Raw genomic sequence first — 52,717 nt, 5'->3', positions numbered from 1 at the left:
AACTTAATTGAAATCTTATGGAAGTTTATGAAATATGAATGGATAGAGATAGAGGCTTATCGGGACTGGAAAAGTTTAGTAAAGTATGTCAAAAATGTGCTAAAAAAAGTCGGAACCGAATATGTAATTAATTTTGCTTAAGCACTTAAAAAGCCACCCAAACTTTCAAGAAATAGTTTTTTCATAAATATAAAAATAAAAAGGCAGTGCTAGCTTTAACTTATTCCAATTCCAATTTCCATCATCTGAGGTTCTACGATAAACTTAACTTCAAGGTTAGTGAGTAAGAGTGCAGTAGCGATCGCGTCTATCCTTACTCTAATTGCAAACTGATACAAAAGCCTAGGAGTGCAGTTAATAAAAGTAACGATGTCATGCGATCGCGCTCATCTCCACCAAAGCAAACGCAAACATCTATACATGAAGGGGAAGCGATCGCACTTTTAATTAAATAATGCAACCGCTCTTCTCCTCAAAAACTACACTCGCAAATAACTACATCCTAAAATTAACTAACAACTATTAGCTCAAACAAATTTCCATTGCTTTATTCACTTAAGTATAACGCTATTGTCATGTACTAATTTGATTTGATAATAGCCATGAAATCCCTTATTTTTTAGGCTATGACTTAGATATTAATACAACCTAATAAAACCAAATTTTCAAATAACTAAACGGCTGGCAAAAAAGTTTCTTTTACACCCAAACTCTAGTATGTATTTAATACAGCATTAACAAAAAAATCTAGTTGGCTGGATTAATTTTCTTATATTTCTAGTTTAGTGTCAATATGGAAGTAAATACTCACAAATTTATATCACTCAATCCTCTAATAAACTTATCCCAAAGTGCTTGCTCACCTTAATACCTAAACAAATAATTAATAAAGAAACTAAAATATTAATTAGAATTTCTTTTGTTGAACCAAAGGGTAAGGATTGTAGATAAATAGTACATTTTGATAAGTCATTTCCTACACATAATGCTAAAGGAAATAAGAGGAATACTCCGTTTACAATTAAGATCCATAAAGATATTTTAAAACTAACTTTTAACCAATATACAGCAACATCCTGTGCAATTTTATTCAAGACTATCACTCGCAAGCGCCTTCCTTTTGCGCTCCTCATGTTTTTTTCATTAAGAAGGTTCCATGTCCGTACACAAAAAGTAATTAGGCGTGGAATTATTAAAATAGCTAATATTATTAATCCTGCTCTACTTGTAGCAAAACCTTGCAATACTTCCCAATAACTAGAATAACATCTTCTGCTAGGCAACAAATAGGTGGGAAAGGTTGACCCATTTCTACAAGAAATTACTTCAAAAGTGACCAGGCATAAAACTATTATTGTTACCGTACCAGAAACTATTCCTGTGACAGCAACAGACAAAGAATAAGAAATTCTGGTAAGTATCTTAAAAAAATTCATTGCTTCCAGAATACTTTTCAGTAAAGGGGCGATCGCTCTCAAAATCCAAAACGTTTATGCTTGATGCTGTGCTAGGCAAGTCGCTAGCTCGATTTCATCCGAAAAGTCTAATAAAGTTTCGCTTAATTCATCGAGAGCAGTTGCGGATAAGCTGTTGATTATTGATTGTAAATCGGGGGCGATCGCTCCTGATTTTTGAGACTAGCAGCCAGCTTTTAGGGCTGGCTGCTAAATGGTTAATGACTAACTGCTGAATTACGCACCGACTGCTTCTTTAGCTGCATACATCACTTCTAAAGTGATGACGTTGAAACCGCGATCGCGTGCAAATTTCTCAGTGTTGCGCTTCACTTTACCGCGCACAAAACCGGGAACTTTGTTCAGTTCTGCTTGCGCTTCCTTGTTCCAACCGAGGTCGGAATCAGCAGAAATCCCCTTAGTAATTACTTCCTTGGTGTCGTGTCCGCCGAAGATTTCCAAGAGGTGATCTTCCATTCCCAAAGTGAAGGAATTGTAGATCAAATCTGTAATTTGGTTCGTACCTTCGTAACCGCAGAATGGCTTGTAACCAATGGGGAAATTCTGAACGTGAATCGGTGCTGCAATGACGCCGCAGGGAATATTTAGACGCTTACCGACGTGACGTTCCATTTGGGTACCGAAGATGGCAGAAGGTTCCACACGAGCGATCGCATCCCCAATTTGACCGTGGTCTTCGGTGACGATCACTTCATCGCAGTATTCGCCTACCTGCTCTTTGAACCACTCAGCATCGTACTTGCAGTATGTTCCCGCCCAAACAACGTGAATCCCCATTTCTCTTGACAGAATTTTCGTGATGGCGGCGGCGTGAGTGCTGTCGCCAAACACCACAGCTTTCTTCCCTGTCAAGTTTTGGCAGTCAATAGAACGGGAGAACCAAGCGGCTTGAGAAACGTGCAAAGTTTGCTCGTTGATGTAGTCTTCGTAGTTAACATCTGCGCCTTGAGCGTTAATGATTTCCTGAATTTTGCGGATGCAACGTGCAGTTTCCACCACACCCATCGGCGTAATGTCTACAAAAGGCATCCCAAATTCTTTCTCCAGATACTGAGCTGCCATTGGCCCGATTTCGCGGTAAGGAACCAGGTTAAACCAAGCCTTTGGCAAATTCTTGAGGTTGTGAACTGATGCGCCTTCGGGAATTACTTCGTTGACTTGAATCCCCAAGTCAGCCATCAACCGCTTCAACTCGGTGCAGTCGTGGTGATTGTGAAATCCGAGGCTGGAAATTCCGAGAATGTTAACCGAGGGCTTTTCAGTTTTGCCTTCGGGTAAATCGCCTTTTTTCCGGGCTTTCTCGATGTAAAGCTGGACAATTTGCCGCAGGGTAATGTCGGCTGCTTGCAGTTCATTGACGCGGTAGTGGTTCACGTCCGCCAGCATCACGTCTGACTTGGTTTCTATGGAAGCTCGTTCTACGAAGTTTTCCAGGTCTTCTTGGAGAATGCTGCTGGTACAGGTAGGAGTTAAAACAATTAGGTCTGGATGTTCCTCAACGTCTTTGCGGGTGATATTGTCCACCACCTTTTCTTGGGAACCACGCGCCAAAACGTTCCGGTCAACGGAACTGATGGTAACTGGGGTGAAGTTGCGATCGCGCTCTAGCATCGAGCGCATGACGTTAAAGTAGTCATCGCCAATTGGCGCGTGCATAATGGCGTGGACGTTCTTAAAGGAACTGGAGACCCGCAGAGTACCAATGTGCGCGGGACCTGCATACATCCAGTAAGCCAATTTCATAGAGTTCTCCCTTCGTGCTGATGACTATCTATCTATCTGGAATGAGCTGAAACAGTTGATTTCAAAGGCTAATTGTCTCAGATTGTCTCAAACATCCACCAACCCCGATCTCATGAGCGGTTAGGGTTCTGGTGAACTGGCAAAAGTGCCTGGAATGCCCTTCATCTATATAATCCAGGCTGGTATAAGAGCGATCGCACTCTCGTCGATCTGAAACGATTCTTAATTTTTAGGGATATTCCTTTATTTAATGGGTCGAGGAACTCAATGCTTTGCGCTGTGCATCTAGCAGTTCTTGAATCCCTTTTTCGGCTAAATCTAAGATTTGATTGAGCTGAGTCCGGTTAAAGGTGCCTTCCTCAGCCGTTCCTTGAACTTCAATGATGTTCAATTGGTCATCCATCACTACGTTGAAATCCACCTCAGCCGCCACATCCTCAACGTAATTCAAATCTAAAACTGGCTCTCCCTGCAACAGTCCTACCGAAACTGCGGCAATTTGATGGCGAATTGGCGATCGCGTCAACTCTCCATGCTCTATCAGCTTTTCTATCGCGTCTGCAAGTGCCACAAACCCGCCGAAAATCGATGTTGTGCGGGTTCCGGCATCCGCTTGTAAAACATCGGCATCTATCGTTATCGTGCGTTCTCCGAGTGCCTCTAAATCCAGCGACGCCCGCAAGCTGCGCCCAATCAATCGCTGAATCTCTTGCGTGCGTCCAGACAGCTTCATAAATTCCCGTTCTTGGCGTTGGGGTGTCGCACCAGGTAGCATCCGATATTCAGCCGTTAGCCACCCTTTGCCGGTGCCTTCTAAAAACCTGGGGACACCTTTTTGAATCGTCGCACTACAGAGAACATGAGTGTCGCCGCAGCTTGTTAGAACCGAACCCGCGGCAAATCGGGTGAACATTCGTTCAAATCGAACCGGACGCAGTTGGTAAAATTGCCGACCATCAGGACGCAGCCAAGACATCGCACTTGCCTCAAAATTCTTGATTAGGATACAGCAGTTACCAGTCAATTTAAGTTAATTAATCTGTTGAATTTTAACAATCAACGATGATTTATTTAGGAACGACTCACTGCTATAGCTTTCGGCTAAGGCGGCGAGTCGTTTGCTATCATTTTCGTTCTGCGATTCGCAGTTTAGCGGAGCGAGAGCGAGGATTATTTTCCAGTTCATCGTCTTGCGGTGTAATCGGTTTTTTGGTTAACACCTGCAATATCGGCAATTCTCTGAAACCATGCTTTACCAAGCGATCTTCTAAACTGTGAAAACTGATGATGCCAATCCTACCGCCTGGTTTGAGCCAGGTGGGTGCTTGATTGAGGAAAGTTTCTAGAGACTTTAACTCATCGTTGACGACAATTCGGAGCGCTTGAAATACCCGTGTGGCAGGGTGAATTCTGCCGTAGCGGTACTGACGGGGAACGCTATACGCGATCGCCTCTGCTAACTCAGTTGTTGTCTGAAATGGACGCTTTTCTACAATCGCCCTAGCAATCCGTCGTGACAGTCTCTCTTCCCCATATTTAAAGAAAATATCTGCCAGTTCTGCTTCTTTCCAGTGATTAATGACTTCTGCGGCGGTCAGCGATTGCTGCTGATTCATTCGCATATCTAAGTCAGCTTGGTGTCGAAAACTAAAGCCTCGCTCTGGAACATCGAACTGAGCAGAACTCACGCCTAAATCCGCAATAATTCCGTCAAATGTTAGACCATTCGGTTGATATTTGGTGAAATTGCCATGCCAAAATTGGATGCGTTCCCCAAAATCGTGCAATTGGGTTTTAGCCGCAGCGATCGCTTGTTCATCCTGGTCAATCGCCGTCACCCGCACATCCGGTGCGGCTTCCAGCATTAACCGGCTGTGTCCGCCGCCCCCCACCGTCGCATCCAGGTAATGTCCCCCCGGACGGATTGCCAACCCGGCAATTAACTCCCGACTCAGTACCGACAGATGAAAAAATGCCGGTGCTTCCGTCTGATTCGTCAAACTCTTGTCAATTTCATCCATCAAAAAAACTTAGCGACGATAAATAGGCGCACCCTCTATTTTGCCTATAATTTTTCCGATTTTCTGGTTATACCCATGCTTATCGTTACAGGAGCAGGACATAAGCTTGAGCTGGAAGCTGGATTTCCGAGACCAGTTTATTCAGAGTGGAAATTTATCGCCGTTGCTAATTGTCGAGCGCTCTTGCCTTGCTTTCAATAGTAGCTGGTAGTGATTTTGGGCACGCTTTTGGTAAACGTTTGCCGCCTGGATTTGCCCTTGTTTGAGAAAAGCGCCAATTAACTCGCACCCTGAAAGGAGCTGGTCTGCATTGATAGCGATCGCCTTCTCAATTTAATCGCTGAGGAATCAAGCTCTTGTTGAAGACGATCGAAATCGCAGAAAAACCAAGCTGTACCGCCGTCAATTTCCGAATCTGCTAGTCATGTCAAGCTGCCTATTCTACTTGTAAACCCAATGTCCCCATCGCGTATGACGTCGCCTTGTTCGCTAAATCAGGCCCCGCTTTTTCGGGTGAACCAGCATCGAAGGGTGGGGCTGGATTGTACTCCATCAAGAGTTGAGCGATCTTGGCGGCTTCCTCACCACAAAGCGCTTTAGCAACCACGAGACCAAAATCAATGCCTGCTGTCACCCCTCCCCCCGTCATGCGATTTCGGTCAATGACGACTCGCTCTGTTCCGACTTCAACCCCCAACGCGGCTAGGTGTTCCCGCATCATCCAGTGAGTCGCCGCTCGATAGCCTTGCAGCAGTCCTGCCTTCGCCAAAAACATAGACCCGCCGCACACAGAGGTAATAAACTTTGCAGTGCTTCCTTCCCGACGCAGAAATCCAAGGATCTCTGGATCGTCTATGAGTGCCATCTGTTTTAAGCCGCCGCCCACACAGAGCACATCCAAGGGCGGGCAACGGTCAAAGGTGGTATCTGGCAAAATCATCATGCCGTCATCGGTTTCGATCGGGTCTAGCGTTTTCCAGATTCGATGAATCTGGACATTGGGAAGCGCACTAAAAACTTGCTGGGGTCCCACAATATCAAGTGCGGTCATGCCGGGATAGATAACCAAACCAATAATGTGCTTTTGCGAGTCAGTCATACATCAATCCTACTAATCGGGCTTGCAATGAAATCTATCCTTATACTAGGAATGGCAAACCACCGCGCCTAGTCCTCGATTGAGTACTCTTTAAGGCACAACACCCAATCCAAGATGATTTCCTTGCAGCTTTTATTTGAAGCCATCAGTCAGGTAAAAGAGGAACAAGACCTGCGATCGCAACTCGTGCCAAAAATTGGTGAGTACTTTGCTGCCAAGCGTTCGGGAATTTTTTTCTTCGACCAGCTTTTAGGCGACCGCAAGTTTCAAAAAGTGCTGAATGTTGTCTTATCCATTGAACATAATCCTGTGGCGCGTTACATAGCAGAGCGCCATACGCCTGTCCATGAAGGATTAGTGACATCCCCAAAAGCCTGGGCAATCATTTGTCCTCGTCCCGATCATTGGCACGTGATGGCAGGACCAATTATCGATCGGGGTCAATTAATGGGCTCAGTGGGTTGCACCCGTGAAAAATCAATGCCTGCCTTTGATGCCCAAGATATCGCTGATTTGAGTGCCATTTGTTTACATCTATCGGTTTGGATCGCCAGCGTGCGATTCGCGCCAAGCACAGTTAAAGACCCGATTTTGGAACCTCAGCACCAACCGTTGAACACCCATCGCTTAACGTCTCGTGAGTTGGAAATTGCCAACTTGGTGGCGCTGGGTCGAACCAACACAGAAATCGGAACTGAACTCTGGATTACCGAGAATTCTGTCAAGCAGGCTTTGAAGCGAATGTTCCGTAAGCTTGAGGTTTCGTCTCGTACAGAAATGGTTGCACAGCTTTTTGCGACACAACACGCTTTTCCAAGTGCAAAGCCATCTCCATCCAACTTGGCGCTGAACGCTCACCAATAACCTTTGGCGGCGTTGCCTAAATGATTACGATTTCAGCAACGCCGGATTCTCTACGTTGTGCCAAAATTCCCCTTGGTTAAATGCAGCTCGAATTCCGACGTATCCTGCGGACAAAGCTCCATATAATTAAGGAAGCGAAACAAAAATCAACACTCAGTAGTAAACAGACAGTGCCAGTCGGAGTGATTTTGGCGTGTTTACGAAATTTCAGGTGCGGCTGCCCAAATCGGCTTCAAGGAGAGATGGCTGAACTATGGCAAAGATAGAAACTAGAACAGAACCGATGGTGCTGAACATGGGTCCGCACCATCCCTCCATGCACGGAGTGCTGCGACTCATCGTTACCCTGGATGGGGAAGATGTCGTGGATTGCGAACCCGTGATCGGCTACCTGCATCGCGGCATGGAAAAAATTGCCGAAAACCGCACCAACATCATGTACGTCCCCTACGTCAGCCGGTGGGACTATGCAGCGGGAATGTTTAACGAGGCTGTCACCGTTAATGCGCCGGAAAAACTAGCCGGTATCTCAGTTCCCAAACGCGCCAGCTACATCCGCGTCATCATGCTGGAATTGAACCGTATCGCCAATCACTTGCTGTGGTTAGGACCATTTTTGGCTGATACGGGCGCTCAGACTCCCTTCTTTTATATCTTCCGCGAACGGGAGATGATTTATGACCTGTGGGAAGCCGCCACTGGTTATCGGATGGTGAATAACAACTACTTCCGCATTGGGGGAGTTGCCGTTGATTTGCCCTACGGGTGGGTTGACAAGTGCTTAGACTTTTGCGACTACTTCCTGCCAAAAGTTGACGAATACGAGCGCTTGATTACAGACAACCCCATCTTCCGCCGTCGCGTGGAAGGCGTGGGCACCATCAGCCGCGAAGAAGCGATCAACTGGGGACTTTCTGGCCCGATGCTGCGGGGTTCTGGCGTCAAGTGGGACTTGCGGAAAGTTGACCACTACGAATGTTACGACGACTTCGACTGGCAAGTGCATACGGAAACTGGCGGTGATTGTTTTGCCCGCTACTTGGTGCGGATTCGAGAGATGCGCGAATCTGTCAAGATTATTTACCAAGCTATCAAAGCACTCCCCGGTGGTCCTTACGAGAACTTGGAAGCCAAGCGTATGGCAGAAGGGCCAAAATCCGAATGGAATGGCTTTGACTACCAGTACATTGGTAAGAAAATCGCTCCCACTTTTAAAATTCCTAAGGGCGAACATTACGTCCGTGTCGAGAGTGGGAAAGGTGAGCTAGGAATCTATATTATTGGCGATGATAATGTCTTCCCTTGGCGTTGGAAGATTCGTGCAGCCGATTTCAACAACCTGCAAATCCTCCCTAGTCTTCTCAAGGGTGTAAAACTCGCTGATATTGTGGTGATTTTGGGTAGCATCGATATCATCATGGGTTCTGTAGACCGCTAAAAAAGCAAAAGGCAAAAGGCAAAATTAGGGTAGGAAATCCCTGCCTAAAACGTCTGAAACTTAAAAAGTAGCAGCGGATAGGTAGCGAATGTAACTGAATCGATTGTCGGTTAAAGGAGATAGTTTAACTGTTTCCCAAACTGAGCAAATATTCATTACAGTCGTTACATTTCGTTGCTACTTTTTTGTTGAGGTTTGTTAATGACTATTCCTGAAATTACTCAAATACTTTTGGCTGCTAAAAAAGAAAAAGGGCTAAGTTTTGCTGATTTAGAAAAGGTTGTTGGACGCGACGAAGTCTGGATTGCAGCAGTAATTTATCGTCAAGCAAGTGCTTCTGAAGACGAGGCAAGCAAGCTTATCTTTGCCTTAGAAGTTGACCAAAATTATGTTAAAGAACTAACAGAATACCCGTTAAAAGGATTGGGGCCAGTTGTTCCTACTGACCCTCTGATTTATCGCTTTTATGAAATCATGCAAGTGTATGGAATGCCGCTAAAAAGCGTCATTCACGATAAGTTTGGGGACGGGATTATGAGCGCGATTGACTTTACTCTGGATGTGGAAAAAGAAGAAGATCCCAAAGGCGATCGCGTAAAAATTATTATGTCGGGCAAGTTCCTCTCCTACAAAAAGTGGTAGCTCGTTGGTAGGGTTGGGAGCGATCGCCTTCTGGATGGGACTCTGGAAAGCGCGATCGCTTACCTGTTAAACTCCTAAGGAGTTTTTTTGGAGAGAACTGTGGCGAACCAACCTAATGCCGTAGAGTGGACACCCGAAGCTGAAGCCAAGTTGAAAGAAATTCCCTTTTTTGTCCGTCCCGCCGCTCGGAAAAAGATCGAAAAATTTGCACAAGAAGCAGGGCAAAAAATAATAACGGTGGAAGTTTATCAGCAAGCTAAACAACAGTTTGGGCAGTAGCAGAATTCGCCCGAAAGTTTAAGGGCGATCGTATTTTCGGTTGAGAGCGCGATCGCGTTGTGTCTCAGTTTTCCCTCAAGTATCGCAGTCGTAAATGATTCGTGAAGACGAGATACCCGACTTCGAGAGAGAAGTCGGGTATCTGAAGAGCCGGGGCGCAACTCAAATAGGATTGCTATATCAGGCGATACACACCCAGTTGAACGTTTAAAACCCGCTATAGTTGAGCGTTGGATTGGGTGTAGTTGAAAATCCTGTGTCCGGCAAGCTGGTGGTGCCGGGAGTCGTGATTAACCCGCCAGAATTGCTTGTACTAGGAGTGATGGGATAGCTACTCGGCAAGCTGGTGGTGCCGGGAGTCGTGATTAACCCGCCAGAATTGCTTGTACTGGGAGTGGTGGGATAGCTACTCGGCAAGCTGGTGGTGCCAGGAGTCGTGATTAACCCGCCAGAATTGCTTGTACTGGGAGTGGTGGGATAGCTACTCGGTAAGCTGGTGGTGCCGGGAGTCGTTATCGTCCCATCTGGCAAGGTTGTATTACCCAGGGGGGCGGGAGACTGATTTGGTTGGGTTGTAGCATCCGGCTGGGTTGTATAGACTCCGAACATCGTTGTCGGATCGGCGGTCGTTGTAGACTGTTTTGCCTTGGTCTTTTTGGGTGAAGAACGCCCAGCCGTACCAGTCTCCTCAGAAGCAGTTTCCTTGAGAGTAGAGTTTTGATTGAGTTGGGACATGACTGGAATACTGACCAAATAACAGATTCCTAGAAATCCAGCGATGCCAACAAAACCTTTGACTAAATTTTGCCCCGCCGATGACTTTTCTGATTTTGATCTTGTTCGTGGATTCATGGGTGCTTCCTAAATTGAGTAGAGTACCCGCATGGTGAACAAACCTCTCACAACCCCGTAAATATACTTATAGGCTCCCCCTACACTTTAAGGAGTCTCCAAGGAGAAGTGCTATAAAATCAGGGCTATCTTTATCAATCCTTTAAATAAATCGGTTATTCTCGCCCGATCGTAAAGCTTCTGTGAAGTGCCTGTGAAGCGATCGCAGCACGTAAAAAGCCGGGAAATTTACTTCCGGCTTAAAGCTAAAGTAAGCTAAAGCTTTCTGGTCAGCCGCTGGTTGACTGACAAAATTCAAGAAGCAAAACCTGCAAGACTCTCCAAAACTCTTGAAACCCAACCTACACGGAAAGATTTTTCAATCAGATAGCGATCTCATCCTCAGCTCTACTCTACTCGCAACTTTTACTCCAATTCTTTAGTTTCTCTGTAGCGAACTCGCGCACCTTCTGGTCTGGGTCATTGAGAGAGCGATCGCGCAACAGAGTTAAAGCCTGGGGATGGTTAGCATAATTTTTGATAATTCCCTCAAGTGCAGTTTGCCGAGGGTTGTATTGCCTGTCTTCCTTACGCTCAAAGGGGTCGTTCAGGGTGCGATCGCACAAAAATGCAAACATCCCAGGTTCATCTTTCCAACCACGGGTTAATGCTTGCACCGCCGCACATCGCACATACTCACTGCCATCTGCTTGCGCCCGTTGTTTGAGGATAGGTAAGGTATCCGGGTGATCTTTCCAACCACGGGCTAATTCTTCCACCACCACATATCGCACATCCTCACTGCCATCTGCTTGCGCCCGTTGTTTGAGTATGGGTAAGGTATCCGGGTGATCTTCCCAACCACGGGCTAATTCATGCACCGCTGTAACTCGCACATCCCAATTGTCATCCGCTTGCGCCCGTTGTTTAAGCATGGGTAAGGTATCTGAGTCATCTTTCCAACCACGGGCTAATTCATGCATCGCTGCAACTCGCACTTCCGGATCGTTATCCGCTTGCGCCCGTTGTTTGAGCCAAGCTAAGGTATCCAGGTGATCTTTCCAACCACGGGCTAATTCATGCACCGCCACATATCGCACTTCCGGATCGTTATCCGCTTGCGCCCGTTGTTTGAGCCAAGCTAAGGTATCCGGATGATCTTTCCAAGTTGTGGCGACAGATGAAATGGCTTGAGTGCGAATTTCCCTAACTAAGCGTGCCTCATCTCCATAGGATTTGTAATAGTAAGGGAGGTCATACTGAGTTAAGCCCTTCATCTGATTGAGGAGTTGGTCAGATGTTGGTGCAATCAACGAGCGATTCCTCACTTCTAAAAGGCACTCGGCTGCTAAAAATAAATTGATAAACTTTTCATTATCGCCTTTTTGCGCCATCAGATAATCTAGAATTTCGCCTGCGAATTTTGTATCAATCATTCCCGTAACTAGGCGCAGTAATTCATGCCAAGACTCATCTTGCCAATGCTTGCCAAAAACCTCAGTTTTCAACTGCTCCAATGAAAGACTGCGTTCCTTCTCAAATTGCCAAACAAACTCACTAGCACAAAAGTATTCCAAAAATGTCCGATGCACAAAGGCATAGTAATCAGCACCCAAGAAGCACAAAATAAAGTTACGATGTCGCAGTTGCTCAATTAGTACCCTAGCAACCGTTCTCGCTTGCTCAACTTCTATAGTTTTCAGATAACCAGTCAATATCTTTTCTAAATCATCTGCACTAATCAAGTTGCCAGCCAAACCTTTTTCACTAGCTTGCATGTGGTAGGCTACCTGACGCAGTATCGCCTGCTTATCTTTATAGTCAATCGTTACCGAATCTACCCTCGGATTTTCTAACGATTTCTGCTCCACATCCCATTGATGCAGCAGTAACCGGGAGGATTGGTTGTAGAGTTCTGGTCTATCTCTTGGCAATTCTTGATTGCGGTTTAAAATCGCCATCATTGTCAGCAACAGAGGATTTCCCGCCAGTTCTCCAATTGCGGAAGAAGTCTCAATTGCCCTTTGCAGTCGCTCCCGCTTTCTAACTTTATCAGCCTCATCAGTGAACGTTAATTCATGCCATCGGTTAATAAAATCCTGAATTTGGTCTGACTCTAAATCTTGCAGCATGAAGGGACGAAACTGGGCATCTCGCAACCGTTGCGGTTTGTAGCCAATAATGCGGGAAGTGACAATTACCCGCGCCTTTGGATAATCATTTGTAAAGCGATGAATATCAGTAATAACCTCCTCCCGTTTCGCTGGATCGAACACCTCATCTAACCCATCAAACATCACCAAAACCTTGCCAGCTTTTAGTCGTCCGTGGAGTTCATGCTGATTGAGGCGACAGACAATTCCACAGCCCTTATGAAAGAACTCCAGAAAATCTTTGCACTCTCCAGAGTCCCGATTGCGAATATAAGTCCGCAATTCAATCAGCAACGGAATCGGCTGTTCAATAATAGTATTGAGAGGCGTTCTCGCCCAATTCAACGCGATGTATTGCAACAACGTAGATTTTCCCGAACCCGGATCGCCCAAAATTACAATATAAGGATAAGTTTGAGAGTCATTAACAATATCCAGAACTGAGCAAATTGGCTGTTGATAATAAACCTCTTTGTATCGTTCCCACTCCTGGGGGTCAACATCTACTTCGAGTTGGTTACTCTCCCTTAGCCGTTTTTGATGCTCTTTAGGAATCTCGTAAACTTGGGGTAAATATTCCTGGCACTCTCGCACATTTTGTGCTAGAAAAATTTGCCATACTTTGAGTTTTTCTCGATAGTCGTAAACACTCGTATCTAAACTATCTAAATTAAGATTGCCGTATCGCTCTTGTAGTCCTTCCTGATATCGCTGTAAGTCAAATTCAGTAGGAATTCCAGCAATTTCTTTAGTGTTTCGTTGAATAGCTTCTATGTTTTTTGAGTCAAAGATAGCGCGTAAATCATCCGACTCCCGGATGATGGCTTTAACCTTTTTAAGATAAAGCTTACCAATCCGTCCCCAATCAAAATCTTCTGGTAAAGATAACAAATCAAGGCGATACCAAATTTTAGATAATTCCTTAGTATCTATCGCTTGACAGTCATATTGAAAACCACTGCCTAGTATTTTTTTCACTGAAGCATCGTTAATAAATTTGTTTAACGATTCAGTGTATGGTTTCAATTGTTCCTCAGAAAGGTCAGCGCTTTCTAATTCTTGCTGCACCAATTGCAAAAATTCCTTCAGAGCTTTACCCGCTGCCTTTTGCAGGGTATCTTTCTGGAATAATCGCGTAAAATCCTTGATGCTGTCTTTGAAAAAATCTTTAACGTAATCCTCTAAAGCTCCTTTGGCTAAGGGAGTCAACACCTCTGTAAACACAAATCCCGCAACAGTATGAACTCCCCAGACCAATAACCAATCCACCATAATCCTCGCACCTACTGAATTCCGTAGACTACGAGTATAACCAGTGTGTTGGCGCGATCGCTTTCAGCGTGCGAGTCTCGAAAGAGCGATCGCGACCACCCATTAGTATGGAGTTGATATCAGATAATTTTGATGCCCAGAGGTTTTTTATGAAAGAAAGCACCATCAACAAACAAGCGAATATCTCTGCTGAGTCTCCCTTATGGGAAGAACTTGCTGATGAAGCCGCCGCTACCTGCGTCGGGGGAACTGCGCTGACGGATCTTTTCGGCGAATTGGATAATGCGATCGCCACATCGCCTTTTTCAGAAGAAGGTAGCCAGTTTGTTGAGGAAAATAGCGGGACGATTCAAGACATCTTCCAAGGTTGGATCAATTATATTGACCTGATTAACAGCCTGGGTTAAAGTCTCTAGCACTCTAGCAATTCTCTATGGGATGGAGTACATAGCCCCACCCCTGCCCCTCCTACAAAGGTCGAGCCATTCAATATTGCCCCTCTCCACGAATGTCGAGCCACTCAATATTGCCCCTCTCCGTTCACGGAGAGGGGTTGGGGGTGAGGTTCCGAATTCCCCTCTCCTACGGCTCTACATAAAATCGCGGGGGTCCGTTACATATCCAGTCAACGCCGAAGCCGCAGCCGTATAAGGCGACGCCAGATAAATCCCCGCCTCTTTATTCCCCATCCGTCCGGGGAAATTGCGGTTAGTCGTAGAAACGCAAATTTCCGGCTCATTCAGACGCCCGAAAGTATCTTTCGGACCACCCAAACAAGCCGCGCAGGAAGGTGCCGCAGGCTCAATGCAACCAGCCGCCAAGAAAATCTCAGACAAAGTTTGCCCTTCGTACTTCTGGGTGAATAAGTCTTCGTAGACTTTCTGCGTTGCCGGTACCAAATAAGTAGGAACTTTCACCTGCTGTCCCTTAAGAATGCGGGCAGCGTACATAAAATCTGAGGTTTTGCCGCCAGTGCAGGAACCGATATAAACTCGGTCAATCTTGACATCCCGGCATTCCCGCGCCAAAGCACGATTATCTGGAGAATGGGGCTTCGCGACGACCGGCTCTAACTTAGAGACATCATAATGCCGATCCGAGTAGAAACGAGCATCAACATCCGTATAAACTGGCTCGAAAGGCTTATCCGTCCGGGCGCGCACGTACTCAAACGTCGTCTCATCCGGGGCGACAGTGCCATTTTTGCCACCCGCCTCAATCGCCATATTACACAGCGTCATCCGGTCTTCCATCGACAGACCGTTAATGGTAGTACCGGCAAATTCCAGCGCCCGATACGTGGCTCCAGCAACACCAATATCTCCAATGATTTGTAAGATCAGGTCTTTTGCCAACAGGTAATTTGGCATCTCGCCCTCAAAGACAAAGCGCATCGTCGCCGGGACTTTAATCAACAGCTTGCCGGTGCCCATAATGAAACCAGCGTCTGTGTTGCCGATGCCAGTGGCAAACTGACCAAAAGCGCCTGCGTTACAGGTATGGGAATCGGTACCAAACAGCACTTCACCAGGACGGGTGTGACCTTCTTGTGCTAGGGCAATGTGACAAACACCTTTGTAATCTGGATTGGCTTTAAAGTCGGCTCGGTCGGTGATGTCGTAGAAATATTTAATGTCTTGCTCTTTGGCAAAGTCGCGCAGAATATCAACGTTGCGGTTAGCGCGTTCGTCGGCAGTAAAAATGTAATGGTCTGGAATCAAAACAATCTTTTCTTTGTCCCAGACTTTGGCATCAGCGCCAAATTCGCGCTTGAACACCCCGATTGTACCGGGACCACAAACGTCATGGGTCATTAACAAATCAACGTTAACCCAAATATTCTCCGCCGGTTCGACAATAGCCCGACCGGAGGCACGAGCCAAGATTTTTTCGGTGAGAGTCATCCCCATAGCTATTTTCCTCTTCCTTGCAAAGACGCGATCGCTTTTATTTGATAATGCCTATTTTCTCCAGCCCTCTGTCATTCTATAACAATGTATTTCAGACAACTAATACTAAGGATAGATGTGGGCTGGATACCTGAAATGTTTGACTCTCAACCTTGTCCACGATTTAACTACTCAAATTTATCAGGCAAAACTAAAAATAAGGGTTCAACGTTACTGGAGATAAATCTGAAGATAAATATAAATATTAAAAACGCTTGTAGATTCATCAATCTACATTTATATCCCTAAATATTAATCACTGATTTTTCTGGCGTTGTTAGTAAGGAATAATGGGTAATTGGTATAGGTAAAAACTTTTCAGTTCTAGAGACGCCATTATCGCCTCTAAATTTTGAATTCAAGAGCTTTCTTCAACTCAAAACACTCATTACCCATTACCCATTAACCATTACCACTTCAACAGATTAAACTGCTCCATGTCCACCGTCTCGCGGTTGCGATAGATTGACAGCACAATCGCCAAACCCACAGCGGCTTCAGCAGCTGCAACAGTAATCACAAAGACGGAAAAAACCTGACCTTTAATTTCTTGAGGATCGAGAAAATTTGAAAAGGCCATTAAATTCAGGTTGACAGAATTCAGCAGCAATTCAATCGACATCAGCACGCGAACAGCATTACGGCTGGTAATCAAGCCATAGATACCGATGCAGAAGAGGGCAGCGGCTAGCAGTAGAAAATACTGAAGTTCTAGGTGCATGAGTTTTCTTGGTTTCTAGGTGTTGGTATCTGCGGGGAGTTTACCGCTTTCGGAGCCGACCGTCAAAAGTTCGCGAGGACGTTCCGGCAACGTTAAAGAGGTTGGTTGAGTTAGCTGAGGTGAAATTTCTTCTGGAATATACTCACGACGTGCCAGAACAATTGCGCCCACCATTGCCATCAACAACAACACAGATGCCAACTCAAAGGGTAGCAAAAAGTCACTGAAGAAATGCAGACCAATCTGCACAATGCTACTTTCAATGGGAGTGGTCAAGACCGCTAAAGTCCAGGGAGTTCTGATCACCATCGTACCCAGAAGCCCAAATAAGCCGATACAGACCAAAGCCGTTGATGCTTGGCGAATCCAGCGATTGCGAATGGGTGCAAAATCTTCCCGCTTGTTTACCAGCATGATGGCAAACAAAATCAGGACGTTAATCGCTCCAACATAAATGAGAACCTGCGCCGCCGCTACAAAGTCTGCATTGAGAAGAAGATACAGCCCAGCGATGCTGACAAAAACTCCACCCAGTAAGAAGGCTGAGTAGACAATATTAGTAAACAGCACCACTCCTAAAGCTGAGCCAATCATCATCAGCGACAGCAGGCCAAACGAAACAATCTGAACGCCTTCAGCTAGATTCATTTTTGTCCTTTGTCAGTAGTCAATCGTTTATTTGTCATTCGTCATTCATCATTAGTTTTTTACAAGTGACTAATGACGAATGACAAATCACTTTTATTTTTCCGTTTGTTCCAGAATTTCCGCTGGAAGCTGACCGGGGCGACGGGAACCTTCTGGCAGGTCGTGCGGGTCCATGACGCCCTTGGGTAGGTAGACAAGTTCGCGCAGCGGCGTCACCATTGGGTCTTGCGTGACTTTGTACGGTAAACGACCCAGTGCCACGTTGTCAAAATTCAATTCGTGACGGTCGTAGGTGCTAAGCTCGTACTCTTCGGTCATTGACAGGCAATTGGTCGGGCAGTATTCCACGCAGTTGCCGCAAAAGATACAAACTCCGAAGTCGATGCTGTAGTGCTTGAGGAGTTTCTTTTTGCTTGCTTTGTCAAACTCCCAATCCACTACTGGCAGGTTGATGGGACAAACCCGCACGCAGACTTCGCAGGAAATGCACTTATCAAATTCAAAGTGAATTCGACCCCGGAAACGCTCGGAAGGAATGAGTTTTTCGTAGGGGTACTGCACGGTAATCGGACGCCGCCGCATATGGTCGAAGGTTACAGACAACCCTTGACCAATATATCGAGCCGCTTGGACGGTTTCTTTGGCGTAATCGCCAACTTGTTTGAGGAACTTAAGCATTGTTCTGTGTCTCTCTCTGATTAGAGAATCGGTTATTGGTGATTGTAGAAAAAGGTAATTTTTCCCACGACTTATTACCGATTACCGATTACCAATTACCCGCCAAAAGCAACGGGAAATGCTAATTTTAGGGCTGCGGTCAGTAGCAGGTTGACTAAAGACACTGGGAGCAGAAACTTCCACCCTAGATCGAGCAGTTGGTCAATGCGAACCCGTGGTACAGTCCAGCGCAGCAGAATCGCTATGAAAACGAGGAAGTAGGCTTTTAGGAGGGTCATGGTGATCCCCAGTGATGCATCAATCACCTGCAACCAGGGACTGGTTTCATTAACTCCTAGCCAGCCGCCTAACATTGAGAGGGGAATCGGAAATTCCCATCCGCCTAGATACAAGATTGCAACTAGCAGGGCAGAGAGGACGAGGTTGACGTAAGAGCCGATATAAAATAGACCGAATTTCATCCCGGCGTATTCGGTCTGATAACCGGCAACCAGTTCTTCTTCTGCTTCTGGCAGGTCAAAAGGGAGTCTTTCGCACTCTGCCAAAGCGGCAATCCAAAAGATGAGGAAACCTACGGGTTGCCGCCAGATGTTCCAGCTGAGGACGCCGTAGCCAGATTGCTGTTCTACGATGTCGATGGTGCTAAGACTGTTGGACATCATCGCGATCGCAAGTACGGAAAGCGCTAAGGGAATTTCGTAACTAATCGACTGCGCTGCCGCCCTTAAACCCCCTAGTAGGGAATACTTGTTGTTTGAAGAATAGCCGGACATCAGCAAGCCAATCGGCTGAATGCTGGAGAGGGCAATCCACAAAAAGACGCCCATTCCGACGTTAGAGATTACCAGGTTTTGCCCAAACGGCACAATCAGGAAGGACAAAAACACTGGGATGACAACGATGATTGGGCCTAGCGTGAATAGCAAGCGGTCGGTCTTGGCTGGGACAATATCTTCTTTGAAAACCAGCTTTAGACCATCGGCGACCGGCTGCAAAACACCCAGTGGTCCGGCGAATTCTGGTCCAATTCGCTGCTGAGCCGCAGCAGAAATCTTCCGCTCCAGCCAGACGACCACTAGCACCCCTACGGTAGCACCAATAATCATCAGAAACATCGGCAGCGGCATCCAAATGGCTTTGGCGGCACCTGCTGGGATGCCCAGATCCCTGAGGGATTGGATAAAAGTTCCTTGTAGGTCAATACCTGGGTTCATGTTTCCCGAACGAAGTAATTACTAGGACAATTCGAGACAAGATGTATCGAATCAATCTATCTGTTCTTTTGTGAAGATTTTTTTCAGCTACACAGCCTAGTATATCGTTGGAGCGCATCCAGCCCAGCGCAGCAAATAAGAAATTCTACTTATCCTTAAGTTAAAGTTTTCTGTGGTCAGGAAGAAGGGAGGCGCGATCGCTTGTTGTGGCGGGTGAAAGTGCGATCGCCTGTGTAATTATCACTGATACTGCTCGAACCAGACGGCTAAATCCGTCGGTGCCGTAAAATCCAACAGCGCCTCACCCAACTCCTCTAATTGAGCGATGGGTATCTGTTGAATCCGGCTCTTGCATCTGTTGGTCAACTGAGGCAACTAATCCCTACGAAGGTCAACCAATTAACAGTAAGCTTCCCCATCTACCCCGATTTTCGGAACCAGCGATCGCTCCTCCCATCTCTGCCACAAAAAAAGCGCGATCGCTTCTCTATACAATTTTTGTCGGAAGCGATCGCGTTTTTTCGGGTTCTAGATGACTATCGTTGTTCTATAGAAATGTAGCCAGCTTCGCGAGAACCTTTATAAATTTGAGTCGGACGATAGATGCGGTTTTCTCCTAACTGTTCCTTCCAGTGAGCCAGCCAACCAGCAACACGAGCGATCGCAAAGACGGGTGTAAACAAATCGGTAGGAATGCCCATCTTTCGGTAAACCAGACCCGAATAGAAATCTACGTTTGGGTAAATTCCTTTTTCACCTAATTTTTCCTCTACCGCCCGTTCCAACTCCACAGCAATGTCGTAATACTTATCGTGACCAAATTTCTCAAACAGTTGTTCTGCCAAGTTTTGGAGAATTGTCGCTCGCGGGTCTTTCACTTTGTAGACGCGATGACCGAAGCCCATAATTTTCGCTTTGCGCTGTAAGGCATCCTCTAGCCACGCGCCGACATTTTCCACTGAGCCAATTTCTTCTAACATGGTGATGACTTCTTCATTCGCCCCTCCATGCAATGGGCCTGCCAAAGTTCCCACCGCTGAGGCAACGACTGCGTAGGGGTCGGTCAGGGTTGAAGCCGTCACCCGTGCCGAGAAGGTAGAAGCGTTCATCGTATGTTCTGCATGAAGCGTCAAGCAGACATCGAAAATCCGCGCCGCGAGGGGGTCGGGTTCCCGCTCGTTCAGCATATACAAGAAGTTGGCAGAATAGTCCAAATCATCGCGAGGGCGCACGGGGTCGTTGCCTTTCCGCATCAGTTGGAACGCTGCCACCATTGTGGGAATTTTTGCTAGGAGGCGCACCACCGCTTCCCGAATGTAAGCAGGGTTATCTAAAGCGCGACGGGAGTAAAACAAACCCAAAGCAGCGGCAGAAGCTTGCAGCGCATCCATTGGATGCCCGGTTTCCGGAAAACACTTCATCATGTCCCGGATGCGATATTTGATCCGCCGATGATAGCGAATTTCACTTTCAAAGGCCTCAAGTTCTTCCTGCGTGGGGAGCGTACCCCAAATTAATAAATACGACGTTTCTAGGAAGGTACTCTTTTCTGCGAGGTCTTCGATGCGAATGCCGCGATATTCTAGTATTCCCTGTTTTCCATCGACATAGCTGATACTGGATTGGGCAGCGGGAATGCCTTCTAAACCTGGTTTATACTCGCAGACAGTCATGTTGCTACGGATTGGGTGAGGGGAACATACTCAAGTTACCTTACCAGAAACCGTTTTTGTAGTCGCTAGTTTTACCAGAATTTCTAAACGGGGATTACAACAGCCACTTGGGTGAGGAAAGCAAAAACATCTGGCTATGACCCACGGCAGACTGGGTTTCTGGAAGGCTTAATCCAATCATGCCTGCTTTTTTCAAAATTAGCGCTTCTTGGGTATCGCCCCACACCAAAATTTCTGCCCAATTTCCCAAGTTAGGTTGATGACCTACTAGGGCTAATTGAGATCCACCCGCTCGCCGCCATTCCTCTAACCATCTCAGCCAAGCTTGGATGCCACCCCCAGGAGCTAGGTCGATTGATTCTTCTAGATGGGGACACAAACCGGCGGCGACGAGAATTTTGGCGGTTTGGCGTGCCCTCACCAAGGGACTGGTGAGGATCAGGTCGAAGCGCACACCGATTTCATCCAGTCGTTTTGCTACTTTAGCGGTTTTCTTGCGTCCCTCATGGGTCAGCGATCGCGTTTCATCTTTGACGTCCTCAGATGGCTCGGCGGCGATTCCGTGGCGGATCAAATAAAGTTTCATAGGTTAATTGCTGATGGAAGAATGGAAGAGTCGCAATTTCCATTCTTCCACTCGCTTCTACTCCCCATGAAGCAGATGGTCTTTTGGGTTGACCAACCGAAGCAGCTTTTGCTTGATTTGGGTGTCAAAAACTTCCCATTTCATCTTGGCGTACTCAGAATTTTCATTGAAGCCGCCCAAGAACCCCATCGGAATTTCAAAGCCACCCGCGGAAAGTCGTCCGCCGCCAAAAAAGCGTCCTTGATTGTCTTGCCCAAAGGCTTCTTTGATAAACTCGTCAGGGTCGAGAGTCAGCTTGCTGGTTCTCAGGGAGCCAATTACGACTTCCAATTCTTCGTCTTCGTCGTGGACGATTCCGTAGACGACAGCCGTGTGGACGTTTTCTTCTGTCACGAGAAAGTCTGCCGCTTGGGGGATGGCATCCCGATCTTCATAGCGAAGATAACCAACACCAGCGATAGAGAAGTTATTTTGGACAGTGCGGTTGGTTAGCGATCGCTCGATTACATCCATCACCCGTTTTGAGCGATACGCCTGCAAGACTGCATTCAGCAGCTGGGCGTCATAAAAACGGCTGAGATACCCCGCAGCTAGAAAATCCTCTTCCTGAGCTTGCATCAGCCGGTTCGTGTCTGACCTCAGACCATGCATCAGTGCTGTCGCACATTTTACGTGTTCGCCAATACCGCTATCCAGCTTGAGCAACCCTCCTTGGAGGTACTGGGTTAAAATCGTCGCCGTTGCTCGTGTAGAAGGGCGAATATCCGTAAATTCAGCATGAAGTTCCGTCTGTATACTGTGATGGTCAATCACCACCGTAATCGGAATTCCTGCCTTTTGTACCCAAGGCAGCAATTGACAGGTAGTGCCCTGGTTATCAATCAGAACACAGCCCTGATACACCGACAAGTCCTTCTCCTTTTCCTTCAGGCACTGGACGCCCAAGCGTTTTGCGGGTAAGCCTGTAAGTTTAACCAGAGCAATATTTTCTTGGTGGCTGAGAGTGCCAGCGTACACAATTTCGCATTGGATGTTGTACTGCTTGGCAATCAGTTGATACGCCCAAGCACCCGAAAGGGCATCCGGGTCGGGAAAATCTTGCAAAATTACCAGATGGCGATCGCCCCGGTGACGCTCTAAAGTCTGTCGTAGCGATTCCACGATTCTTTCCAGTGGGGGTTCGCTAGACCCTCTAGCTGAATAATTACCAGATCCATTCACTGTCTGTGTGGGAGCCGCCTCTGTTAGTTGAATTTCAACCACAGATTCCGAATCTGGCTTGGTGTCTATAGGCTTTGACTCGGCGGCGATTGGAGAACCATTGAGAGGCTTGAGCAAATTAGATCGCATATTATGGATAATGCAGGTGTGCAAAGCTATAAAATTAGTATTCCAGTTGCTGCAACAGTCTCTCTCCTCACGCTTCCTGCCAAGTATTTGACAGATTCAGTCAATCGCCCAAAGGGCAAAAAAAGCGCAGTACAGAAACCCTTGTAAATGCCGCGAAAGCTCGCCTCTTTACTGCGAAAACAGGTTTCCAGAGACGCCGTGATTACGCTTGTCTTGATATAGAGCTACCTATTCATAGATCTTGACAAAAAAACTGGCAAACGACACTCCCCCTGCGGTCGCGTTTTCCGGTCTTGACCTTTTACAGTTGCGCTCTTGCTCTTTCATGGCTACCGATTGGCAATGAGGGGTTAAGGAAGAGTGCAATGTTCCTCCGCCCCCAGTACTAGGGGCACCACCCGTACTTGCCAGTCTCTTGACTAGCCAAATTTTAAAACCCCCCGCAGTTGATTTAAATGCAGGGGGCTAAAGGCCGATCACATATTTTTTCCACTCCTGATGCGTACCACTTTTGAGGTGTTTCGCAACTTCAAAGTGCAGACTACTGTAAGGCTTGCGAGGCGGCTGCCGCAAAATCATGTTGGCTTCCTTGGGGGTGCGGCTGCCTTTATTAACATTGCAGCGCACGCAGGCGGTGACAATGTTTTCCCAGGTATCGCCGCCGCCACGAGAGCGGGGAATTACATGATCGAGCGTTAAATCGTCCCCGGTATAACCGCAATATTGACAAGAATGACTATCGCGGTGGAGGATATTTCGACGAGTCAGGGGAATTTCCTTATAAGGAACCCGGACATAGTAGCGCAGCCGAATAACCGTCGGGAGTGGAAACTCTGAGTAGACGTATTTGCCGTTGTGTTCAACCCGCTCTGCTTTCCCTTTGATCAACAAGACAGCAGCCCGCCGCCAGCTGGTGATGTTGAGCGGTTCATAAGAGGCGTTTAACACCAGAACCTTGCCCATAGGGTGATTGAGATATTGAGAAGATTTTTCCAGATGGTAACACAGTTAACCCAAACGCTGTCAGGGTCAAGAGATAGAGAGGGAGCAGGAGAGCATTCCTGTTTTCATTCAAACCTCAGACCTCACTCCTCAGCCTGCCGATTTCAGACCTCAACCCTGCTATACGACAGCTTCTAACAGTTCTCTTAAGAGAAAACTATAGTTGAATAACACTTAAATTTTGTCTTTGAGTCCCGAAAATGCTTCTTCAACATTCCGTCTTTACATTAACTTTTTCTAATCGTTGCTATAAACGTGACTTATTCTTTAAATTAATTTTTTTTAAAGGTAAAAAATCAATTTAAAAATATAAAAACTAATAACTTTATCAATAAATTTTTCAAGCGTTCTCTTATCGCAATCCTAATTTCAGTTGGAAGATGCCAGCCTTTCAGAACTCCGGCTGCTATAGGAAGTCGGGATTTTTTTTGCTTTGACGTTGCATGAAATTAGGCGAGCAATGCCTACCTGCCATACTTTTCGGGCACCCTGTTAAGATAGTACGGTTTCTAGGGGTAAAGAGATTGGTAGTTCTATGGTCATTGCCTTTGACATACTTTGACATAGATGATACCCCGCGCCTTAATCAGATGAAAGAGCATACTACTCAGCATTCACCCGCTTCTTGATGTAGGCTGAGAAGTCCTGTACGGGCGACAATCATGCTAAAAAGCGCGCTGTGTAAAAACTTGCTACCCGCATGAATGTGACGTCTGCGTGACAGGCGTCACATTCATGCGGTATCCAGCCTCACTAAGTCATGAGGCGACTATCATACGCTATCAAGGTTTTCAATCACCAAATCCTCTAAAGAAAAAGTTTACATTTAGAATAAAGAATTCTCGATAGCGCAATGCAAGTTCAAGCAACCAGTAAGCACTCAAGAGTTCTTAAGACATCCACGCTTAAGGATGTCTTATTAGATACTCATCAGACTGAACCACTCATTAATTCAAACAAGCTGGTGCCGAAGATTCCAGATCCTCAGGAAATAATTTGTCAGTTTTTTTTGGACATTGTTAAACAATGGGCACCAGATTTAGTTCTGTATGAGTTTAAAACTTTATTTATTAATCCAGTCAAGGCGATTGGTTCAGCACATCTGCAAGCACTTAAAACAATTGTTGATTCTAAAAATGAAGAAGAATTTAAAAATACATTAAAGCGTTCTTGTTATATTCTTCTCAATAACTGGATATTGGCTCGCCACTACCAAGCCTTAAAAGATTTAATTCAATTAATTTCTAATTCTGCTAACTGTGATAGCATCTCATCTCCAAGTGTAAAATGTCTAAAGGCTTGGCTTGCAGATTTCGTTAATAGCCAAGATTATGAGGAACTTAAGCTATTTGTTTCTAGATATGAAAATCGAGAGCAAGACCATTGGAAGAGCCGTTATACATCTTATTTGTTAGCGCCTCAGTATGTTAATAAGAAAAATCCTGAAGAACAACGCCAAGCTGCTAAAGGCTTATCAAAGCAGTTGAAAGACCAGTTTAAGTTTGATCTGGCAATGTACACAGCTCATTCTGAGTCTAGGGGATTTAACAATAAGAAAAACCAAAATCCTACGGCTTTGGGCGATCAAGCACTCCGTTTAGTTAAAAAAGTTATCGCTAGACGCGGAATGTTTAGCTATGAAAACATTGCAAATATTTTTTTAAAACAAACCAAAGAATTGAAATACAAGCATTTTAAGCAAGGCTTACTAAAATATTTATTTTATTCGGCTGAAAGCCAAGGTCAGGTAGAGACTTTAAAAACTAATTTGTGGAAAATATTAGAATTTATCTATAAAGAGGCTGATGAAGAAGAGATCAATAGCCTTCTGCTGATTAAAACCTGTAAACGGGTAATTGAATGTTTAACGATCAAGAATAATGGCGAACCTTCTTCTCTGTTCGTTTCATTAGCTTCTGAAGGAAAATCGGTTACTCTAGCAATCCTACTGCTGAAGATTATTCTAATTTGTCCTCCCACTCGGACTCATTTAGAAGTTTGTTTGGCTAAATTGATTCAATACTATGAAGAATATTCGCAAGAAGAATGTTCTTGGGTAATTAACTTTTTAGAAGTAATCAGAATTACTTTAACAATTTATACAGAAAATGTTCAATTCGATTTAGTCAATATGGAGGAAGATAGTCTCTCTCCGTCGGATAGTATGGATGGGAAGGGTTATCGAGTTTTTTCTCGGAAGTATCGGAAGTAACCGGAAACTTGGTAGTGGCTCTAGAGGGTTACTTGTTTAAAGCGGGATGGTGGAACTTACTTCAATGCTAATTTTTCCTTGTGATGCTAGCCATCAGAAATCCCAACCTTCTTCACAAGGGAGCAAAAAGAAAATCGTAAGTGTAGCGCCAGTAGAATGAATGGGTATAAGTTGGTAAACCTTTAGAGCTAGAGTTAGTAGACCTGTAAAGCGATCGCATCTACGTAGCGAGTCTCAAAAAATTACTCCACCAGCCTACAAAAAAGGGGCGATTGATGAATCACCCCTACCTGTGTGTTGATTTATACCATTTTGTTGTAGATCTGCCGCTTGTGCCAATTTTGAAGTTATGTTGCGGCGCTTGTTTGGTCGTCCAAACCCCCAAATCTAAAATCCAAACGAGGATCAATGGCTTGACGAAGCGACTGGTTCCCCACCTGGGGTGCGTAACTCTTCCACCATTTCCTGTATTTCTAGCGGCGGTGGCGGAGTTAGACGCGAAACAACCCAGGTGACAACAAAATTGATCGCCATGCCCAAGGTGCCAATTCCCTCAGCAGAAACGCCGAAAAACCAGGGTGGCATCCCATAAAATTTGACACCCGCAATGTAGGAGATGGTAAAGATAAGACCAGCTAACATCCCGGCGATCGCGCCTTCCCGATTTGTCCGCTTGTCGAAGATGCCTAAAATGATGACTGGGAAAAAGCTGGCTGCTGCCAAACCAAAGGCAAAAGCCACTACCTGCGCGACAAAACCGGGGGGATTGATGCCGAAGTATCCGGCAATCGCGATCGCAAACCCGACCATAATTCGACCCACCATCACTCGCAGCGATTCTGACGCACCTGGATTAATGATGCGGTAGTAGATATCGTGAGCAACCGCACTGGAGATTACCAAAAGCAAACCGGATGCGGTAGACAGCGCCGCCGCTAACCCTCCCGTCGCCACCAAGCCAATCACCCACGGAGCGAGTTTTGCCACTTCTGGTGTTGAGAGAACGATAATATCCGGATCGATGCCGATCTCGCTGGTGGCTTTATCGGGCGTCAGCTGAATCCGCCCATCCCCGTTCTTATCTTCAAAAGTAAGCAGCTTGGTGTTTTCCCACTTGTTCACCCAGTCGAGTTGATGAATTTCCTGAATCGTCTGGTTGTGCAAACTGTCGATCAGGTTATAACGGGCAAACGTTGCGAGCGCGGGGGCGCTAGTGTAGAGTATCGCGATAAATAGCAGCGCCCAACCCGCTGAGTAACGCGCCGCACGGACATCAGGAACTGTGTAAAAGCGCACGATGACATGGGGAAGTCCCGCAGTTCCCACCATCAAAGCAATGGTGGTAAACAAAACATCCAGCATCGATTTGTTGACAAACGGTTTGGTGTATTCCTGAAAACCGAGGTCAACCTGGATTTGGTTTAATTTCGGGACAATATCGCTAAAAGGGAACGCCAGTTGGGGGATCGGGTTGCCGGTGAGCAGCATGGCGATCGCGATCGCGGGAATCAAGTAGGCAATAATCAACACGCCGTACTGTGCCACCTGAGTCCAGGTAATCCCCTTCATTCCCCCTAAAACGGAGAAAAAGCCGACAATCACCATCCCAATGATCACGCCAGTGCTTACATCCACTTGCAAGAAGCGGCTGAACACAATTCCCACACCCCGCATCTGTCCCGCGACGTAGGTCATGGAAACAAAAACTGCCGCCACAACTGCCACTAAACGGGCGACATTGGAGTAATAGCGATCGCCCACAAAGTCCGGCACCGTATATTTACCGAACTTCCGCAAATAGGGAGCCAGCAACAACGCCAGCAGAACATAGCCACCCGTCCAACCCATCAGATAGATCGAGCCGTCGTAACCCAAGAAGGAAATCAACCCTGCCATTGAGATAAACGACGCCGCCGACATCCAATCTGCTGCTGTTGCTGCACCGTTGGCGATGGGTGGGACTCCACGTCCCGCCACGAAAAAACCTGCACTTTCTTTAACGCGTGACTGCCAACCGATGTAGAGGTACCCAATGAAAGAAAGACTAACCAATAAAATAGTCCAGATTTCAACTGACATTCTTTCCCTCACTCATCGATATCGTATTTGCGATCGAGCTTGTCCATCTGCACGGCGTAGATGAAAATCAGCCCTACAAAGACAAAAATAGAACCCTGCTGTGCCATCCAAAAGCCGAGAGGAACGTTACCAAAACGCACCGCATTCAATGGCTCAACTAACAGAATGCTAAAAACGAGGGATACTAGCGCCCAAACGATCAAAAGATTCCGAATTAAAGCAGTATTGGCTCGCCAGTAAGCCTGACGTTTATCTTGATGCATAGATTTTTGCGGTTGCCAGAACCTCAAAAGAGAATAACTTGATTAGATTATCAGGAGTGGACGCGATCGCGCTCTTTTGATGCAGCCACCTAGCAGCGAAACATCTCGTAAAACTAAACGTAAAATCCCGGAGGGAGATAACTTCAGTTCCTACAAAATCCGGGTTTTTGAAGATTTACACTTACCTGCTCAGCGTATACCGCAATGCTCCAGCTTCTTAAACTTAGGAAGTGGCAGAAAATCCGCGATCGCTTCCGAGTAAATACATAAATTGGGATTCTAAAAACAAAATGCAAAATTTTGTAAGAATTGGGATGAATACTCTGCATTATTTGTCGGAAGCGATGGGAATACTAATAAAAGATAACGGGGAGTAAACATCCAAGAGGGCTACTGTGAACAATCCCAAGCATCCAAGCGAACCGACTGAGCCGCTGGCGAAAGCAGAGTCCGAACTCAATGCATTTTTTAACCTGTCCCTCGATCTCTTAGGCATTTGCGGGCAAGATAGGTACTTCCAGAAACTCAACCCCGCCTGGGAGAGCGTTTTGGGCTGGACGCTGGAAGAATTGATGTCGCGCCCTTGGATTGAATTTGTCCATCCAGATGATGTTAATGCAACGCTAACCGCATCCGGAGAATCTGCTGACAATGCGATCGCTCATTTTGAAAATCGCTATCTCTGCCAGGATGGCAGCTATCGATGGCTGTCTTGGAGAACGTTACCGCATCAAAATGGATGCTTCTATGCAGTTGCCAAAGATATCACCGAGCATAAAGCCGTTGAGTTAGAACTACAACAACTCACCGCCCAAGTTAAGCAACAATCCACAAACCTCGACCAAATTCTCTCAGCTTCTCCAGATCGGATTTATCTGATCGATAGAGCGGGAAAATATGCCGATACTAGCCTTGCAGGTGCCAAGGCACTAGGGTTCCAGCGTAGCGACGTGGTAGGGAAGACATGGCAAGAACTCGGCTTGCAACTGGAAAATATGGGGTCAATTGAAGCGGACCATCAGACAGTATTTTCTACCGGGCAACCGATGACTGGCGAAGCTTACCTTCCCGCCATCGAGGGTTTCAGGCACTACGAGTACACTATCACCCCCATCCATAATCCAGATGCCAGTGTGGATGCAATCCTCAGCACTGTCAGAGATATTACCAGTCAAAAGTGGGCAGCCGCCGCCCTAAAAGAAGCCAACGAAGAACTAGAACGTAGAGTAGAAGAGCGTACAGCAGAATTACAACAGGTAAACGAGCAACTCCGGGATGAAATTAGCCAAAGTCGGCGACACGCTGCGCTGCGCCAATGTGCAGAAGCAGCACGGCGCGAGAGCGAAGAAAGATTCCGCCGAGTTTTTGATGATGCTCCTATCGGTATCACCTTAGTCAGAAAACCTGACTGTCGGTTTTTCATGGTGAATCGAGCCTTTTGTGAAATTTTGGGTTATACGGAGTCAGAACTGACCGCCCTCAACCTTTTCGAGATTAACCATCCCGAAGATTTGGAAACAGAAACGCCTTATCTCAAGCAAATCATTCAGGGAGATATAGACAGCTATCAGCTTGAGAAGCGTTATATCAAGAAAAACCAAGAAATTTGCTGGGTGAAGTTAACGGCAACGGTAATCCGGAATGAAATTGGAGAAGTCCTCTATGAATTAGGCATGGTTGAAGACATCACCGAGCGGAAACGAGCTGATGCTGAAATTCGGAATGCGATGGAAAAAGAAGGGGAACTCTGCGAACTGCGTTCTCGCTTTGTTACCACCGTATCCCACGAATTTCGCACCCCGTTGAGCATCATCATTCTATCTGCCAGATTACTAGAACGTTTCCCACATCAAGCAAGTGAAGAAAAAAAACGCGAGTATTTTGCTCGCATTCAAGCAGCTGCCAAGAATATGACCCATCTATTAGATGATGTGTTGTTTATTGGTAAAGCCGAAGCCAAGAAGCTCGCCTTTAATCCAGCACCTTTAGATTTAGAAAAGTTCTGTCACGACCTCGTGGAAGATATCCAAGTGACAATTAGCAAGCAACACGCGATCGCTTTCGCTTGTCAAGGTCAAAGTACGCATTTTTGTATGGATGAAAAGTTGCTTCGGCAAATTTTTACGAATTTGCTTTCAAATGCCATCAAGTATTCCCCGAAAGGCGGCAATATTCAGTTCGACTTAGTTTGCGAACAAGGAACAGCACTTTTTTTCATCCGAGATAAAGGAATCGGCATTCCTCCCGAAGCCAGAACGCGGTTATTTGAATCTTTTCATCGAGCTGATAATGTGGGGACGATTCCGGGTACTGGATTAGGACTTTCTATCGTAAAAAATTGTGTAGATTTACACGGTGGAAAAATTGCAGTAAACAGTGAAATTGGAGTGGGAACGACCTTTGCTGTTACCCTTTATTCAAGTAATTGTGGGTCTAAAGTAGAGGCAATTAATCCTCTGGTTCGAGCTTCATAAATTCTAGGAATTATTTTTATCAAAATAATTCCTAAAATCAAGGCATTCATTTAAATTTGATCTTAGATATTCCCTCCCTTTTTCAGGAACTGCTTCAAAATCTCGCTGGGTTTGCGATCCCATGTATCGATGTGATTGTAAATTAACCCATCTTTATTAAGGTTATACGTAGAGTAGCCATTAAAAAATAGGCGAGGTTTCCACGGAAGGCGCAAAACACCGCGCACAGTCCAATTTGCCCTAATCGTCTCTTCATCTTTCTGCTCCACATCATGAAGATCGAAAAATATTTCTGTAAAAAATAGCTGCGCGTGAAATCGCAACGTCCAAAAGATAATCCGATAGTTGAATTTCCATTTAAATTTATTCACTGGATCTTCAAAGTAGATATCCTGCGTATAAATGTCGTAGGAAATATCTCTTTCAAAAAGCATGGGTAGATCATTTTTAAGCGTTTCCACCACTTGTTCTACTTGTAATTGATATTCCACCCGCATTCTCTCCTCAACCAGCGGCACAGTGATGATTTTAGCGGTTTTTTAAGTTCTTTTTTTGCAAAAAACCGGATTCTAGACCAGCTGCGATTTTACATTGATTTTCAGCGATTGCTTCTTGTCTATGGATGCGATCGCTTACAAAGTAATAAAAGATCCGAAATTCTACAGTAGACGGTATCTCCAGCTAATGCTGTTTCAGGGCGTTAGCGACAAAGATTTCTAGTCAAAAGTTTTCTGCCTAAAAATAAACTGATAGTTGCTGTCTAGATGACCTGCTAGCTATCCGTAATTTCTCTGAAATCTGTCGATTAACACATAAATAGTCAAAGTCGATTGTTTGCACAAATTGTAAGCAAATTGTTACCTTATTCATGAAAATCAACAAATATATGAAATATTCCAAGATAAGATACAAATTGAATATTAAATGTAAAAACTATTACAGCCATAAATCTTGATGCTAAAATTTGTGCAAAATTTTTTGTCAAAAGATTTTATTCCCCACGGGCATTGTTACCTGTGGAAGCCTGGATTAGTGTGGCTGCACATTACATCTGATATTTTGATCGCAGTCGCTTATTATTCGATTCCAATCATGCTGGTATATTTTGTCTCCAAAAGGCGAGATATGCCCTTTTATGGGATATTCCTGTTGTTTGGAACATTCATTGTTGCGTGCGGTACGACGCATCTAGCAGAGGTGGCGACGCTGTGGCATCCGTATTATTGGTTATCAGGATTCTTGAAAGCCTTTACGGCTGGGGTTTCTGTGTATACGGCGTTGATGCTAATGCCCTTAATTCCTCAAGCACTTGCATTTCCTAGTCCAGCGCTATTGGAAACTGCCAACAACACACTAGAAAAGGAAATTGCCGAGCGCCAAGCCACTGAAGAAGAACTACGAAAACTCACATTAGAGTTAGAAAGACGAGTTGAAGAAAGGACTGCGGCGCTACAATCTGCCAACATCTTGTTACAACAGGAAATTGTCGAACGCCAGCAGACAGAAGCGGCGTTACGGGAAAGCGAAGCGCAATATCGTCGCATTGTCGAAACCACGACTGAGGGAATCTGGGTTCTCGACACCGCAGGCAATACATCTTTTGCGAACAATCAGATGGCCCAAATGCTAGGCTATACCATCCCTGAGATGCTAGGTCAGACTTTATTTGCATTCATGGATGAAGAAGGTCAGGCGATCGCGATCGCTCAGATGGAACGTCGCCGCCAAGGAATTAAAGAACAACATGACTTTAAATTCACCCGTAAAGATGGCTGTAACTTGTGGGCGATTGTTGCTACAAATCCCATCTTCGATCAAACAGGGCAATACATCGGTGTCTTAGGAATGATTACCGACATTACCGAACGTAAAGCCGCCGAGGAAGCCTTACGGCAATCGGAAGCGCAATTGAGACAACAAACAAACCAGCTAGAACAAGCTTTTCGAGAACTGCAACAAACCCAAGCGAAGCTCGTTCAGAGCGAAAAAATGTCCAGTTTGGGGCAGTTAGTCGCCGGAGTTGCTCACGAAATTAATAACCCAGTCAACTTCATCTACGGCAATATCACCCACATCAGCGACTATACTCAGGAACTGCTCAACCTGCTGTCCCTCTACGAGAAACACTATCCTCATCCGGTTCCTGAAATTCAAGCCTATGTAGAGATGAGCGACTTCCAATTTATGAAGAACGATCTCCCAAAGCTGCTGGCGTCGATCAAGGTGGGGGCAGAACGCATCCGCCAAATTGTCTTGTCGCTGCGTAACTTCTCCCGACTGGATGAAGCGGAAATGAAAGTCGTTGATATTCATGAGGGAATTGAAAACACTTTGCTGATTTTGCAGCATCGCTTGAAACAAGTCGGAGGCACTTTAGGCATTCAACTGGTCAAAGAGTATGGCAAGTTGCCGCTAGTCGAGTGCTACCCAGGTCAGCTCAACCAAGTGTTTATGAATATTCTCAGCAATGCAATTGATGCCCTCGAAGAGGCAATCGGGAATGGGTCACGGGTTGTGAATCATGGGGAAGAAAGTACCCATGAACAATTACCTACGATTCGGATTCATACTCAAATGCTAAACACCAATCAGGTAGCAATCTACATCGCTGATAACGGCCCTGGTATGAGTCAAGAGGTGCAGCAACGAGTGTTCGATCCGTTCTTTACCACAAAAAGCATCGGCAAAGGCACGGGGTTGGGGTTATCCATTAGTTATCAGATTGTGGAAAAACACGGTGGTCAATTAAAATGTATTTCCGCAGCGGGACAAGGGGCAGAATTTACCATCGAAATTCCAATTCACCAGACCAGTCGGCAGCCTGCTTTAGTGAAGCCATCTGCCTTGTTTTTAGAGCCGTATAAATCTTGATAAAATTTATAAAAAATTAGGCAACTCTCTGCTAAAGATAATAAAATCCCCGTATTTTCACGGTTGCTGAATTTTGCAGTTGCTCCAGCTAGAATGCAAAAATTTAAATAAGCAGCTTTTTTTCTACCGAGCCAAGTCGTAAATAGATTAATTAAATAATCTTTGTAATCCTGTATACAGAGTAACTTTCTACATCTAAAAATTAATAAAATTAAAAACTTATTAAGGGAATTTGTGACAGAAAAACGAAATTCTTGTGACTTAGATCCCTCAAGAACCTATGTAAATTAAGGTAAAAGTAAAAGTTACGAATATAAATATAACTAACCTAGCTGAGGAAAAACAGAATATGGGAAATCTGAGCCGGATAGGTATATTTGAAGCTATATCCCAAAAAATAACCAAAGCTAGTGCCAGCAAAAATGTCGCAAGCATCGAATCTGGAGAAATATCCTGCGTGAAAGCGCCTATGCCTAGCCATGAAGCAGGAAGGCTGAAAGCCCTCCAGCAGTATGAGATTCTTGATACGGCTCCCGAACAGGCTTTCGACGATCTAGCTCGTGTGGCTGCACATATTTGCGGAACACCGATTGCGCTAATCAGCCTCGTCGATGCGAATCGGCAGTGGTTCAAGTCAAAAGTCGGTGTGGAAGTATCAGAAACACCGCGAGATATCGCCTTTTGCTCCCATGCTATTCTGCAATCCGATTTGTTTATCGTCTCAGATGCATTAGCCGACCAACGGTTTGCCACGAACCCTTTGGTAACGACTGACCCCAATATCCGCTTTTATGCAGGTGCGCCTTTAATCACACCCGCCGGTTATGCGCTGGGAACGCTGTGCGCGATCGACTTTGTGCCGCGTCAACTCAAGCCTGAGCAGCAAGAAGCCCTCTTATCACTGAGTCGTCAGGTCGTAGCGCAACTAGAACTAAGACGTAATTTAGTAAATATGCGACAAGCGATCGCTGAGCGCTTGCAAGCAGAAAGTCTCTTAGCTAGTCAGAAGCGTGTACTGGAAATGATTGCTAGAGGAGACTCTCTCAATAGCGTCCTGAACGTCTTATGCCGCAATATTGAGAAACATTCCAGTAAAATGCGATGTTCCGTTCTACTTCTGGATGAAAATGGGAGCAATCTCCGCCATGCCGCAGCACCTAGTCTTCCAGAAAGCTATAATCGTGCCCTTGACGGAATCGCCATTGGGTCGCGTGTTGTTTCTTGCGGGACAGCTGCCTATTGGAAAGAGCCTGTAATTGTCTCAGATATTGCCATCGATCCGTTGTGGCAAGATTACCGCGAGTTAGCGTTGAGCAACGAACTGCGAGCTTGTTGGTCTACACCAATTCTTAATTCGGATGGCAAGGTGTTGGGTACTTTTGCCATGTACGACTCCCAGCCTTGCACCCCTAATTCTTATGATTTACAACTGATTGAAATAGCAACAAACTTAGCAGGAATTGCCATTGAGCGCCAGCGGACAGAAACCGCACTCCAGAAAGCGCACGAAAAGCTAGAAAATCGGGTTTGGGAACGAACCCAAGAGCTAGAAAAAGCGAATCGGACATTACAAGCCGAAATGGAAGAGCGCCAGCGAGCAGAAGCGGCGCGGCGGGCATCAGAAGAAAGATTCTTTAAAGCCTTTCGTTCCACTCCTGACGCAATCACTATCAGTACGCTGGCAGAGGGACGCCTTATTGAAGTCAACGATAGCTTGCTAAACATTACTGGTTATACCCGCGAAGAAATCATCGGTCGCACCACAGTTGAGCTGAAGATTTGGGCAAATCAGGAGCAGCGCGATCGCATGAAGCAGATATTGCTGGAGGAAGGGTCTGTTCGCAACATAGAATTTACCTTCCTTACAAAATCAGGTGAGGCGCGTGTGGCATTACTATCAGCAGAGATTATTGACTTTGACAATCAGCAATGTCTCCTCGCTGTGAGCCGAGATATTACCAGCCGCAAGCAAGCGGAAGAAGCACTTAGAGTACAACAAGAGTTTCTTCGCAATGTGATTGACTCCACCCCAAATTTAATTTTTGTCAAAGACTGGGACGGAAAATTTACTCTGGTTAACAAAGCATTAGCAAGTATTTATGGAACAACCGTTGAAAATTTGCTTGGCAAAACCGATGCAGATTTCAATCCGAATTTTGAGGAAGTAGAACGGTTTCTCTCTGATGACAGAGAAGTGATAATAGGAGAAACGGAAAAAATCATTTCTGAGGAGACCCTCACCGACTCTACAGGCAACGTGCGTTGGTTTCAAACCACCAAGAAATCTCTAGTCTCACCAGATGGGAAAGCCCGACAAGTGCTGGGTGTTGCCACAGATATTAGCGATCGCAAACTGGTAGAGGATCTATTAATCCACGATGCCTTTCACGATAAGCTGACAGGTTTAGCCAACCGCGCTCTATTCATGGAGCGGCTCGGACATTTGGTTGAGCTGACAAAACGGCGTCAAGATTACTTGTTTGCTGTACTGTTTCTGGATCTCGATCGCTTTAAGGTGATTAATGACAGCCTTGGACATACAATCGGCGATCAACTACTTGTCGAAATCGCTTACAGGCTCCAGAGGTGTCTGCGTCCTGGAGATATGGTTGCCCGTCTTGGGGGAGATGAGTTCACGATTCTTCTAGAAGATATTCAAGATGTGAGTGACGCCACCCGCGTTGCGAACCAAATTCAAAATGAACTCGCTTTACCTTTTAACCTAAACGGGCAGGAAGTCTTTACCAGTGCCAGTATTGGCATTGCCTTTAACACTACAGATTCTCACCAGCCGCAAGACCTCTTACGCGATGCCGACATTGCCATGTATCGTGCTAAGGCATTGGGTAGAGCGCGTCATGAGGTCTTCGACATGACGATGCACACTCACGCTGTGGAACTTTTGCAGTTAGTAACTGACTTGAGGCAGGCTGTTAATCGCCAAGAGTTTCTACTTCACTACCAGCCCATTGTTTCGCTCTCCACAGGTCAAATTACTGGATTTGAAGCTCTAGCGCGCTGGCAGCATCCAGAACGCGGTTTGATTTCTCCAGCTGAGTTTATTCCAGTAGCAGAAGAAACTGGACTAATCGTTCCTATCGGTTGGTGGGTATTACAGGAAGCGTGCCGTCAGATGTATGTATGGCAAAAACAACTTGTTAATGATTCATCATCCGGTGTTCCTGGCAACAAACCATTAACCATCAACCATCAACCATTAACTATTAGCGTAAATCTATCGAGCAAACAGTTTACGCAACCTCATCTCGCTCAAGCAATCCATCAGATTTTAGAGGAAACAGGTTTAGATCCTGGCTGTTTGCGGTTAGAAATCACTGAAAGCGCGGTGATGGAAAATGCTGAATCTGCGATCGCGACCCTCTTACAATTAAAAAAACTAGGCGTCCAGATATATATTGATGACTTCGGCACAGGTTATTCATCTTTAAGCTATCTGCACCGATTTCCGATTGATACGTTGAAAATTGACCGTTCTTTCGTCGGTAGAATGAGCAGTGATAGCGAGAATTGGGAGATTGTCCGTACCATTATCACACTGGCTCACAACTTGGGTTTGGATGTGGTGGCAGAAGGAGTAGAAACAGCAGAGCAACTTGCCCAACTCAGAACCCTGCAATGCGAGTATGGACAAGGTTACTTTTTCTCCCGACCTCTGGATGTTGCATCTGTCGAGACATTCATGGCGGCAGAGCATCAGTGGTGAGGAAAATCGGCTGTTTTGTTCTGAGAATGTGGATTTTCCTAACACCCTATAGAGACAGTAACGAGAGCATCCCCTGAATTGCGTTCCGGGTCTTGGCGTATGCGTTCTCTTTGCTGCTCGTTTTCCTCACAAATTTAATAATTTCTTGGGTTCAAATCAGAAAAAATAAATACAATAAGTATAAATACATATTCAACCAAAAAAGGTTGGAGTTAGCCATGAACAATGTGCAGTACGCTTTTGTACTTCGACGACTGGCTACTATTTTGGCTGTAGCAATTTTGTCTTTGAGCCTGACAGCAGCCGTCACCGGAATTCTTCTATCTTTCTATTACGAACCGACCGCAGGTGGAGCCTATAATTCCTTGAGGGAAATCAAATCAGAGATTCCCAACGGTTGGCTAATTCAGCGTCTCCATGAGATTGCTGGAAATGGATTAATTGGGGCTTCTCTGATAGCGATTGTTGTGATGTTTCTCGGTGAAAAATTTCGCCGAAGCTGGCTGACGGCTTGGATTAGCGGAATTTTATTAACTTTGGTAGCGATCGCGCTTGGTTGGACTGCCATGCTTCTCGATTGGACACAGTTAGGGTACTGGCGTTTCACCATCGAATTAGGCACAGTAGAAGCCGTCCCTGGAATTGGTTCCCTACTCCGAGAAATCCTCACGGGGGGTGGAGCCATCAATACGGTAACAGTTGCCCATTTGTACACGTTGCATAGTTACATTCTTTCAATTGGGGCACTGATTCTGGCAGTGATTCATCTCGGAGGACTATTGCTACAAGAAAAAGAAGAGAAGCAGACGCTGATAGAATCAGAAGCAAAATTAAGCTGACATACATCTAAATCACCCAAAAAAACTCAAACGTCTATGTCCGTCCCTCACCAACTGGCGGTTGGCAGCAATAGACAAGCCATTGTCATCGGTGGCAGTATGGCTGGGCTACTGGCAGCGCGAGTGCTTGCCGAACGCTTTAACCAAGTGACGATTATTGAACGCGATCGCATCCCAGACAAACCTGAGACGCGCCGAGGCGTACTCCAAGCCCACCAAGCTCACGTTCTGCTGTTGCGGGGGCAGCAGATTTTAGAGCAACTGTTTCCTGGGTTGGGTACTGAATTAGCGGCTGCTGGCGCTACTGCTTTGGACTGGACGTTAGACTGTCCCATGCTAGATTTTGGCGGCTGGGCACCCCGCTTTTCCTCCGGACTGGTGACTCGTGCCTGTAGTCGAAACCTGCTGGAGTGGATGATTCGCCGCCGACTGGCTGCTTACAGCAATGTACGCTTTCTGGAAGAATGCCAAGCAACCGAGTTGTTGTCCGACACCAGCAAAACTAAGGTGACGGGCGTGCAGGTGCAATTTCACAACCACGGGCAAAACACTAGCGCCGCAGATGTAGAGACGCAAAATTCCGCGTCTCTACCAGCCGATCTGGTCGTGGATGCAACTGGACGGAATTCCAAAACCCCTGAGTGGATAAAGGCATTAGGTTACACACCGCCTCAAGAGACAGTCATTAACTCCTTTTTAGGCTACGCCAGCCGTTGGTATCAACGTCCAGCGGATTTCCAAAGCGATTGGAAATCCATCGTGGTGTGGTCTAAACCAGGGGAAAACTCTCGCGGTGGGCTGCTTTATCCCTGTGAGGGTGACGCTTTTGTGATCACCCTGGCTGGTTTGGGTCGAGACTATCCACCCAGCGACGAAGCTGGCTATTTGGAATTTGCCCGCAGCTTGCGATCGCCGATTCTCTACGAAGTGGTCAAACAAGCCCAACCGATTTCACCCATCTACTGTCATCGCGGCACAGAAAACCGCCTGCGCCACTACGAACAATCTAGATTGCCAGAAAACTTTGTCGTCTTAGGTGATGCCGTCTGTTCCTTCAATCCTATCTACGGTCAAGGTATGACCGCGGCGGCGATGGCTGCATTAACCCTGGAGGAGTGCTTGAAAGAGCAATTTCAGCGTCACTCTCAAGACGATTTAACGGGTTTAACGCGGCGTTTTCAAAAGCAACTGGCTAAAGTGAATCATATCCCTTGGCTGATGGCGACCGGCGAGGATTTCCGCTGGCCTACGACCGAGGGCGGTCAACCCGATCTAAGGACCCGATTTATGCAACGGTATCTGGATCGTGTGAGGTTAATCACGGTTGAGAGTCCCGTAGCGTTCAAAGTTTTCATAGAAGTGCTGCACCTGCTGAAACCGCCCACCGCGTTGTTTCAGCCTAGTATCTTAATGCAAGTGCTAAGGCAGGTAATCACTCGGCGTCACCAAGATCAACCGAATGCTAATGAACTATCTCTTCCGAAGCTGCCGTCTTCTGCTGTTGATTCGTTAACCTGAATAGTGTCCGCATCGGCGATGAATTGCCGATGCCATGACTACAACAGCAAAGGAGGTATCTATGTCTGTGCTAGAGGGTTCTTGGAAGCACGAATATATCACCAGCAACGGAATTAAGCTGCACTACGTCACTCAGGGAGAAGGCCCTTTGATGCTGATGCTGCATGGGTTCCCGGAATTTTGGTACTCCTGGCGGCATCTAATCCCCGAATTTGCCAAAGATTATAAAGTCGTCGCCCTTGACTTGCGCGGCTATAACGACAGCGATAAGCCAGCAGACCAATCGGCTTATGTGATGGATGAATTTATTAAAGATGTTGAAGGGGTAATTCAGGGACTCGGATACTCTAGCTGCGTGCTGGTGGGTCATGACTGGGGGGGCGCGATCGCTTGGAATTTTGCCTACGCATACCCCACGATGGTGGACAAGTTGATTGTGCTAAATCTGCCTCACCCTGCCAAATTTGCCGAAAATATGCGTAATCCCCAACAACTGTTACGCAGTTCCTATATCTTCTTTTTTCAGCTACCGTGGCTACCAGAATTTCTCTTACAATCCTTCGATTACCAATCGATTGAAACGGCTATCGCGGGTATGGCTGTTGATAAGAATGCTTTCACTAAAGCCGATCTGGATGCCTACAAACAAGCTGCTGCAAAACCCGGTGCCCTGACAGCCAGCCTGAACTATTATCGCAATCTTTTTCAGCAGAGAATGCTCAGTCAAGATTGGAGTATTCTCCAGGTTCCTACGCTAATGATTTGGGGAGAGCAAGATACTGCACTTGGTAAAGAACTGACTTACGGAACTGAAGCGTATGTCAAAGACTTGACGATTAAATACATCCCCGACTCTAGCCATTGGGTTCAGCAAGAGAAACCGCAACTGGTCACTCAATATATGCGAGAGTTCCTTGCCGCTACCAACATCTGAGCGATAGTTTATTCTGCAACTTTTAAGATTGGCTCACTTTATTGCTGATATTAGCTTTCAAGGTGCCAATCAAGAGGCTGAAGCTGCTTTTTAAATTCTAAGCAGCTCCAGCCTCAAAGCGACAGATTGCCAATCTATTAATAATCTTACCTTAGTCTTCATCTAACAGCGATCGCGCTTATCTTTACTGAGGCATCGCTAATTTGGATATGTTTAGATATTACTCATCAGCGATTGGCAAGTAGGCTGAGAAAGTGGAGCAAACGCTATTTTTTCAGAATATCTTGTGCAATCTTAATTGCTGTCTTTGCGGCTTTCTTATTTGCTGCGGCAAAGCAAAGCAAGTATAAAGGGGTATTTTTTGAGTTTACTAATAAAAGAGGATTTTTTGCAACACCTTCAAACACTGTGTTTAAGCGTTCAACAAAATATTGACCAATTAAGTTGCAATCTACTATTTTTTCCGTCACTGAATAGTAACCACCAAATAAACTTATTTCCTCCCGTTTTTGATAGAACCTGTCATACCAATCTGTTGTACCAAATGTTTCATCCAGTCTTTTTCTTATTGAATCATTTATATTCCCATCCTTTTTTAGTAACCTATTAACTGCTACGCCGACTGGAAATAAATACCAAAGATCAATAGCTTTGGTTCTGGCAATTGCGGTAATCGTTTCCCAACGAATTTGCATTCCAAAAGGATCTAGAAAAAGTACCGCACGGTGACTTTCCCAATTTCTATCACATAAATTATTAATATATATATTTGCGTCTTCATTAATTATGCGGATATCATTAGAAAGATGTTTAAATTCCATTTTTAATTTATTTAGCTCGTTGATTTTACTTTCATCCTTCTCAATAAAAATATATTTACTAAATCTTGGCTGTATCTGAAGTGCTATGCGTGTCGAACCTTCTAAAAATTTTTTAGATTCTGGCTCTACAAGTTCAGGTAGCATCAATGTAGTTTCATCTTCAGATTGCTTAAGCGTTCTATACCCTGTACCTGCAAAAGCATCTATATAAGCATATTGAAAATTGTACTCTTTCATAATTGTTGCATAAGCAGCCAAATATTTACGAACACGACTTAATTTTTCTTCTGTCCAATCTCCCCCAAAGCTTTGTTTTATCATCATTAATCTCCTTGTTTGTATTTGTTTTCCTTAAGTATTATTTAAGATATAATATTTAAATAGAAGTAAAACCTAATTATGCTATAATTCAATAATTAATTGAAGAATATTATTTAAAAAACTTTATTTGATTACTGTTGATAACGTTTATAAAATTCAGGAAACTAAGTGCTATGTCTGTTATTAAAGGAAGCGAAAAAATAGTTAATCCACTTCAGCAAAGTGCGCTTAATAAAAAAGGTTTGTGTGACTATGTAATCAATGTAGCATCAGGTTGTTTACATGGATGCACTTTTTGTTATGTACCTTCAACTCCGGCAATTCGGACAAGGCAAGCAGAGCTTCGGGATAAAGGAGTAATCGATCCTCAGATGGACTGGGGACAGTATCTTTTTATCCGTGAAGAGATACCTGATCAACTAGAGAAAACCCTCAGTCGTAAGAAGTCTTGGCACGCGACACGAGAAGGTAGAGGTGTAGTTCTACTCTGTTCAGGCACAGATCCATATCAAAACAAGCAGACTGCAAGCGTAACTCGTGGTGCTGTTCAGGCTCTCTTGAAACATAACAAACGAGTCAGAATTCTAACTCGTAGCCCATTATGGCTAAATGACCTCGACATTCTCAAACATCCCAACGTGATTGTTGGCATGAGCCTTCCATACTTGGATGATGAACTTAGTCGCAAGATTGAACCTCATGCACCTCCTCCTTCGGAACGCTATAAAGCTTTACTCAAAGGTCATCAAGCTGGGTGTCGGTTGTATGTTGCAGCCGCTCCTACTCCTCCAAAAATGGCTTTAGATGATTTTAGAAGATATTTCGAGAAAATCATGCAATTCGAGCCAGAAGTTATCTTTTGGGAACCTATCAATGCTCGTGGGACTAATGGAAAACGGATGGTAGCAGCAGGATTAGAATTTGCCAGTTCAATTATGACTAGACACTCATGGGCGGAACGCTTCAAAACACAATGGGAAGAAATTGAAGCAGCTGCCAAAGAGATAGGATGTATCGATCGGCTTCATATTTGGCCCGATCCTGAACTGAGAGGCTATATCGAGGACACTAAACTGGAGCATTGGTTGTATAAGCCGACAGTGGAAAAGTGGGATGACAGTCTGACAGACTTACCATCCAAAGCGAAATCTACTTCTGCTAGTCGCAAAAAGTCATCAAAAAATATTGTTACCGTTCACTGAGAATAATCAGCAGATGACTTTCACTTCTGCTTTCATTTTTTCTTAGGTGACTGCTTTAGAAAAGCCATCTGAGCCAGAGGTTCGATCGCATCCTCCACTCTCCTTGCCTTCCCATCTCGCAAAAACAAGACACAATAGTTAACAGACTTGCCTAGAGCATCCTAAAATCAAAGATTGCCCCTAAAAGTTCCTTACCATGTCCTCAGATGATATCCGCGCCACGCGGTTAGAGAAAATCGAACAGCTCAAGCAACTGGGAATGAATCCCTACGCTTACCAGTGGGAATCCAGCCACCATGCGGCTCAATTGCAGGAAAAATACGCAGATTTGCCAAGCGGTGAAGAAGTTGAAGTAGAAGTCGCCATTGCTGGACGCATTATGGCGCGTCGCGTCTTCGGCAAACTTGCCTTCTTTACCTTGCAAGACGAAACTGGCTCGATTCAGCTGTACTTGGAGAAGAAAAGAATCGATGAAGGGATGGCGGATGTCCCGAATGTCTTTAAACACCTAAAGGATCTAACGGATGCCGGGGATATTCTGGGAGCCAAGGGGACAGTTAAACGCACGGAAAAGGGTGAGCTATCGGTTTACGTCAAGCAGTACGCGATTCTCACCAAGTCGCTGCTGCCTTTACCGGATAAGTGGCATGGATTGACGGATGTCGCCAAGCGCTATCGTCAGCGTTACGTGGATTTGATTGTTAATCCGGAAGTGCGGGAAACCTTCCGCCGCCGCGCTCTCATTACCGCCGGAATTCGCCGCTATTTGGATAAACTGGGCTTTATTGAAATTGAAACGCCAGTGTTACAAGGAGAAGCTGGCGGTGCGGATGCGCGTCCCTTCATCACCTATCACAACACGCTGGATATGGAGTTGTATCTGCGGATTGCCACAGAACTCCATCTAAAGCGGCTAATTGTAGGTGGATTTGAGAAGGTGTTTGAACTGGGGCGGATTTTCCGGAATGAGGGGATTTCTACCCGCCACAACCCCGAATTCACCACGATTGAGGTTTATCAAGCCTACGCCGACTATCAGGACATGATGGCGCTGACGGAGGGAATTATTACCACTGTGGCGCAAGAGGTGCTGGGGACGCTGGAAATTACTTATCAAGGCGAACCGATTAACTTAACACCGCCTTGGCGTCGCGTTACCATGCACGACTTAGTGAAGGAGCAAACTGGCTTAGATTTTACCGCTTTCCCAACGCTGGAAACTGCCAAAGCAGCAGCAAGTGAGGCAGGTATCGGAGGCGCAGAAGAATGCGAATCGATTGGCAAAATCCTTAACGAAGCCTTTGAGCAAAAATGCGAACCAAATCTGACTCAGCCGACGTTTGTGCTGGATTATCCGGTGGAAATTTCTCCCCTGGCTAAGCCGCACCGCTCGAAACCAGGATTGGTAGAGCGATTTGAGCTATTTATTGTCGGACGGGAGACGGCAAATAGTTTCTCAGAATTAACCGATCCTATCGATCAGCGTGAACGACTGGAAGCGCAAGCGGCGCGGAAGGCAGCGGGAGATTTGGAAGCGCAAGGCGTGGATGAAGATTTCCTGACAGCGCTGGAGTATGGAATGCCGCCGACAGGTGGTTTAGGGATTGGGATTGACCGCTTAGTGATGCTGTTAACCGATTGTGCCAGCATTCGGGATGCGATCGCTTTCCCTCTCCTCAAACCCGAAAAATCCGACGCTCCCCCAGAATCAACCTAACCCCTGCCCCTTCCCGACTATGGAAGGGGAGAATTAAAAAGAACCAAAAAATCCAAAAATTTCTTCCTGTTCTTTCCCACTAACAAACATTTCTCCCGAACCCTCCTCTACAAGGGGAGGGTTCGGGAGAAATAGGGAGGAGTTAAGGAAAGGTCAAGATCGCTAATTCGATACTTCTGCCATTTCAATCACGCGACCATCCAAATCTTTTACCAAAAAATTCAATGGTTTGTCGCGGCGAATTTTGTGCTTGACGCCCCGCATTTGCACCCGCATCAGCACCATCTCTAGGCAATCGTGGTCAAAACAAACGTGGCGCTGCTGGTTTTTCTTCCCCAAACTGGCTCCAGAAATTACGTGCAGTTGGGTGTTCTTCTTGAGCTGATACCATAAACCTTCCGTACCATTCAGCTTTTGGGTAGCGGTGCTTCCTCCCAACGTGGGTGAGAGATAAAGCGGATCGATGGCAGTAGCTCCCAACGTTTGCTCGTAGTTGTAGTAGTAGTGCAGCGGCACTTCTGCGACTGGCAAATCTAACAAGCCTTCATAAAACTGTCGCGCCGTGTCTAAATCGGACACCATGACGGTATGGACTTTTGGGGCGCTGGTGAGAAACATCCACATAGCACCAGCGTAGGCTGCCAAGAGCATCACCATGATGCCTTGAGTAGACAAGAGACCATCTAGAGGTAATTCAGGGAAAAAAGCACCTAAATGAACGAGCTGAGGCAGAAGAGAAATCGTATCAATTGCTGCTAGAACCATGAACCTACAAGGCTTGAAGAACTCTATTGAAAACTAAACTTACGGTTGCACATAACACTTTGACTGTAAACCAGTCAAGAGCGCTATTTAATTCTATCAAGCTTAAACGAGTCTCTAAAATACTCTGCAAGTCTGCCGAAGTTAATAAAACTGACGCAGCAAGTCATCTAGCTCGATACTGAGACAAGGCGATCGCTACGATTTCAGATACCCGATTTCTCTATGAAGTCGGGTATCTTGCCTTTACAAAATGAGAAAGATAATCAGAAGGATGCGAGTTTGTTGAGCGCGATCGCTACTCAATCCATCGCACTGAAGCGATCGCATCAGCTAAAAAAATAAAGGGCGATTGGCACTCTTCCCACCGACTAAAAATACAAGTATCATTTCCATTCCTGAAAACACTAGATATATTAGGGATCGTTCCTGGATAGAATGACTCCAGTAAGTGATTCAAAATCGTGCAAATTCCTCATTTCCCTGAAAGCAATCATCCGATTGTCAAATCGCTGTTTCATTACAGCGATCAGGAATTACTGACTTTGTTTCAGCGCCATCCGGAGCAGGGGCGCTTCTTCGTAGCGCTTTTCAGTCGCTATAGTCCGATTGTTTATACCCTGATTCAGCATTTGGCGCGATCGCCTGTACAAGCAGACTACCTCTTCGCCCTCACCTGGCGGCACATCTACTTCGAGCTAGGCGGACTGGATTTGCGCGATGTTAGCGGGACTGGGATGCTAACGTTCCAGAACTGGCTGATCAACATTACTGCTGTATGTATCAACCAGGCAGAATTGCCGCCCGTGGAGTCAATTCATTACAACCTACAAGCGGCTTCCCCGCCCCTGTGGTGTTATGTCGAACAAGCGTTGGAGCGATTCCCGCCGATGCTGCGATTGATGGTGCTGATGGCGCAGACCTTTAACTGGAGTCATACGCGGATTGCCGCTTATCTCCAGGCAGAGGGAGAAACAATTTCTCCCGCACAGGTTCAAGTCAAGCTCCAAGAAGGGTATCAACTGTTAGAAGCTTCTTTACCAGAGGATATTCGCACAATTTATCTGGTAGGAGCAGCTAAGCAACAAAAAGGTGAGAAGCAAGAGGCAAGTGGAGCGATTAGCTATGAGTTATGAGGAGCGAGGGTGGTTGTTTGCAGCATTCGCTAAACTAGGCAAAAATAGGGCACAAAAAATAAAAGAGAACAATGCTAATAAATTGAGATTCTTTTCTGTTTCTTTTATCTTTTTACTGTTTACTTTTTACTTGCCGAGCAGTGCCAAAGCCGTTAGTATTGACCAACAACTCAGTATCCCCTTGAACAATGGCACCCAAGGATATGCGAGGGAAGATGCTGACCGACTGCTGCGATTGGGCGCACAGGAGGAACAGAGAGGGAACCTGGCAAAAGCAATTCCCTACTGGACACAAGCACTGGATATTTACCAACAAATAGGCGATCGGCGGGCAATCGGTCAGACATACGATTATCTAGGTCTTACTTACGCCCGCTTGGGACGCTACTTTGAGGCGGAAGATGCCCTGCGACGCCGGTTGGCGGTTGCCCGCGACGAACCAGACTTCCAGGGGCAGATTTATGGCTTAAATAACGTCGGCACCGTTTTGCTGCAACGAGGTGCCGTGCAGGCGGCTTCAGCAAGCTTTTCTGAAGCACTGGCAATTGCCCAAAGCATCAACAGCCAAGCCGGGGAAGGACTGTCGCTAAGTAATCTAGGATTGGCGGCGGCAAATAGCGGCGATTATTTGCAAGCGATTAAACGTTACGAAGAAGCCTTGATTTTTCGGCGTCGGGGGAAAGACCCGCTGGGCGAGGCGAATACAGTGAATAATTTGGGAGATGCTTATCTGGCACTCAATCAATATCGGGATGCCCAGATTTCATACCGTGGGGCACTGAGATTGGGTCGGCAAACACGCGATCGCTCAACTCAATATCGAGCGATTGATGGTCTGCTGGTCGTCTACAGCAAGCTTAGGCAGTATCAGGAGGGTTTTGAACTGCTCGATCGCCGCTTAACCTTGGCTCAGGAATCGCAAAATTTGCGGCAAGAACTAGAATCGCTCAGGTTATTTGCCCAACTTTATCAGGTCAGCGGCAACCCAGTAACGGCACGGACTTTCTATCAACGAGCGATCGCTTTGGCGCGTACCCTTGGGGATGAGCAGGAAGAAGCACTTTTGCTCAACAATTTGGCTCAAATTCGGATTAGATAAAGCGTTTGAATCAAAAAACCAGCGTAGGGATGCAAAGCTTTGCATCTCTACGCTCCGGGTCAGAAAGATGGAAACAGTTAGTTCAGCAAGACATTCCCGTTTTCCTGAATAGTCATAGCATTTTTGTCAACACTGAGATCCGTTGTTTCTTCCAAAACCACCTCTAACATTCCTTGTTCGCCTGATGTTTGGGGAACGACTCTCAACAGTGCCCCATTCGGACGTTGAAAGGTCAGATTTACAGGGGTTTTCAAGCCTTGGAGCGTAATATTATCTCTACCCGGTAGTCTTCGCTGATTGGTATCGCCCAGCACCTGGTAAGTAATGGGATCGCCGGTTTGGTTGATCAGCCTGACATTCACCATCCCGTTCATGGGCATAACGTTAGAAGCGGGAGATTGTAGCTGTTCCGGGGCTGGTGCTTGAATCACAGCACCCGGTTGTGTCGGCGGTGCCGTCTCAGCGCCCGGTCTTGGCGGCGCTGGGGATGTTGTCTCAGTTGCGGAACCTGGCTGGAGTGGCGGAGCGGCTGGGCAACCTGCGGGAGGACGAATGCCCGCTTGAATGTATCTAGATTCGTAGAAAATGCTAGGACAAGGATTTAGCGGCGAAGCACCCTGAGCGTTATTCTGCAATTGGTTGACATTGCTGGGAGTGGAGTTATTTTGCATCATGCGATCGCCACTTGCAGGTGGTTGCATCATGCGATCGCCACTTGCAGGCGGTTGCATCATGCCCTCTCCACTAGCGGGGGGTTGCATCAGGCGATCGCGAGTATCGCGCGGTTGGTCGATCTCCCCTGGAGCCGAGTTCATCTGAGCCAGCGCTGGTAAGCCAAAGAGCAAACTCCCACAAATCGCGCCTGCTAACGCTAATGTTTTTTTGATTGGCTGATGTTTGTGAATCATTATTGATTCTCCTTTAATTCAGTTTTTTAAAAGCATTTATACTGCCCGACTTCAGCAATTTGGTACTCGTCGGGCAGCAAAAAAAGATTTAAATTCTAGTCAGTAAAAGGCGAAAGTAAAGAATTTGCTCTTTTTACTTTTGCCTTTTTCAAAAAGTTAGGCTTGCTCCCAGAGTTCTCTAATTTTGTCGGGTAAGAAGCCAGCAATTTCCTGAATCCGTTCTTCGGACAATTCATCTTTTGTCGCCGAGAACACAGCCTTAATTGCCATTTCTGGTTCTACCCCTTGCGGCAAACCTGCTTCTTGGCGAATCCGGAATAGAAAAGTATCAGCCTTAATGATCAGGGGAGGACGAATCCGGCTAAGGAAATGGACAATTGGATTGGTATCCTGCCACAAGTCAGCAATTTCGTTTTGCAGCGCCTTATCTTCTGTCGGTTCTACTGGTTCATGCAGTTCAGAAGTCACCCGATCGGCGGCTTCATTCGTCATCATATCCCGCATGGTACGGAACACAACCTCACTGATATCTCTAGCATCAAAGATATCTTCCAGTTCGCCCCTGAACATCACTTTCTCTAGGAAGGGCATATCTTTTGTGGCAATGGGAACCACAGGACCTTCCTTAAGGGCTGCTGGCGGGTTTTCCTCCATTTTTTCCAACAGGCGTTGCCCTTTTTCGGTCAGTCTGGCACTTTTAAATTTAATTAGATGAGGTGCTAAACCATCAGAGGGATCGTAGGAATTGGCAATGCGGAAGTCGAACTCTTTCGGATTAACGACATCCGTGGTATCTTCCTGATTAGCGTAAGCATTGCCAGTAAATTCAGCATCGATATACTGCTTTTGATTTAAATAATCTAAGTGCCCCATCAGGTCGGTTTCTGTGACTTGTCTACCAGCGAAGTCTGCCGCCGTGAAGGCTACTTCATGCTTACCCGGTTCGCTGTCACCTTCGTGAATTTTTTTGAGTAAAATGTAAGCAACATCTTCTCTTAAGGGTATTGTCATCAGAATCTCCTTATATTTTGAATGTCGGATTTAGTAAACGCGGCGCTTTGCCCTAAACTTTCCATAAGAAAGGACTCGTATATAACGAGTAGAGCAATTGAAACTCAAAGAGAGTTTTAAAACCACTTTTGGGTCTAAATTTGGCTAAATTGCCTTAGCCGCTATTCAAGAAATTAGTAGGTCAAGCTTGATCCCTGCATCTGCCAGGGGAAGCATTTCTAAAGTAGAGTCTTCGGAAGGATGAGGAAGGGGATGAAAGATGAATGAATTTGTCCTGGCTAATATTCTTCTGTGGCTGCCGGTAAAGTGACGGTAACGGTTGTACCTTGATGGAGAATACTTTCAATCTGGATATGACCTTGGTGAGTTTCAACAATTGCCTGCGCGATCGCTAACCCTAATCCAGATCCCGTTACCGTTGTATTTCCCGCGATATGAGTTCTGGCTGGATCGACTCGATAGAATCGGTCGAAAATGTGGGGCAGTGCCGACTCTGGAATGCCGATGCCAGTGTCGCTGACTCTGACTTGCAGATGGGGCATCCCGTGGCGTTTCGTGGCGAGGCGATTCATGGTATCGATCCATTGCAATGTCACATCAACTTTACCCCCTGCTGGAGTGTATTGCAGGGCGTTACTAACCAGATTTGTGAAGAGACGCGCCAGCTGATCCCAGTCACCTTCAATAGCAAAGGCATCCTCTTCAAATTTGGGATTTGGGATTTGAGAGGGGAGATTTTCTTCCTCAATCATTCCCATATTTAAAATTGGCAATCCAAAATCGAGAGATAGCTTGACACCTTTCTCCGCAGCGACTAGCTGTTGTTCTTCAATCACCTCCATCAACAAGGCATCAAGGTGAACTTGAACCCAAGTGCGTTGTTTCATGCCACTATCCTGCCGCGCCAGAAATAGCAGATCGTCCACCAAACGCCCTAAACGCCTGGTTAGCCGTTCTACAACCTTCAGCTGTTGTCGGTAATGGATAGGTGCCGCCCCAGATGCCGCTATCAGGTCGGGATCGTCCAGCGCCACCTGCACATTCGTTTGAATCATGGCAATCGGGTTCCGCAGTTCGTGGGAGGCGTCAGCGGTGAATTGTTTAAGCCGTTGGTAGGACTCTCTCACGGGTTCCATCGCCAAACCGGAAAGCCACCAGCCGCTAGTCGCCACAGAAATCAACATTAGTCCGGTGCCAAAAATCAAATCAACCATCAACAAGCGAGTCGGTTTGGCAACCTCAAACCAAGGATGGCTGACCCGCAGATATCCTAGTACCTGACGCCCCATTTGCACTCGTTGCGTCACCTGTCGCAAAAGCAGCTTGGAGTCCTTCGTTGCCTCCCTGGTCGAAGACCAAAATTCCGAGTCTAATATCCCTTGCCAGGAAGCCCGAACGACCGGCACGGTTTCACCAGTGCGGTTGAGATGAATGGGAATATCTAAAGGTTCGGAGAGAGTTGACCAGAGTAATTCACCTGTGGGGCTAAACCACTCTAGGTCGATGTGGTCGTCTTCAGCGGCTTCTGCATCGTTGCGAAAACTGGCTTCGACGTTGACGGATGAACTGCCATTCGGGGCGGTTTCAATCACGAGCGATCGCTGCACCACTTCCACTACATGATTGAGCGTGTCATCCACGCGCTCAATCAGCGTGTTGCGGACATACAAATAAACCCCAGTAGCAAATAGCAGTAGCAGTACCGCTGTAACAGCCGTGTACCAAATAGCTAATCGCCGACGAGTAGCTTGAAACATAAATTAACTCAATCTTTTGCCAATGCTATTCTGGTAACTCACCTAAACGTTGCTAGTCGGTAAGCGTAGCTAGGGGTAAAATTTTACTATAATCGCTATCTTCTCAATGCCTGCCTTTCCCAACTTCGATGATATTAAATTAGCGAAAAAATTAAGCATATAACTTCAACGCTAATATCTACTTTTTACACAAAGATACGCAGAGAAATCAATCTAACTTCGCGTACTTTGCGTTTTCCTTAGCGTACCTTTGCGTTTCAAATATTCAATCCCATATTCCGCAGGTTCTGGCATGGAGTTATTGTATTTTTGATGCATGAGTGCATCTGAGATTAGAGTACAAGATATTGACCACAGTGGGATTGTGGCAGGGGTCATCGACGAGATGGGCTTGGTTGAGCAAATCAACCAGCGCCTTAAGCAACACCCGTTGCAGGTGGTTAGCCCCGGGCAAGCGGTCAAAGCCATGATTCTCAACGGACTAGGCTTTGTCAGCGCACCTTTGTATTTGTTCGAGCAGTTTTTCGTGGGCAAAGCAACGGAGCATTTGTTGGGGGAAGGGATTCGGGCAGAACACCTGAACGATGACCGCATGGGACGAGTTCTCGATGAGTTGTTTGAGGTGGGATTGACCAAACTATTTGTTGAGAGCGCCCTCAAAGCGGCGCAGCGATTCGGAGTAGCAACGACGAGTGTGCATCTCGATTCAAGTTCCTTTCATGTCGATGGCGAATACGAGGGGAGGGCGACACAGACGGATGAGCCGGCGGCGATTGCGATTACTTACGGGTACTCGCGCGACCACCGAACGGACTTGAAACAGTTTGTGGTGGATTTGATCTGTAGTGGAGACGGCGATATTCCCCTGTATTTGCGAGTAGGCGATGGCAATGAGTCGGACAAAGCGGTGTTTGCCCAATTGATGCGGCACTTCCAAGCCCAGTTGGATTTCAATGCGTTATTTGTGGCAGACAGTGCCCTTTATAGCCAGGAGAACCTGCAAGCGTTAGCGGGGTTGCGCTGGTTGACGCGAGTGCCTGCCACCCTCACCCAAGCCAAGGAATGCTTGCAGGACACTGCTGAAGCAGCATTGGTGGCAACCGAACTATCGGGTTATCGAGTGGCTGCACTGAGGCGCGAATTTGGCGCAATTGAACAACGCTGGTTGGTGGTTGAAAGTGAAGCCCGCAAAGCATCAGACTTGAAGCATTTGAGTCAACAGGTGACGGAGCAAAAGAAAAAGGCGAACGCCCAACTGCAAAAGTTGAGCCGTAAACGGTTTGCGTGTTCTGCCGATGCGCTTGCTGCTGCCGATGAACTAGGGCGTGTCATCAATTAGGTCTGCAACGGGCTTAAAATCGATAACTGGATTCTATTAAGTCACACAACAGGAGTGCTATCATGACACGTCGCTATGCCTTACGGGATGAC

42 protein-coding genes and 3 pseudogenes are annotated in these 52,717 nt (G+C 46.0%); 18 read left to right on the top strand and 27 right to left on the bottom strand.

Features of this window, described 5'->3' with window-relative positions:
* Positions 1 to 141: pseudogene (locus tag NC997_RS25050) on the top strand (IS630 family transposase); the annotation flags it as partial.
* A gap of 683 nt (positions 142 to 824) precedes the next feature.
* Here NC997_RS25050 and NC997_RS25045 read toward each other — a convergent pair.
* The 6 genes and pseudogenes from NC997_RS25045 to NC997_RS25020 all read right to left on the bottom strand — a co-directional run bounded on the left by NC997_RS25045 (position 825) and on the right by NC997_RS25020 (position 6,338).
* Entirely contained in the window at positions 825 to 1,478 is a 654-nt protein-coding gene (locus tag NC997_RS25045; protein WP_190526585.1) for a hypothetical protein, read from the bottom strand.
* A gap of 12 nt (positions 1,479 to 1,490) precedes the next feature.
* Positions 1,491 to 1,622, bottom strand: a pseudogene (locus tag NC997_RS25040) (DUF4351 domain-containing protein); the annotation flags it as partial.
* A 69-nt stretch (positions 1,623 to 1,691) separates the two neighbouring features.
* Positions 1,692 to 3,218, bottom strand: a complete 1,527-nt coding sequence (gene bchB / locus NC997_RS25035; RefSeq protein WP_190526583.1) for a ferredoxin:protochlorophyllide reductase (ATP-dependent) subunit B — start codon at positions 3,216 to 3,218, stop codon at positions 1,692 to 1,694.
* A gap of 247 nt (positions 3,219 to 3,465) precedes the next feature.
* Positions 3,466 to 4,194 (bottom strand): ribonuclease PH, encoded by a 729-nt coding sequence (rph, locus tag NC997_RS25030; protein ID WP_277881803.1) that lies wholly within the window; start codon positions 4,192 to 4,194, stop codon positions 3,466 to 3,468.
* A gap of 148 nt (positions 4,195 to 4,342) precedes the next feature.
* The gene (gene rsmH / locus NC997_RS25025) at positions 4,343 to 5,239 is read right to left on the bottom strand and encodes a 16S rRNA (cytosine(1402)-N(4))-methyltransferase RsmH (protein ID WP_190526581.1); all 897 of its coding nucleotides are present in this window, start codon (positions 5,237 to 5,239) and stop codon (positions 4,343 to 4,345) included.
* Between the two features lie 436 nt (positions 5,240 to 5,675).
* The gene (locus NC997_RS25020) at positions 5,676 to 6,338 is read right to left on the bottom strand and encodes a DJ-1/PfpI family protein (RefSeq protein ID WP_190526579.1); all 663 of its coding nucleotides are present in this window, start codon (positions 6,336 to 6,338) and stop codon (positions 5,676 to 5,678) included.
* Between the two features lie 114 nt (positions 6,339 to 6,452).
* Between NC997_RS25020 and NC997_RS25015 the strand changes: the two genes are divergently transcribed.
* The 4 genes from NC997_RS25015 (at position 6,453) to NC997_RS25000 (ending at position 9,561) form a co-directional block, all read left to right on the top strand.
* Positions 6,453 to 7,202: a LuxR C-terminal-related transcriptional regulator gene (locus tag NC997_RS25015; protein ID WP_190526577.1), complete on the top strand. Its 750-nt coding sequence runs from the start codon at positions 6,453 to 6,455 to the stop codon at positions 7,200 to 7,202.
* A 253-nt stretch (positions 7,203 to 7,455) separates the two neighbouring features.
* A complete protein-coding gene (locus NC997_RS25010; protein WP_190413521.1) occupies positions 7,456 to 8,640 on the top strand; it encodes an NAD(P)H-quinone oxidoreductase subunit H in 1,185 nt (394 codons plus the stop codon).
* A gap of 201 nt (positions 8,641 to 8,841) precedes the next feature.
* Complete coding sequence (gene cynS / locus NC997_RS25005; RefSeq protein ID WP_190526575.1) at positions 8,842 to 9,282, top strand: cyanase; 441 nt, start codon at positions 8,842 to 8,844, stop codon at positions 9,280 to 9,282.
* A 99-nt stretch (positions 9,283 to 9,381) separates the two neighbouring features.
* Positions 9,382 to 9,561, top strand: a complete 180-nt coding sequence (locus NC997_RS25000; RefSeq protein ID WP_190413517.1) for a PCP reductase family protein — start codon at positions 9,382 to 9,384, stop codon at positions 9,559 to 9,561.
* A gap of 207 nt (positions 9,562 to 9,768) precedes the next feature.
* On the opposite strand, the gene NC997_RS24995 is transcribed toward NC997_RS25000, so the two are convergent.
* The 3 genes from NC997_RS24995 to NC997_RS24985 all read right to left on the bottom strand — a co-directional run bounded on the left by NC997_RS24995 (position 9,769) and on the right by NC997_RS24985 (position 13,817).
* On the bottom strand, positions 9,769 to 10,413 hold the full coding sequence (locus NC997_RS24995; RefSeq protein WP_190526573.1) for a hypothetical protein: 645 nt from the start codon (positions 10,411 to 10,413) through the stop codon (positions 9,769 to 9,771).
* 142 nt (positions 10,414 to 10,555) lie between these two features.
* A complete protein-coding gene (locus tag NC997_RS24990; protein WP_190526570.1) occupies positions 10,556 to 10,711 on the bottom strand; it encodes a hypothetical protein in 156 nt (51 codons plus the stop codon).
* A 94-nt stretch (positions 10,712 to 10,805) separates the two neighbouring features.
* Complete coding sequence (locus NC997_RS24985; RefSeq protein ID WP_190526568.1) at positions 10,806 to 13,817, bottom strand: HEAT repeat domain-containing protein; 3,012 nt, start codon at positions 13,815 to 13,817, stop codon at positions 10,806 to 10,808.
* 149 nt (positions 13,818 to 13,966) lie between these two features.
* Here NC997_RS24985 and NC997_RS24980 point away from each other — a divergent pair, with 149 nt between their 5' ends.
* The gene (locus NC997_RS24980; RefSeq protein WP_190526566.1) at positions 13,967 to 14,224 is read left to right on the top strand and encodes a hypothetical protein; all 258 of its coding nucleotides are present in this window, start codon (positions 13,967 to 13,969) and stop codon (positions 14,222 to 14,224) included.
* A gap of 183 nt (positions 14,225 to 14,407) precedes the next feature.
* On the opposite strand, the gene NC997_RS24975 is transcribed toward NC997_RS24980, so the two are convergent.
* From NC997_RS24975 to NC997_RS24930, 10 genes are all read right to left on the bottom strand, one after another.
* Positions 14,408 to 15,727: a 3-isopropylmalate dehydratase large subunit gene (locus tag NC997_RS24975; protein WP_190430306.1), complete on the bottom strand. Its 1,320-nt coding sequence runs from the start codon at positions 15,725 to 15,727 to the stop codon at positions 14,408 to 14,410.
* Positions 15,728 to 16,175: 448 nt separating this feature from the next.
* A complete protein-coding gene (gene nuoK / locus NC997_RS24970; RefSeq protein WP_190413505.1) occupies positions 16,176 to 16,487 on the bottom strand; it encodes an NADH-quinone oxidoreductase subunit NuoK in 312 nt (103 codons plus the stop codon).
* A 15-nt stretch (positions 16,488 to 16,502) separates the two neighbouring features.
* Positions 16,503 to 17,135, bottom strand: coding sequence for an NADH-quinone oxidoreductase subunit J (locus NC997_RS24965; RefSeq protein ID WP_190413503.1), 633 nt, complete (start codon positions 17,133 to 17,135; stop codon positions 16,503 to 16,505).
* Positions 17,136 to 17,228: 93 nt separating this feature from the next.
* A complete protein-coding gene (gene ndhI, locus NC997_RS24960) occupies positions 17,229 to 17,813 on the bottom strand; it encodes an NAD(P)H-quinone oxidoreductase subunit I (RefSeq protein WP_190435723.1) in 585 nt (194 codons plus the stop codon).
* Positions 17,814 to 17,908: 95 nt separating this feature from the next.
* Positions 17,909 to 19,027 (bottom strand): NADH-quinone oxidoreductase subunit NuoH, encoded by a 1,119-nt coding sequence (gene nuoH / locus NC997_RS24955; protein WP_190526563.1) that lies wholly within the window; start codon positions 19,025 to 19,027, stop codon positions 17,909 to 17,911.
* A 240-nt stretch (positions 19,028 to 19,267) separates the two neighbouring features.
* Positions 19,268 to 19,393: a DUF4351 domain-containing protein gene (locus NC997_RS24950; RefSeq protein ID WP_199292304.1), complete on the bottom strand. Its 126-nt coding sequence runs from the start codon at positions 19,391 to 19,393 to the stop codon at positions 19,268 to 19,270.
* Positions 19,394 to 19,563: 170 nt separating this feature from the next.
* The gene (locus NC997_RS24945; RefSeq protein WP_190526561.1) at positions 19,564 to 20,700 is read right to left on the bottom strand and encodes a citrate synthase; all 1,137 of its coding nucleotides are present in this window, start codon (positions 20,698 to 20,700) and stop codon (positions 19,564 to 19,566) included.
* A gap of 94 nt (positions 20,701 to 20,794) precedes the next feature.
* Positions 20,795 to 21,286 carry a phosphohistidine phosphatase SixA gene (sixA, locus tag NC997_RS24940; protein ID WP_190526560.1) on the bottom strand — a complete coding sequence of 164 codons (492 nt, stop codon included), beginning with the start codon at positions 21,284 to 21,286 and terminating at the stop codon, positions 20,795 to 20,797.
* A gap of 57 nt (positions 21,287 to 21,343) precedes the next feature.
* Positions 21,344 to 22,636 (bottom strand): bifunctional oligoribonuclease/PAP phosphatase NrnA, encoded by a 1,293-nt coding sequence (locus NC997_RS24935; RefSeq protein WP_190413491.1) that lies wholly within the window; start codon positions 22,634 to 22,636, stop codon positions 21,344 to 21,346.
* A gap of 465 nt (positions 22,637 to 23,101) precedes the next feature.
* The gene (locus NC997_RS24930; RefSeq protein ID WP_190413489.1) at positions 23,102 to 23,599 is read right to left on the bottom strand and encodes an HNH endonuclease; all 498 of its coding nucleotides are present in this window, start codon (positions 23,597 to 23,599) and stop codon (positions 23,102 to 23,104) included.
* A gap of 892 nt (positions 23,600 to 24,491) precedes the next feature.
* Here NC997_RS24930 and NC997_RS24925 point away from each other — a divergent pair.
* Positions 24,492 to 25,850, top strand: coding sequence for a hypothetical protein (locus NC997_RS24925; RefSeq protein WP_190526558.1), 1,359 nt, complete (start codon positions 24,492 to 24,494; stop codon positions 25,848 to 25,850).
* Between the two features lie 405 nt (positions 25,851 to 26,255).
* On the opposite strand, the gene NC997_RS24920 is transcribed toward NC997_RS24925, so the two are convergent.
* Together NC997_RS24920 and NC997_RS24915 are read right to left on the bottom strand one after the other, a co-directional pair.
* Positions 26,256 to 27,929, bottom strand: a complete 1,674-nt coding sequence (locus NC997_RS24920) for a sodium:solute symporter family protein (RefSeq protein WP_190526556.1) — start codon at positions 27,927 to 27,929, stop codon at positions 26,256 to 26,258.
* A gap of 8 nt (positions 27,930 to 27,937) precedes the next feature.
* Positions 27,938 to 28,192 (bottom strand): DUF4212 domain-containing protein, encoded by a 255-nt coding sequence (locus NC997_RS24915; RefSeq protein ID WP_190413482.1) that lies wholly within the window; start codon positions 28,190 to 28,192, stop codon positions 27,938 to 27,940.
* A 395-nt stretch (positions 28,193 to 28,587) separates the two neighbouring features.
* Between NC997_RS24915 and NC997_RS24910 the strand changes: the two genes are divergently transcribed.
* Entirely contained in the window at positions 28,588 to 30,666 is a 2,079-nt protein-coding gene (locus tag NC997_RS24910) for a PAS domain-containing sensor histidine kinase (protein ID WP_190526554.1), read from the top strand.
* Between the two features lie 62 nt (positions 30,667 to 30,728).
* Here the strand turns inward: NC997_RS24910 and NC997_RS24905 are convergent, their stop codons facing one another.
* The gene (locus NC997_RS24905; protein ID WP_190526591.1) at positions 30,729 to 31,163 is read right to left on the bottom strand and encodes a DUF2358 domain-containing protein; all 435 of its coding nucleotides are present in this window, start codon (positions 31,161 to 31,163) and stop codon (positions 30,729 to 30,731) included.
* 481 nt (positions 31,164 to 31,644) lie between these two features.
* On the opposite strand from NC997_RS24905, the gene NC997_RS24900 reads away from it, so the two are divergent.
* From NC997_RS24900 to NC997_RS24880, 5 genes are all read left to right on the top strand, one after another.
* On the top strand, positions 31,645 to 33,537 hold the full coding sequence (locus tag NC997_RS24900; protein WP_347276091.1) for a PAS domain S-box protein: 1,893 nt from the start codon (positions 31,645 to 31,647) through the stop codon (positions 33,535 to 33,537).
* Positions 33,538 to 33,886: 349 nt separating this feature from the next.
* Complete coding sequence (locus tag NC997_RS24895; protein ID WP_348257831.1) at positions 33,887 to 37,261, top strand: EAL domain-containing protein; 3,375 nt, start codon at positions 33,887 to 33,889, stop codon at positions 37,259 to 37,261.
* Between the two features lie 218 nt (positions 37,262 to 37,479).
* Positions 37,480 to 38,100 (top strand): cytochrome b N-terminal domain-containing protein, encoded by a 621-nt coding sequence (locus tag NC997_RS24890; protein WP_190429372.1) that lies wholly within the window; start codon positions 37,480 to 37,482, stop codon positions 38,098 to 38,100.
* 36 nt (positions 38,101 to 38,136) lie between these two features.
* A complete protein-coding gene (locus tag NC997_RS24885; RefSeq protein WP_190526550.1) occupies positions 38,137 to 39,618 on the top strand; it encodes an FAD-dependent monooxygenase in 1,482 nt (493 codons plus the stop codon).
* A 61-nt stretch (positions 39,619 to 39,679) separates the two neighbouring features.
* Positions 39,680 to 40,552 carry an alpha/beta hydrolase gene (locus tag NC997_RS24880; RefSeq protein ID WP_190526548.1) on the top strand — a complete coding sequence of 291 codons (873 nt, stop codon included), beginning with the start codon at positions 39,680 to 39,682 and terminating at the stop codon, positions 40,550 to 40,552.
* Between the two features lie 266 nt (positions 40,553 to 40,818).
* Here NC997_RS24880 and tcmP read toward each other — a convergent pair whose 3' ends face one another.
* On the bottom strand, positions 40,819 to 41,697 hold the full coding sequence (gene tcmP / locus NC997_RS24875) for a three-Cys-motif partner protein TcmP (RefSeq protein WP_242031331.1): 879 nt from the start codon (positions 41,695 to 41,697) through the stop codon (positions 40,819 to 40,821).
* A 170-nt stretch (positions 41,698 to 41,867) separates the two neighbouring features.
* Here tcmP and NC997_RS24870 point away from each other — a divergent pair, with 170 nt between their 5' ends.
* Positions 41,868 to 42,896: a radical SAM protein gene (locus tag NC997_RS24870; protein WP_190526546.1), complete on the top strand. Its 1,029-nt coding sequence runs from the start codon at positions 41,868 to 41,870 to the stop codon at positions 42,894 to 42,896.
* A gap of 196 nt (positions 42,897 to 43,092) precedes the next feature.
* Positions 43,093 to 44,613 (top strand): lysine--tRNA ligase, encoded by a 1,521-nt coding sequence (lysS, locus tag NC997_RS24865; RefSeq protein WP_190526544.1) that lies wholly within the window; start codon positions 43,093 to 43,095, stop codon positions 44,611 to 44,613.
* Positions 44,614 to 44,775: 162 nt separating this feature from the next.
* Here lysS and NC997_RS24860 read toward each other — a convergent pair whose 3' ends face one another.
* Positions 44,776 to 45,378 carry a glyoxalase-like domain protein gene (locus NC997_RS24860; protein ID WP_190413462.1) on the bottom strand — a complete coding sequence of 201 codons (603 nt, stop codon included), beginning with the start codon at positions 45,376 to 45,378 and terminating at the stop codon, positions 44,776 to 44,778.
* Between the two features lie 461 nt (positions 45,379 to 45,839).
* On the opposite strand from NC997_RS24860, the gene NC997_RS24855 reads away from it, so the two are divergent.
* Both NC997_RS24855 and NC997_RS24850 read left to right on the top strand, forming a co-directional pair.
* On the top strand, positions 45,840 to 46,511 hold the full coding sequence (locus tag NC997_RS24855; RefSeq protein ID WP_190413460.1) for a sigma-70 family RNA polymerase sigma factor: 672 nt from the start codon (positions 45,840 to 45,842) through the stop codon (positions 46,509 to 46,511).
* Positions 46,501 to 47,610 (top strand): tetratricopeptide repeat protein, encoded by a 1,110-nt coding sequence (locus NC997_RS24850; RefSeq protein ID WP_190526542.1) that lies wholly within the window; start codon positions 46,501 to 46,503, stop codon positions 47,608 to 47,610. Before NC997_RS24855 ends, NC997_RS24850 begins: the two co-directional genes overlap by 11 nt.
* A 77-nt stretch (positions 47,611 to 47,687) precedes the next feature.
* On the opposite strand, the gene NC997_RS24845 is transcribed toward NC997_RS24850, so the two are convergent.
* The 3 genes from NC997_RS24845 to NC997_RS24835 all read right to left on the bottom strand — a co-directional run bounded on the left by NC997_RS24845 (position 47,688) and on the right by NC997_RS24835 (position 51,286).
* Entirely contained in the window at positions 47,688 to 48,518 is an 831-nt protein-coding gene (locus NC997_RS24845) for a hypothetical protein (RefSeq protein WP_190413456.1), read from the bottom strand.
* A 156-nt stretch (positions 48,519 to 48,674) separates the two neighbouring features.
* A complete protein-coding gene (locus NC997_RS24840; protein ID WP_190413454.1) occupies positions 48,675 to 49,529 on the bottom strand; it encodes a DUF2267 domain-containing protein in 855 nt (284 codons plus the stop codon).
* Between the two features lie 278 nt (positions 49,530 to 49,807).
* A complete protein-coding gene (locus NC997_RS24835) occupies positions 49,808 to 51,286 on the bottom strand; it encodes an ATP-binding protein (protein ID WP_190526540.1) in 1,479 nt (492 codons plus the stop codon).
* Positions 51,287 to 51,602: 316 nt separating this feature from the next.
* On the opposite strand from NC997_RS24835, the pseudogene NC997_RS24830 reads away from it, so the two are divergent.
* Positions 51,603 to 52,598: pseudogene (locus NC997_RS24830) on the top strand (IS1634 family transposase); the annotation flags it as partial.
* Positions 52,599 to 52,717: the final 119 nt, after the last annotated feature.

Source organism: Trichocoleus sp. DQ-A2, from assembly GCF_039961915.1.
Classification (GTDB): Bacteria; Cyanobacteriota; Cyanobacteriia; order Cyanobacteriales; family FACHB-T130; genus FACHB-T130.
Note: the sequence above shows the minus strand (reverse complement) of the source record. Positions and strands in the feature narration are given on the sequence as shown.

Excerpts from the sequence above, each read along its gene's own strand:
- rph (WP_277881803.1), bottom strand. The coding sequence starts at position 4,194 with ATGTCTTGGCTGCGTCCTGATGGTCGGCAATTTTACCAACTGCGTCCG.
- NC997_RS25020 (WP_190526579.1), bottom strand. The coding sequence starts at position 6,338 with ATGACTGACTCGCAAAAGCACATTATTGGTTTGGTTATCTATCCCGGC.
- bchB (WP_190526583.1), bottom strand. The coding sequence starts at position 3,218 with ATGAAATTGGCTTACTGGATGTATGCAGGTCCCGCGCACATTGGTACT.
- NC997_RS25010 (WP_190413521.1), top strand. The coding sequence starts at position 7,456 with ATGGCAAAGATAGAAACTAGAACAGAACCGATGGTGCTGAACATGGGT.
- rsmH (WP_190526581.1), bottom strand. The coding sequence starts at position 5,239 with ATGGATGAAATTGACAAGAGTTTGACGAATCAGACGGAAGCACCGGCA.
- NC997_RS24985 (WP_190526568.1), bottom strand. The coding sequence starts at position 13,817 with ATGGTGGATTGGTTATTGGTCTGGGGAGTTCATACTGTTGCGGGATTT.
- NC997_RS24980 (WP_190526566.1), top strand. The coding sequence starts at position 13,967 with ATGAAAGAAAGCACCATCAACAAACAAGCGAATATCTCTGCTGAGTCT.
- cynS (WP_190526575.1), top strand. The coding sequence starts at position 8,842 with ATGACTATTCCTGAAATTACTCAAATACTTTTGGCTGCTAAAAAAGAA.
- NC997_RS24945 (WP_190526561.1), bottom strand. The coding sequence starts at position 20,700 with ATGACTGTCTGCGAGTATAAACCAGGTTTAGAAGGCATTCCCGCTGCC.
- NC997_RS24870 (WP_190526546.1), top strand. The coding sequence starts at position 41,868 with ATGTCTGTTATTAAAGGAAGCGAAAAAATAGTTAATCCACTTCAGCAA.
- sixA (WP_190526560.1), bottom strand. The coding sequence starts at position 21,286 with ATGAAACTTTATTTGATCCGCCACGGAATCGCCGCCGAGCCATCTGAG.
- NC997_RS24930 (WP_190413489.1), bottom strand. The coding sequence starts at position 23,599 with ATGGGCAAGGTTCTGGTGTTAAACGCCTCTTATGAACCGCTCAACATC.
- NC997_RS24915 (WP_190413482.1), bottom strand. The coding sequence starts at position 28,192 with ATGCATCAAGATAAACGTCAGGCTTACTGGCGAGCCAATACTGCTTTA.
- nuoK (WP_190413505.1), bottom strand. The coding sequence starts at position 16,487 with ATGCACCTAGAACTTCAGTATTTTCTACTGCTAGCCGCTGCCCTCTTC.
- NC997_RS24995 (WP_190526573.1), bottom strand. The coding sequence starts at position 10,413 with ATGAATCCACGAACAAGATCAAAATCAGAAAAGTCATCGGCGGGGCAA.
- NC997_RS24880 (WP_190526548.1), top strand. The coding sequence starts at position 39,680 with ATGTCTGTGCTAGAGGGTTCTTGGAAGCACGAATATATCACCAGCAAC.
- NC997_RS24860 (WP_190413462.1), bottom strand. The coding sequence starts at position 45,378 with ATGGTTCTAGCAGCAATTGATACGATTTCTCTTCTGCCTCAGCTCGTT.
- NC997_RS24840 (WP_190413454.1), bottom strand. The coding sequence starts at position 49,529 with ATGACAATACCCTTAAGAGAAGATGTTGCTTACATTTTACTCAAAAAA.
- tcmP (WP_242031331.1), bottom strand. The coding sequence starts at position 41,697 with ATGATGATAAAACAAAGCTTTGGGGGAGATTGGACAGAAGAAAAATTA.
- nuoH (WP_190526563.1), bottom strand. The coding sequence starts at position 19,027 with ATGAACCCAGGTATTGACCTACAAGGAACTTTTATCCAATCCCTCAGG.
- NC997_RS24845 (WP_190413456.1), bottom strand. The coding sequence starts at position 48,518 with ATGATTCACAAACATCAGCCAATCAAAAAAACATTAGCGTTAGCAGGC.
- NC997_RS24885 (WP_190526550.1), top strand. The coding sequence starts at position 38,137 with ATGTCCGTCCCTCACCAACTGGCGGTTGGCAGCAATAGACAAGCCATT.
- NC997_RS24965 (WP_190413503.1), bottom strand. The coding sequence starts at position 17,135 with ATGAATCTAGCTGAAGGCGTTCAGATTGTTTCGTTTGGCCTGCTGTCG.
- NC997_RS24890 (WP_190429372.1), top strand. The coding sequence starts at position 37,480 with ATGAACAATGTGCAGTACGCTTTTGTACTTCGACGACTGGCTACTATT.
- NC997_RS25015 (WP_190526577.1), top strand. The coding sequence starts at position 6,453 with ATGATTTCCTTGCAGCTTTTATTTGAAGCCATCAGTCAGGTAAAAGAG.
- NC997_RS24895 (WP_348257831.1), top strand. The coding sequence starts at position 33,887 with ATGGGAAATCTGAGCCGGATAGGTATATTTGAAGCTATATCCCAAAAA.
- lysS (WP_190526544.1), top strand. The coding sequence starts at position 43,093 with ATGTCCTCAGATGATATCCGCGCCACGCGGTTAGAGAAAATCGAACAG.
- ndhI (WP_190435723.1), bottom strand. The coding sequence starts at position 17,813 with ATGCTTAAGTTCCTCAAACAAGTTGGCGATTACGCCAAAGAAACCGTC.
- NC997_RS24835 (WP_190526540.1), bottom strand. The coding sequence starts at position 51,286 with ATGTTTCAAGCTACTCGTCGGCGATTAGCTATTTGGTACACGGCTGTT.
- NC997_RS24850 (WP_190526542.1), top strand. The coding sequence starts at position 46,501 with ATGAGTTATGAGGAGCGAGGGTGGTTGTTTGCAGCATTCGCTAAACTA.
- NC997_RS24905 (WP_190526591.1), bottom strand. The coding sequence starts at position 31,163 with ATGCGGGTGGAATATCAATTACAAGTAGAACAAGTGGTGGAAACGCTT.
- NC997_RS24925 (WP_190526558.1), top strand. The coding sequence starts at position 24,492 with ATGCAAGTTCAAGCAACCAGTAAGCACTCAAGAGTTCTTAAGACATCC.
- NC997_RS24920 (WP_190526556.1), bottom strand. The coding sequence starts at position 27,929 with ATGTCAGTTGAAATCTGGACTATTTTATTGGTTAGTCTTTCTTTCATT.
- NC997_RS24935 (WP_190413491.1), bottom strand. The coding sequence starts at position 22,636 with ATGCGATCTAATTTGCTCAAGCCTCTCAATGGTTCTCCAATCGCCGCC.
- NC997_RS24975 (WP_190430306.1), bottom strand. The coding sequence starts at position 15,727 with ATGGGGATGACTCTCACCGAAAAAATCTTGGCTCGTGCCTCCGGTCGG.